The sequence below is a fragment of the Comamonas sp. MYb69 genome, assembly GCF_037479315.1.
Lineage (GTDB): Bacteria > Pseudomonadota > Gammaproteobacteria > Burkholderiales > Burkholderiaceae_C > Comamonas.
The window spans coordinates 55,400-113,070 of the sequence record NZ_JBBGZG010000001.1 but is presented as its reverse complement, the minus strand read 5'-3'; the positions used below and the strand labels follow the sequence as shown (position 1 = coordinate 113,070).

At 62.7% G+C, this 57,671-nt stretch carries 47 protein-coding genes; 17 read left to right on the top strand and 30 right to left on the bottom strand.

What is annotated here, in order from left to right; all coding sequences use genetic code 11:
* Nucleotides 1-242: 242 nt before the first annotated feature.
* Both uvrA and WH303_RS00505 read left to right on the top strand, forming a co-directional pair.
* Nucleotides 243-3,386, top strand: a complete 3,144-nt coding sequence (gene uvrA, locus WH303_RS00510) for an excinuclease ABC subunit UvrA (RefSeq protein WP_339516069.1) — start codon at nucleotides 243-245, stop codon at nucleotides 3,384-3,386.
* A gap of 46 nt (nucleotides 3,387-3,432) precedes the next feature.
* Entirely contained in the window at nucleotides 3,433-3,894 is a 462-nt protein-coding gene (locus WH303_RS00505) for a GNAT family N-acetyltransferase (RefSeq protein ID WP_339516067.1), read from the top strand.
* On the opposite strand, the gene WH303_RS00500 is transcribed toward WH303_RS00505, so the two are convergent.
* Nucleotides 3,891-5,048, bottom strand: a complete 1,158-nt coding sequence (locus tag WH303_RS00500; protein ID WP_445228240.1) for a PQQ-dependent sugar dehydrogenase — start codon at nucleotides 5,046-5,048, stop codon at nucleotides 3,891-3,893. The genes WH303_RS00505 and WH303_RS00500 overlap by 4 nt on opposite strands.
* Nucleotides 5,049-5,090: 42 nt before the next feature.
* On the opposite strand from WH303_RS00500, the gene WH303_RS00495 reads away from it, so the two are divergent.
* Nucleotides 5,091-6,290 (top strand): NAD(P)/FAD-dependent oxidoreductase, encoded by a 1,200-nt coding sequence (locus WH303_RS00495; protein ID WP_339516065.1) that lies wholly within the window; start codon nucleotides 5,091-5,093, stop codon nucleotides 6,288-6,290.
* 93 nt (nucleotides 6,291-6,383) lie between these two features.
* On the top strand, nucleotides 6,384-7,325 hold the full coding sequence (locus WH303_RS00490; RefSeq protein WP_339516063.1) for an EamA family transporter: 942 nt from the start codon (nucleotides 6,384-6,386) through the stop codon (nucleotides 7,323-7,325).
* 22 nt (nucleotides 7,326-7,347) lie between these two features.
* On the opposite strand, the gene WH303_RS00485 is transcribed toward WH303_RS00490, so the two are convergent.
* On the bottom strand, nucleotides 7,348-8,343 hold the full coding sequence (locus WH303_RS00485; RefSeq protein ID WP_339516061.1) for a Bug family tripartite tricarboxylate transporter substrate binding protein: 996 nt from the start codon (nucleotides 8,341-8,343) through the stop codon (nucleotides 7,348-7,350).
* A gap of 153 nt (nucleotides 8,344-8,496) precedes the next feature.
* Nucleotides 8,497-9,318 (bottom strand): orotidine-5'-phosphate decarboxylase, encoded by an 822-nt coding sequence (pyrF, locus tag WH303_RS00480; RefSeq protein WP_339516059.1) that lies wholly within the window; start codon nucleotides 9,316-9,318, stop codon nucleotides 8,497-8,499.
* Between the two features lie 84 nt (nucleotides 9,319-9,402).
* On the opposite strand from pyrF, the gene WH303_RS00475 reads away from it, so the two are divergent.
* Nucleotides 9,403-10,287 (top strand): DMT family transporter, encoded by an 885-nt coding sequence (locus WH303_RS00475; protein ID WP_339516057.1) that lies wholly within the window; start codon nucleotides 9,403-9,405, stop codon nucleotides 10,285-10,287.
* A 20-nt stretch (nucleotides 10,288-10,307) separates the two neighbouring features.
* On the opposite strand, the gene WH303_RS00470 is transcribed toward WH303_RS00475, so the two are convergent.
* The 9 genes from WH303_RS00470 to def all read right to left on the bottom strand — a co-directional run bounded on the left by WH303_RS00470 (nucleotide 10,308) and on the right by def (nucleotide 17,134).
* Nucleotides 10,308-10,826, bottom strand: a complete 519-nt coding sequence (locus WH303_RS00470; RefSeq protein ID WP_312986826.1) for a DUF2165 family protein — start codon at nucleotides 10,824-10,826, stop codon at nucleotides 10,308-10,310.
* Between the two features lie 353 nt (nucleotides 10,827-11,179).
* Nucleotides 11,180-11,758: a FlgO family outer membrane protein gene (locus WH303_RS00465; RefSeq protein ID WP_021027001.1), complete on the bottom strand. Its 579-nt coding sequence runs from the start codon at nucleotides 11,756-11,758 to the stop codon at nucleotides 11,180-11,182.
* Complete coding sequence (locus WH303_RS00460; protein WP_021027000.1) at nucleotides 11,755-12,393, bottom strand: hypothetical protein; 639 nt, start codon at nucleotides 12,391-12,393, stop codon at nucleotides 11,755-11,757. Before WH303_RS00460 ends, WH303_RS00465 begins: the two co-directional genes overlap by 4 nt.
* A 173-nt stretch (nucleotides 12,394-12,566) precedes the next feature.
* On the bottom strand, nucleotides 12,567-13,760 hold the full coding sequence (locus tag WH303_RS00455; RefSeq protein ID WP_339516054.1) for a phosphoglycerate kinase: 1,194 nt from the start codon (nucleotides 13,758-13,760) through the stop codon (nucleotides 12,567-12,569).
* A 129-nt stretch (nucleotides 13,761-13,889) separates the two neighbouring features.
* Nucleotides 13,890-14,234 (bottom strand): AzlD domain-containing protein, encoded by a 345-nt coding sequence (locus tag WH303_RS00450; protein ID WP_339516052.1) that lies wholly within the window; start codon nucleotides 14,232-14,234, stop codon nucleotides 13,890-13,892.
* Nucleotides 14,231-15,055, bottom strand: a complete 825-nt coding sequence (locus WH303_RS00445; RefSeq protein WP_021026997.1) for an AzlC family ABC transporter permease — start codon at nucleotides 15,053-15,055, stop codon at nucleotides 14,231-14,233. The genes WH303_RS00450 and WH303_RS00445 overlap by 4 nt, the downstream gene beginning before the upstream one ends.
* Nucleotides 15,052-16,035: a methionyl-tRNA formyltransferase gene (gene fmt / locus WH303_RS00440; RefSeq protein WP_339516050.1), complete on the bottom strand. Its 984-nt coding sequence runs from the start codon at nucleotides 16,033-16,035 to the stop codon at nucleotides 15,052-15,054. Before fmt ends, WH303_RS00445 begins: the two co-directional genes overlap by 4 nt.
* 51 nt (nucleotides 16,036-16,086) lie before the next feature.
* The gene (locus WH303_RS00435) at nucleotides 16,087-16,557 is read right to left on the bottom strand and encodes a hypothetical protein (RefSeq protein WP_339516048.1); all 471 of its coding nucleotides are present in this window, start codon (nucleotides 16,555-16,557) and stop codon (nucleotides 16,087-16,089) included.
* Between the two features lie 55 nt (nucleotides 16,558-16,612).
* Nucleotides 16,613-17,134, bottom strand: coding sequence for a peptide deformylase (gene def, locus WH303_RS00430; RefSeq protein WP_021026994.1), 522 nt, complete (start codon nucleotides 17,132-17,134; stop codon nucleotides 16,613-16,615).
* Between the two features lie 171 nt (nucleotides 17,135-17,305).
* On the opposite strand from def, the gene WH303_RS00425 reads away from it, so the two are divergent.
* Both WH303_RS00425 and dprA read left to right on the top strand, forming a co-directional pair.
* The gene (locus WH303_RS00425) at nucleotides 17,306-18,529 is read left to right on the top strand and encodes a LysM peptidoglycan-binding domain-containing protein (protein WP_021026993.1); all 1,224 of its coding nucleotides are present in this window, start codon (nucleotides 17,306-17,308) and stop codon (nucleotides 18,527-18,529) included.
* A gap of 30 nt (nucleotides 18,530-18,559) precedes the next feature.
* Nucleotides 18,560-19,732: a DNA-processing protein DprA gene (gene dprA, locus WH303_RS00420; protein WP_339516046.1), complete on the top strand. Its 1,173-nt coding sequence runs from the start codon at nucleotides 18,560-18,562 to the stop codon at nucleotides 19,730-19,732.
* Nucleotides 19,733-19,743: 11 nt separating this feature from the next.
* Here dprA and WH303_RS00415 read toward each other — a convergent pair whose 3' ends face one another.
* The 6 genes from WH303_RS00415 to WH303_RS00390 form a co-directional block, all read right to left on the bottom strand.
* On the bottom strand, nucleotides 19,744-22,116 hold the full coding sequence (locus WH303_RS00415) for a DUF1631 family protein (RefSeq protein WP_339516045.1): 2,373 nt from the start codon (nucleotides 22,114-22,116) through the stop codon (nucleotides 19,744-19,746).
* 27 nt (nucleotides 22,117-22,143) lie between these two features.
* Nucleotides 22,144-23,094, bottom strand: coding sequence for a protein translocase subunit SecF (secF, locus tag WH303_RS00410; RefSeq protein ID WP_312986838.1), 951 nt, complete (start codon nucleotides 23,092-23,094; stop codon nucleotides 22,144-22,146).
* 11 nt (nucleotides 23,095-23,105) lie between these two features.
* Nucleotides 23,106-24,998 carry a protein translocase subunit SecD gene (gene secD / locus WH303_RS00405; protein ID WP_339516042.1) on the bottom strand — a complete coding sequence of 631 codons (1,893 nt, stop codon included), beginning with the start codon at nucleotides 24,996-24,998 and terminating at the stop codon, nucleotides 23,106-23,108.
* Between the two features lie 70 nt (nucleotides 24,999-25,068).
* Nucleotides 25,069-25,401 (bottom strand): preprotein translocase subunit YajC, encoded by a 333-nt coding sequence (yajC, locus tag WH303_RS00400; RefSeq protein ID WP_021026469.1) that lies wholly within the window; start codon nucleotides 25,399-25,401, stop codon nucleotides 25,069-25,071.
* A gap of 363 nt (nucleotides 25,402-25,764) precedes the next feature.
* Nucleotides 25,765-29,361, bottom strand: a complete 3,597-nt coding sequence (locus WH303_RS00395; protein WP_339516039.1) for an indolepyruvate ferredoxin oxidoreductase family protein — start codon at nucleotides 29,359-29,361, stop codon at nucleotides 25,765-25,767.
* Nucleotides 29,361-29,516 carry a hypothetical protein gene (locus WH303_RS00390; protein ID WP_312986841.1) on the bottom strand — a complete coding sequence of 52 codons (156 nt, stop codon included), beginning with the start codon at nucleotides 29,514-29,516 and terminating at the stop codon, nucleotides 29,361-29,363. Before WH303_RS00390 ends, WH303_RS00395 begins: the two co-directional genes overlap by 1 nt.
* Nucleotides 29,517-29,729: 213 nt before the next feature.
* On the opposite strand from WH303_RS00390, the gene WH303_RS00385 reads away from it, so the two are divergent.
* On the top strand, nucleotides 29,730-30,227 hold the full coding sequence (locus WH303_RS00385; RefSeq protein WP_021026471.1) for an Lrp/AsnC family transcriptional regulator: 498 nt from the start codon (nucleotides 29,730-29,732) through the stop codon (nucleotides 30,225-30,227).
* Between the two features lie 74 nt (nucleotides 30,228-30,301).
* Here the strand turns inward: WH303_RS00385 and mltA are convergent, their stop codons facing one another.
* Nucleotides 30,302-31,516, bottom strand: a complete 1,215-nt coding sequence (gene mltA / locus WH303_RS00380; protein ID WP_116926201.1) for a murein transglycosylase A — start codon at nucleotides 31,514-31,516, stop codon at nucleotides 30,302-30,304.
* Here mltA and WH303_RS00375 point away from each other — a divergent pair.
* Both WH303_RS00375 and WH303_RS00370 read left to right on the top strand, forming a co-directional pair.
* Complete coding sequence (locus tag WH303_RS00375; protein ID WP_021026473.1) at nucleotides 31,476-31,604, top strand: hypothetical protein; 129 nt, start codon at nucleotides 31,476-31,478, stop codon at nucleotides 31,602-31,604. The two genes, mltA and WH303_RS00375, sit on opposite strands and share 41 nt — an antisense overlap.
* Before the next feature lie 151 nt (nucleotides 31,605-31,755).
* Nucleotides 31,756-32,406, top strand: a complete 651-nt coding sequence (locus WH303_RS00370) for an OmpA family protein (protein WP_021026474.1) — start codon at nucleotides 31,756-31,758, stop codon at nucleotides 32,404-32,406.
* An 80-nt stretch (nucleotides 32,407-32,486) separates the two neighbouring features.
* On the opposite strand, the gene WH303_RS00365 is transcribed toward WH303_RS00370, so the two are convergent.
* The 4 genes from WH303_RS00365 to WH303_RS00350 all read right to left on the bottom strand — a co-directional run bounded on the left by WH303_RS00365 (nucleotide 32,487) and on the right by WH303_RS00350 (nucleotide 40,244).
* A complete protein-coding gene (locus WH303_RS00365; RefSeq protein WP_021026475.1) occupies nucleotides 32,487-33,116 on the bottom strand; it encodes a response regulator transcription factor in 630 nt (209 codons plus the stop codon).
* A gap of 10 nt (nucleotides 33,117-33,126) precedes the next feature.
* A complete protein-coding gene (locus WH303_RS00360; RefSeq protein ID WP_339516619.1) occupies nucleotides 33,127-35,157 on the bottom strand; it encodes a sensor histidine kinase in 2,031 nt (676 codons plus the stop codon).
* Complete coding sequence (locus tag WH303_RS00355; RefSeq protein ID WP_339516033.1) at nucleotides 35,157-35,972, bottom strand: carbon-nitrogen hydrolase family protein; 816 nt, start codon at nucleotides 35,970-35,972, stop codon at nucleotides 35,157-35,159. The genes WH303_RS00360 and WH303_RS00355 overlap by 1 nt, the downstream gene beginning before the upstream one ends.
* Before the next feature lie 105 nt (nucleotides 35,973-36,077).
* Nucleotides 36,078-40,244: a YhdP family protein gene (locus tag WH303_RS00350; RefSeq protein WP_339516031.1), complete on the bottom strand. Its 4,167-nt coding sequence runs from the start codon at nucleotides 40,242-40,244 to the stop codon at nucleotides 36,078-36,080.
* A 121-nt stretch (nucleotides 40,245-40,365) separates the two neighbouring features.
* Here WH303_RS00350 and glnE point away from each other — a divergent pair, with 121 nt between their 5' ends.
* Nucleotides 40,366-43,101, top strand: coding sequence for a bifunctional [glutamate--ammonia ligase]-adenylyl-L-tyrosine phosphorylase/[glutamate--ammonia-ligase] adenylyltransferase (gene glnE, locus WH303_RS00345; RefSeq protein WP_339516029.1), 2,736 nt, complete (start codon nucleotides 40,366-40,368; stop codon nucleotides 43,099-43,101).
* A gap of 514 nt (nucleotides 43,102-43,615) precedes the next feature.
* Here glnE and WH303_RS00340 read toward each other — a convergent pair.
* Entirely contained in the window at nucleotides 43,616-44,239 is a 624-nt protein-coding gene (locus WH303_RS00340; RefSeq protein WP_021026605.1) for a glutathione S-transferase family protein, read from the bottom strand.
* Nucleotides 44,240-44,397: 158 nt separating this feature from the next.
* Here WH303_RS00340 and purB point away from each other — a divergent pair, with 158 nt between their 5' ends.
* The gene (gene purB / locus WH303_RS00335) at nucleotides 44,398-45,777 is read left to right on the top strand and encodes an adenylosuccinate lyase (protein ID WP_021026606.1); all 1,380 of its coding nucleotides are present in this window, start codon (nucleotides 44,398-44,400) and stop codon (nucleotides 45,775-45,777) included.
* Nucleotides 45,778-45,913: 136 nt separating this feature from the next.
* Nucleotides 45,914-46,474 (top strand): YaeQ family protein, encoded by a 561-nt coding sequence (locus tag WH303_RS00330; protein WP_021026607.1) that lies wholly within the window; start codon nucleotides 45,914-45,916, stop codon nucleotides 46,472-46,474.
* Here the strand turns inward: WH303_RS00330 and WH303_RS00325 are convergent.
* Nucleotides 46,458-46,886, bottom strand: a complete 429-nt coding sequence (locus WH303_RS00325; protein ID WP_339516027.1) for a DUF3717 domain-containing protein — start codon at nucleotides 46,884-46,886, stop codon at nucleotides 46,458-46,460. The genes WH303_RS00330 and WH303_RS00325 overlap by 17 nt on opposite strands.
* Nucleotides 46,887-47,354: 468 nt before the next feature.
* Between WH303_RS00325 and WH303_RS00320 the strand changes: the two genes are divergently transcribed.
* The 3 genes from WH303_RS00320 to WH303_RS00310 all read left to right on the top strand — a co-directional run bounded on the left by WH303_RS00320 (nucleotide 47,355) and on the right by WH303_RS00310 (nucleotide 49,094).
* Nucleotides 47,355-48,098: a TerC family protein gene (locus WH303_RS00320; protein ID WP_021026609.1), complete on the top strand. Its 744-nt coding sequence runs from the start codon at nucleotides 47,355-47,357 to the stop codon at nucleotides 48,096-48,098.
* A gap of 67 nt (nucleotides 48,099-48,165) precedes the next feature.
* Entirely contained in the window at nucleotides 48,166-48,606 is a 441-nt protein-coding gene (locus WH303_RS00315; RefSeq protein WP_021026610.1) for a hypothetical protein, read from the top strand.
* A 131-nt stretch (nucleotides 48,607-48,737) separates the two neighbouring features.
* On the top strand, nucleotides 48,738-49,094 hold the full coding sequence (locus WH303_RS00310; RefSeq protein WP_339516023.1) for a phage holin family protein: 357 nt from the start codon (nucleotides 48,738-48,740) through the stop codon (nucleotides 49,092-49,094).
* On the opposite strand, the gene WH303_RS00305 is transcribed toward WH303_RS00310, so the two are convergent.
* Complete coding sequence (locus tag WH303_RS00305; protein ID WP_339516021.1) at nucleotides 49,062-50,759, bottom strand: M48 family metalloprotease; 1,698 nt, start codon at nucleotides 50,757-50,759, stop codon at nucleotides 49,062-49,064. The genes WH303_RS00310 and WH303_RS00305 overlap by 33 nt on opposite strands.
* A 200-nt stretch (nucleotides 50,760-50,959) precedes the next feature.
* On the opposite strand from WH303_RS00305, the gene moaC reads away from it, so the two are divergent.
* Entirely contained in the window at nucleotides 50,960-51,436 is a 477-nt protein-coding gene (gene moaC / locus WH303_RS00300) for a cyclic pyranopterin monophosphate synthase MoaC (RefSeq protein ID WP_339516019.1), read from the top strand.
* A gap of 10 nt (nucleotides 51,437-51,446) precedes the next feature.
* Here moaC and WH303_RS00295 read toward each other — a convergent pair whose 3' ends face one another.
* From WH303_RS00295 to WH303_RS00280, 4 genes are all read right to left on the bottom strand, one after another.
* On the bottom strand, nucleotides 51,447-52,220 hold the full coding sequence (locus WH303_RS00295; protein ID WP_339516017.1) for a hypothetical protein: 774 nt from the start codon (nucleotides 52,218-52,220) through the stop codon (nucleotides 51,447-51,449).
* Entirely contained in the window at nucleotides 52,217-55,954 is a 3,738-nt protein-coding gene (locus WH303_RS00290) for a phosphatase PAP2 family protein (RefSeq protein WP_339516016.1), read from the bottom strand. Before WH303_RS00290 ends, WH303_RS00295 begins: the two co-directional genes overlap by 4 nt.
* 74 nt (nucleotides 55,955-56,028) lie before the next feature.
* Nucleotides 56,029-56,532, bottom strand: coding sequence for a pilin (locus WH303_RS00285; protein WP_339516015.1), 504 nt, complete (start codon nucleotides 56,530-56,532; stop codon nucleotides 56,029-56,031).
* Between the two features lie 311 nt (nucleotides 56,533-56,843).
* The gene (locus WH303_RS00280) at nucleotides 56,844-57,524 is read right to left on the bottom strand and encodes an FHA domain-containing protein (RefSeq protein ID WP_339516013.1); all 681 of its coding nucleotides are present in this window, start codon (nucleotides 57,522-57,524) and stop codon (nucleotides 56,844-56,846) included.
* Nucleotides 57,525-57,671: the final 147 nt, after the last annotated feature.

Genomic DNA, 57,671 nt, shown 5'->3' with positions numbered 1-57,671 from the left:
GCCAGCGGCAAGTGTAGAGCGCAGCCGCAAGCCCTGCTGGCAGACGGAATCTCTGCGCCCAGCAGCGCATCAGAAACCATAGCTAGGCGCAAAGCTGCAGCAAGCCCTCACCTCGGTTTTGGCGCCAGACAGCGGGCCATGCCCCTGGGTTTATCCGCAACGCATGTGCAGCGATACCCGGCAGATTGCACAACGAATGGGCAGGCTGGCTATCATGAGGGGTTTTGGATCCTGAAGCCCACATGCCACCACGCACCCCCACCGACCCTTCCGCTGCCATCGACCTGCACCATGAACTCGGCCTGTCCGAGGCGCAGCAGGACGACAGCCGCTACCTGGGCGCGCGGCTGGCACACAGTCGCATCGCCATCCGTGGCGCGCGCACGCACAACCTCAAGAACATCGACCTGGACATTCCTCGCCACCAGCTGGTGGTGATCACCGGCCTGTCGGGCTCGGGCAAGTCCAGCCTGGCCTTTGACACCTTGTATGCCGAAGGCCAGCGCCGCTATGTCGAGAGCCTCTCGGCCTATGCGCGCCAGTTTCTGGGCCGGCTGGACAAACCCGATGTCGACCTGATCGAGGGCCTGTCACCGGCCATCTCGATCGAGCAGAAGGCGACCAGCCACAACCCGCGCTCGACCGTGGGCACGGTCACCGAAATCCATGACTACCTGCGCCTGTTGTATGCCCGCGCAGGCACGCCGTTCTGCCCCGACCACAACCTGCCGCTGGCGGCCCAGACCGTCAGCCAGATGGTCGACGCCGTGCTGGCCCTGCCCGAGGACACCAAGCTGATGATCCTGGCACCGGTGGCACGCGGCAAGAAGGGCGAGTTCGTCGAGCTGTTTGCGCAGATGCAGGCGCTGGGCTATGTGCGCTTTCGGGTCGATGGCCAGATGTACGAGCACGAGACCCTGCCCGCACTGGCCAAGAACGAGAAGCACGATGTCGATGTGGTCATCGACCGCGTCAAGGTGCGCGCCGGGCTGCAGCAACGCCTGGCCGAAAGCATTGAGGCGGCACTGCGCGTGGGCGGCAACGAAGGCAATGGCCGCGTGCTGGCGCTGGAGATGGACACCGGCGAAGAGCATCTGTTCAGCAGCAAGTTCTCCTGCCCAGTCTGCAGCTATGCGCTGGCCGAGCTGGAGCCGCGCCTGTTCTCCTTCAACTCGCCCCAGGGCGCCTGCCCATCCTGCGATGGCCTGGGCCTGCACGAGGTGTTCGATGTCGAGCGCGTGGTGGCTTTCCCCACGCTCAGCCTGGCCAGTGGCGCCATCAAGGGCTGGGACCGGCGCAATGGCTACTATTTTGCGATGCTCGAGAGCCTGGGCCGCCACTACAAGTTCGACATCGAGCAGCCTTTCGAGAGCCTGCCCGAGGCGGTGCGCCAGGTGGTGCTGTATGGCTCGGGCGACGAAGAGATTGCCTTCAAGTACGAGCTGGCCAGCGGTGAGAACGCGGGCAAGATGGTCACCAAGAAGCACCCGTTTGAAGGCATCCTGCCGAACATGACGCGGCGCTACCGCGAGACCGATTCGAGCATCGTGCGCGATGAGCTGGCCCGCTACCAAAGCGTGCAGCCCTGCCCCGACTGCCACGGCGCGCGCCTGCGCCGCGAGGCGCGCTTTGTGCGCGTGGGTGATGGCGACCAGGCCCGTGCGATCCAGGACATCAGCCAGGTCACCCTGAGCGAGGCCCACGCCTGGTTCAGCACCGTGCAGCTGACGGGTGCCAAGGCCGATATTGCCGCGCGGGTGATCCAGGAAATCAGCACGCGGCTGCAGTTCCTCAACGATGTGGGCCTGACCTACCTGAGCCTGGCGCGCAGCGCCGAGACGCTCTCGGGCGGTGAGGCGCAGCGCATTCGCCTGGCCTCGCAGATCGGCTCGGGCCTGACGGGCGTGATGTATGTGCTCGACGAGCCCTCGATCGGCCTGCACCAGCGCGACAACGACCGCCTGATCGCCACCTTGCAGCACCTGCGTGACATCGGCAACAGCGTGATCGTCGTCGAGCACGACGAGGACATGATGCGCGCGGCCGACCAGATCATCGACATGGGCCCGGGCGCCGGCGTGCACGGCGGCCAGATCATGGCCCAGGGCCGCTACGCCGACATCTGCGCCCACCCGCAGTCGCTCACCGGCCAGTACCTGAGCGGCCAGAAATCGATTGCCGTGCCCACGCGCCGCACGCCCTGGCTGCCGGTGCTGGCCAGCACCGTGGGGGCACCCGTGGGCAAAGCCGCAGCGGACAAGGGCGGATCGCAGTTCCCTACCGTGCGCACCTCGCTGGAGAAAAAGCCCAGCGGAAAAGCCAGCAGCAGCGCCAAGGGCCGCAGCGTGCAGGAAGCGGCTGCCCCCGCCGAAGTGGACCCGCATGCGGTGCAAAGCCTGCGCCTGGTGGGCGCCAGCGGCCACAACCTGCGCGATGTGACGGTCGATTTTCCCGTCGGTCTGTTCACCTGTGTCACCGGCGTCTCGGGCTCGGGCAAATCGACCCTGGTCAACGACACCTTGTATGCGGCAGCGGCCCACAAGATCAACCGCGCCCAGGGCGATGTTGCGCCCTACCAGGAGATCGAAGGCCTGGACTATTTCGACAAGGTCATCAATGTGGACCAAAGCCCGATTGGCCGCACGCCGCGCAGCAACCCGGCCACCTACACCGGCCTGTTCACGCCCATCCGCGAGCTGATGGCCGAGACCAACACCGCCAAGGAGCGCGGCTATGGCCCAGGGCGCTTCAGCTTCAATGTGGCCGGCGGCCGCTGCGAAGCCTGCCAGGGCGATGGCATGGTCAAGGTGGAGATGCATTTTCTGCCCGATGTCTATGTGCCCTGCGACATCTGCCACGGCCAGCGCTACAACCGCGAAACCCTGCAGGTGCAGTGGAAGGGCCGCAATATTGCGCAGATCCTGGAGATGACGGTGGAAGACGCGCACGACTTCTTCCGCGATGTGCCCACCATTGCCCGCAAGCTGCAAACGCTGCTGGATGTGGGGCTGAGCTATATCCGCCTGGGCCAGAGCGCCACGACCTTGTCGGGCGGCGAGGCCCAGCGCGTCAAGCTGGCGCAGGAGCTCTCCAAACGCGACACCGGCCGCACGCTCTACATCCTCGATGAGCCGACCACCGGCCTGCACTTTGCCGATATCGACCTGCTGCTCAAGGTGCTGCACCAGCTGCGCGATGCGGGCAACACGATTGTCGTCATCGAGCACAACCTCGACGTCATCAAGACGGCCGATTGGGTCATCGACATGGGGCCCGAAGGCGGCGCTGGCGGCGGGCAGCTGGTGGCCCAGGGCACGCCCGAGCAAGTGGCCGCCAACCCGGCCAGCCATACCGGGCGCTATCTGGCGCCTTACCTCCAGCGCTGAGGCAGCTTGCCGCACGTCAACGAACCAGTCCATCCCCACTGCAGCCATGCCAGCAAACCTGATTTTCCGCACCGCAACCCTGGCCGATCTGCCCGCCATCATTGCGCTGCTCGCCGATGATGCGCTGGGCCGCGAGCGCGAGGTGCTGGCCGACCCGCCCGATGCGCGCTATATCGCGGCCTTTGACGCGATCTGCGCCGATACCAACCAGCGCCTGGTGGTGGCCGAGCTGGACGGGCAAGTGGTGGGCACGCTGCAGCTGTCCTTTGTACCCGGCCTGTCACACACGGGGGCCTGGCGCGGCCAGATCGAATCGGTGCGCATTGCCGCGCAGCTGCGCGGCGCCGGCGCGGGCCAGCAGATGCTGGAATGGGCCGTGGCGCAGTGCCGGGAGCGGGGCTGCACAGTGGTGCAGCTGACCACCGACAAAAGCCGGGCCGATGCCCACCGCTTTTACGAAAAGCTGGGCTTTGTGCCCAGCCATCTGGGTTTCAAGCGCAAGCTTTAACTGCCCGAGGGCTCCAGCCGAATCAGCTTGCCATCAGGCCCATCGGTCAGCAGGTAGACCAGGCCATCGGCGCCTTGGCGCACATCGCGGATGCGCTCGCCCAGCGATTCGTAGAGCCGTTTCTCGCCCGTCACCTTGCCGTCCTTGACCGCCAGCTGGGCAACGCTGCGCGACTTGAGGCCGCCCACCAGCAGGCTGCCCTTCCAGGCCGGGCCATAGCGGTCGCTCGTGACAAAGGCCATGCCCGAAGGCGCAATGCTGGGCACCCAGTAGTGCAAGGGCTGCTCCATGCCGGCCTTTTGCGTGCCTTCGCCGATCTTGCCGCCGCCGTATTCCTCGCCATAGGTGATCACCGGCCAGCCATAGTTCTTGCCGGGCTGGGGCCGGTTGATCTCGTCGCCGCCCTGCGGGCCGTGCTCGTGCTGCCACAGGCTGCCATCGGCGGCGACGGCCAGGCCCTGGCTGTTGCGGTGGCCGTAGCTGTAGATCTCCGGCAGCGCATCCTGGCGGCCTGCATAAGGGTTGTCATTGGGCACGCTGCCATCCTTGGCAATGCGCACCAGCTTGCCGTGGTGGTTGTTCAGGGTCTGGGCATCGTTGCGCTGCGAAAAGCGGTCCCCCAGGCTGAGGAACAGGTTGCCATCGGGCGCCTCGGCGATGCGGCAGCCAAAGTGGGCATTGCTCCTGGCCTTGGGGCGCTGGCTGAACAGCACTTTGACGTCTTCCAGTTGGCGCTCATTGGCGGAGATGCGCGCCGAGGCCAGTGCCGTGCTGTTGGTGCCCGCCTGGGGCCCGGCTTCGCTGAAGCAGAAATAGATGCGGCGGTTGCTGGCGAACTGGCTGTCGGCCACCACATCGAGCAGGCCGCCCTGGCCGGCATCGACCACCTTGGGCACGCCTTGCAGCTCGGACTGCTTGCGGCCATCGGCATCAAGCAGCCAGAGCTTGCCGCCGCGCTCGGTCAGCAAAAAGCGTTTGTCCGGCAAGGGCGCAATGGCCCAGGGGTTGAGGTAACCGCTGCCTACAACCGTGGGCTTGGGCAGCACGGGCGCCGCCGTCTGCGCTTGCGCATTGCTGACGGCGCAGATGGCCAGCAGCCCGCTGGCGCCCAGCGCCCATGAATAAAAACCCTTGCGTGCTTGTTTCTGTCTCATGTTTGCCCTTTGCGAAGTGCCTCTGACCTTACCATGCTGACCATGGAAACCCCCAACAGTTCCCCTTCGGCCTCCCCTAGCGCATCCGCTTCTGCCGCCGCCAGCCCGGCAGTCTGGGATTTTGTCGTGATCGGCGCCGGCATGGCCGGCAGCGCCACCGCCTGGCACCTGGCTGCCAGCGCCCAGGTGCTGGTGCTGGAGCAGGAATCGCAGCCCGGCTACCACACCACCGGCCGCTCGGCCGCGCTGTTTGAGGAGCACTATGGCCCCACCCAGGTGCAGGCGCTTACCCGGGCCAGCCGCCAGTTTTACGAGCAGCCGCCTGCCGACTTTGCCGAGCATGCGCTGGTCAGCCCCCGGGGCGTACTGTATGTGGCAACGCCCGCGCAGTTGCCCGCGCTGCAAGCCGCCTACGACGAGGCACGCCAGCACTCGCCCAGCGCGCGCTGGCTGGACAAGACCGAACTGAAGGCCTTTTTGCCGGCCTTGAACACCGAGGTGCTGGAAGCCGGATTTACCGACGATGGCGCCCGCGATATCGATGTGCATGCGCTGCACCAGGGCTTTTTGAAGGGCATGCGCCGGCGTGGCGGCCAGCTGTGGAACGATGTCCGGGTGCAGGGCCTGCACTGGGATGCCAGCGCCGGCCACTGGCAGATCAGCCTGGCCGATGGCCGCCAGCTGCTGGCGCGCCATGTCGTCAATGCCGCCGGCGCCTGGGCCGATGAACTGGGCCAGATGGCTGGAGCGGCCGCCATTGGCCTCACACCCAAGCGCCGCAGCGCCTTCACCTTTGCGATGCCCGAAGGCATGGACGGCCAGCACTGGCCGGCCGTCATCGATATTGGCGAGCAGTGGTACTTCAAGCCCGATGCCGGCCAGTTGCTGGGCTCGCCCGCCAATGCCGATGCCACCCACCCGCATGATGTGCAGCCCGAGATGCTGGACATTGCCGAGGGCATTGACCGCATCATGCAGGCCAGCCATTTCGACATCCGCCGCCCCAGCCACAGCTGGGCGGGCCTGCGCTCCTTTGTCGCCGATGGCGAGATGGTGATCGGCTGGGATGGCCAGGCGCCGCAGTTTCTGTGGGTGGCGGCGCAAGGCGGCTACGGCATCCAGAGCGCCTATGGTTACGGCCTGCTGGCGCGCAACCTGGCCTTGCAGGAGCCGCTGGACCCGGCGCTGGCCAGCCAGGGTGTGCAGCCTGAGGCTCTGTCGCCCACGCGCCATTTGCGCTGAATAGCGCAGTGCCAGCACGCAGCTGCGCTTGCTGGCACACTGCTGGAAAACCTTGAATAACATCCGGCGCTGCGCACACCAGCGCCTCCAGCCATGTCCGCTTCCAGCTCCCCTGTCCCCTTTCGCCCTACGGACCTCGCCTTGGCGCTGGTCGTGGTGGTGGTCTGGGGCATCAACTTTGTCATCATGAAATGGGGCCTGCAAAGCCTGACCCCGTTCGAGCTGGGCGCCCTGCGCTACCTCTGCGCGGCCTTTCCGCTGGTGCTGTTCATCAAGCCGCCGCGCGTGCACTGGCGCTGGGTGGTGCTGTTTGGCCTGCTGCAGGGCGTGGGCCAGTTTGGCTTCTTGTTCACCGCACTCAAGGTGGGCATGACGGCATCGCTCGCCAGCGTGGTGCTGCAGACCCAGGTGTTTCTCACCGCCGTCTGGACCTGGGTGCTGCTGCGCGAGCGGCCCGGCCGCCCGTTGGTGGCCGGCATGGGCATTGCCGCGCTCGGCCTGGCCTGCCTGCTGATCAATGAGCTGCGCAGCAATGGCGCTGGTGGCACCACCTTGGCCGGCCTGCTGCTGGTGCTGTGCGCGGCCACATCCTGGGCCTGCTCCAACGTGGTGGTGCGCCTGGCGCAAAAGGAAAACGCCCGCTACGACCCGGTGAGCTTTATTGCCTGGAGCAGCCTGATGCCGATTCTGCCCTTCATCGGGCTGAGCGCCGCACTGGACGAGGGCAGCGTGGGCAAGTGGCTGCAGGCAGAGACCTGGCAGCAGATTCCCGGGCTGGCCTGGATGTCGATCGCCTACCTGGGCTGGGTGGCCACCATCGTCGGCTATGGGCTGTGGACCAGGCTGATCCAGCGCTACTCGGCCAACCGGGTGGCGCCCTTTAGCCTCTGCGTGCCGGTCATTGGCCTGACCACCGGCATGCTGGTGCTGGGCGAGACAGTGACCGGCTGGCAGTGGGCCGGCGCGATGTTTGTCGTGCTGGCGCTGGTGGTCGTGGTTTGGGGCGGCCGCTGGCTGCAGGCGGCGCGGCGCTAAGCTGCGCCCAACGAGACCGCGCTCAGCGGTCCTCGATCTTCGCGGTATCGACGATCTGCTGGTACTTGGCCACCTGGGCCTTCAAGAAGGCGCCCATGTCCTGGCCGGGCGCGGCCACCACATTGCCACTGGCTTCGAGCTTGGCGCGAAAGCTGGGCGACTGCAGCATGTCATCGATGGCCGCACGCAAGGCCTTTTGCACCTGCGGGGGCAGCTTGGCCGGGCCCATCAGCGCAAACCAGCTGTTGATATCGACCCTCGCAAACGCCGAGGTCTCGGCCAAGGCGGGGATATCGGGCGTGACGCTGGAGCGCTTGGCCTCGGTCGTGCCCAGCGCCACCACCTTGCCGGCGCGGATATGCGGCAGCCCCGAGGACAGCACAAACACGCCAAAATCCAGGCTGCCGCCCAGGAGGTCATTGGTCAGCGGAGCCACGCCCTTGTAGGGCACATGGGTCATCGCCACATCGCCGGCCTGCTGCACCATCTCACCGGCGATGTGCAAGGCCGTGCCCACGCCCGAGCTGCCATAGCTGTACTTGCCCGGGTTCTGGCGCAGCAGGCTGAGGAACTCCTGCGTGTTCTTGACGCCGCTGGCCTGCGAGGCAACCAGCACCATGGGCTGGGTCGCCACCAGGCTGATGGGCGTGAAATCCTCGAACACCCGGTACTTGATGGCCTTGTTGATCAGCGGCGCAATCGCCATCTCGTTGTTGGCCGACAGCAGCAGGGTGTAGCCGTCGGCCGCCGCCCGGGCCACCTTTTGCGCGCCGATGGCGCCACCGGCACCACCCAGGTTCTCGATCACCACCGGTTGCTTGAGCCGCTGCGCCAGCTCGGTGCCGACCATGCGGCCGACTGCATCGGTGCTGCCGCCGGGCGGGTAGGCAATCACCAAGGTGATGGCCTTGTTCGGGTAATGCGCAGCCGCTTGCGCGCCTGCCGCCATGCTGGCCGCCAGCACCAGCAGACCCAGGCAGGCCATCCGGCGCGGGCGAGAGAAAAGCATAGGGAGCATCGGAAGTCCTTGTGGCGGTGGAAAAGGCGTCAGAAGAAAAGCGGCAGGCGCATTGTGTCTTGGCCCAAGAAGCCCCCGCACTATTCCGGAAAAAGAAGCAGGGTCCGTGCCAGCCTGCAGCACGGACCCTGTCGTTCTTGGCGTGGAGGCCGCTCAGTCCACGGCGTTGAGCAGATCGCGGGTCTGGATCGCAGCGGCGCGCGCCGCGCTGGCAAAGTCTTCGCCACTGCTCGCATACAAAATGGCGCGCGAGGAGTTGATGATGATCGGGCCGCCGCCAATGCGGGCCGCCTTGACGGTGGCCACCGCATCGCCGCCCTGCGCACCGACGCCGGGAATCAGCAGCGGCAGGTGGGGGGCGACGGCGCGCACGCGCTCGATCTCTTGCGGGCGGGTGGCACCGACGACCAGGCCCAGCTGGCCATTGGTGTTCCAGGGGCCCTGGGCCAGGCGCGCCACATGCTCGAACATCTGCGGCTGGCCGGGCACATCGGCCAGGGTCTGGGCCTGCAGGTCGTCCCCACCGGGGTTGGAGGTGCGGCACAGCAGGAAGGCGCCCTTGCCCTCGTACTTCAGGTAGGGCGTGATGGAGTCAAAGCCCATGAAGGGCGACAAGGTCACCGCGTCCGCCCCATAGCGCTCAAAGGCTTCCTTGGCGTACTGCTCGGCGGTCGAGCCGATGTCGCCGCGCTTGGCGTCGAGAATCACCGGCACCTGGGGCGCCACGCGGCGCATATGGGCCATCAGTTTTTCCAGCTGGTCCTCGGCGCGGTGCGCTGCAAAGTAGGCGATCTGCGGCTTGAAGCTGTTGACCAGGTCATGGGTGGCATCGACGATGGCTGCGCAAAAATCATAGATCTTGCTGGCATCGCCGCGCATCGCGGCGGGAAAACGGCTGGGTTCCGGATCCAGGCCCACGCACAGCATGGAGTTGTTTTGGGTGGCTGCGGCGCGCAGCTGGTCGATAAAAGGCATGGGCGCTATTGTAAAAGCTGGCCGTGCCAGGGCCTTCGCAGAGCTGACTGCGTCGCACGGGGATTGCAGGCACAATCGCGCCCCATGCCTACCCTGTCGAGACAACAACTGGTGATCCTGTGCCTGCTGACCCTGGTCTGGGGGCTGAACTGGCCGGTGATGAAGACGGGGGTGCTGCACTTCCCGCCGCTGAGCTTTCGCGCGCTGTCGATGCTGATCGGCCTGCCGCTGCTGGCGCTGGGCCTGCTGGTGCTCAAGGTGCCGTTCCGGCTGGAGCGCCGCTACTGGGGGCCACTCGTGGTGCTGGGCTTTTTCAACATGGTGATGTGGCACACGCTGATCATCGTGGCGATTCCGCTGTTGCCCAGCGGCCGGGCAGCGATCCTGGGCTATACCATGCCTATTTTTTCAGCAGCGCTGGGCGCGCTGTTCTTCAGCGACCGGCTGCCGCCGCGCGCCTGGCTGGGCGTGGCCGCTGCCGCTGGCGGCGTATTGCTGCTGCTGTGGAACGAGATGGACAAGCTGGGCGGCAAGCCCACCGGCGTGGCGCTGATGCTGCTGGCAGCGGCCAGCTGGGCATTGGGCACCCAGCTGCTGCGCCGCACCCGCATCCCGGCGCCCACCTTGACCCTGGCCTTCTGGATGACGGTGATGACCACCGGCTGCCTGTGCCTGCTGGCCACGCTGCTGGAGCGCCCGCGCTGGCATGCGCCTGACCCCGTCGCCTGGGGCACCATCCTGTTCAATGCGGTGCTGGTGATCGGCTTTGCCCAGGTGGCCTGGTTCTTTCTGGTGCGAACCTTGCCGCCGCTGGCGTCCACTTTGAGCGTGATGCTGATCCCCGTGCTGGGCGTCTTCAGCGGCGCCTGGTGGCTGGGCGAGATCCTGCACTGGCAGGACTGGACGGCGGTGGCCTTGATGGTGCTGGCCATCGCCTCGGTGCTCTGGCCCAGCCGGGCGCGCCGCTGAGCCAGGCCAGGTCGCGGGTATCAGCGGCCTGCGGATTGCGTGGGCGAGGCCAGGCTGTCGTTGTCCATCGTCAGGTAGACCAGCACCAGCAGCAGGGTGATAAAGAAGCGGAAGGCATCGGGCACGCCATTCCATTCCTTGGACATCCACATGCCAAACCACTCACCGCCCACCGACATAAAGCCCACCTGCCAGGTGAGAAAGCCCAGGGTCAGCCCGGCAATCGCCCATTTTTTGGCAGCGCGAAATCCGGCCGCATCGGCATGGCGGGCGCGCAAGAGCTGGCTGCCGCCGACCCAGCACAGCAGCGCCGTCAGCGTCTCCAGCGCAATGATGCCGGCATAGCCTAGGTGGTGGATCCATTCCGCATCGATGGCGCGGTAGAGGATGCCGTTGCCCGGGAAGGTGGTGTCCATCAGGAACACATGGTGCACAAAGGCAAAGTTGGTGGCGTAGTCGGTGATATTGCCAAAAGCCACCAAGGTGGCAAAGAAAGCCATGGCCAGCACCAGGGCGGACTTGGACAGACGAATCATCATTCGAAGCTCCAGACGTGAGAGTGTGAGAGAGGGATAGGAAAAGACAGACGGATGCCGTGGCGCCGAACAGCAAGGCTCGGCACCTGATCCATCAAAAGGGTGCCAACGCGGGGTTGGCGGGGAGGTGTGCAAAAAGCACGCAGGCGCGCAGATCGGGACTGGAAAACCTGAAGCCGGCAGCGGGTCTGGGAAACACGCAGGCCAACCGGATCGAATGTCGCGCCAGGAAGGAGGCTGGATTCTGCCAGCCCGCTGTGGAGGCTGTCAACGCTGGCCGATCCGGCCATAAAAAAACGCACGGCCCCAAGGGGAGTGCGTTCTTTGTTCCAACCGGGCTGCGGCCCGGTGGTTGATCAGCGAGGCGCGTTCAGCAAACGGGTCACATCGCGGTCATTGGGCAAGGCATAGTCATAGCCCGACAGGATGCGGCTGTCTTCGGTACGCACCAGCTTGAGGCTGACGTAGGTGAAGTTGGCAGCCGGCGAGAAGGTGCCGACCAGCACCATCGAGGCGTTCTGGCTGCGGGCAATGTCACGCATCTCGCGCGACAGCAGCAGCTCGCCGGTGCCTTCACGCACATACAGATCGGTGCGCAGCTTGACTTCCTTGACGTGGAAGCCCCGGGCGGCCATCTGGTTGGCGTAGATCTCGGACAAGGTGCGGCCCAGTGGCGACGAGGCGCCCATGTTGTTCACATTGACCACGGTGGCTACCAGCACAGGGCCGGTACCGGTCGACTGGGGAGCGACCGAGGCGGTCAGCTTGTTGATCGCATCCTGGCTGTTGGCCAGGAAGACGCTGGCGTCGGCAGCCTGGTAGGTCGGCTCACTGCGCACCGTGCTCACGGGCTGGGCAGGATCCATCCAGCTGGCGCAACCGGCCAGCACAGCGGCAGAGGCCACAGCGGCCAGGGTGGTCAGACGCTGCATCATTTGCCCACCACCTTCATGTTGACGGCGCGGTAGGCTTCGGTCTTGGCGAACTGGCCGACGGTGGCGTTGTCAACATAGTAGACATTGGACTTGCGCGCGACATACTGGCCCTGGCGCAGCACCGTGGTGGTCAGCAGCACTTCGGAGTACGCCGGGGCACCTGCGATGGTGGCGGCCTGGTAGTCGGTGCCGATGGTCGGGCTCACGCCGGCGACGACCTGGCCGTTGTCGCCTTCATAGGCCCAGTTGCCCGCTTGTTGCAGGTTGTGGTGCACGACCTTGGCGTCGTAGCTCACTTCGAGCTGCTGGCCGGGGGTGGTGTAGACCGATGCGCCGTGCTGCACCAGCTTGGTCACGACCAGGTCGTGGAACACGCTGTCAAAGGCGCTAGCGTTCTGTGGCAGGGCCACATACAAAGGCGTCTTGGCGTTCAGACCATTGCGCTCCAGGGTGGCCAGCGTGTCGGCCACCACGTCGCTGGCCATCAGGTCCCAGTGGCCCGCAGCGCGCACCTTCATCTGGGTTGGTTGTGCATAGTTGGCGCCGTATGGAACGGGCGCCTCTACCGCGCAACCCGTCAACGCAAGCACGGCGCTTGCCAGCGCCGCCGCTCCGATGGTCTTTTTCAAAGCCATGTTTCCCTCCTCGGAATTAGATAGCCGACGGGCCAACACCCGCCCAGGCTTGCATCCATTGTTGTAGATGTGGTGCTACCAAGACAAGTGAAACGATCCAAAGTGCGAGTAGAGCCACGCATTTTGTTGTTTTTGCTCACACTTTAGAAACGCCATTTGTCCACTGAATAAGCTCAGCCTGCCGCGCGTTTTTGCAGAATCTCGAAAGCTGGCAAGGTCTTGCCTTCCAATACTTCCAAAAAGGCACCGCCGCCGGTGGAGATATAACCAATCTTGTCCTCGATGCCGTACTTGGCAATGGCCGCCAAGGTATCACCGCCACCGGCAATGCTGAAGGCGGGCGACTGGGCAATGGCCTGGGCCAGGGTTTCGGTGCCATGTGCAAACGCATCGAACTCGAACACGCCCACCGGGCCGTTCCAGACGATGGTGCCGGCCTTCTTGAGCTGCTCGGCCAGGCGGGCGGCCGTCTCGGGGCCGATATCGAGGATCAGGTCGTCATCAGCCACGTCGGTGGCGCGCTTGGTGGTCGCCTCGGCGTCGGCCGCAAAGGTCTTGGCCACCACCACATCGGTCGGAATCGGCACATCGGCGCCGCGTGCGGCCATGGCATCGATCACGGCCTTGGCGTCACCCACCAGGTCGGCCTCGGCCAGCGATTTGCCAATGTTCAGGCCTGCCGCCAGCATGAAGGTGTTGGCAATGCCGCCGCCGACGATCAGCTGGTCCACCTTGCTGGACAGCGCCTGCAGGATGGTCAGCTTGGTCGAGACCTTGGAGCCCGCGACAATGGCGACCAGCGGGCGCGCCGGCGCGGCCAGTGCCTTGGTGATGGCATCGATCTCGGCCGACAGCAGCGGGCCGGCGCAGGCAATCTTGGCGTACTCGGCAATGCCGTAGGTCGTGCCTTCGGCGCGGTGGGCCGTGCCAAAGGCGTCGTTCACATAGATGTCGCACAGCTGGGCGAGCTTTTGCGCCAGCGCCGGCAGGTTCTTCTTCTCGCCGACATTGCTGCGGCAGTTCTCCAGCATCACGACCTGGCCGGGGGCCACGGTGACGCCACCCACCCAGTCAGCGATCAGCGGCACCTCACGGCCCAGCAGCTGGCCCAGGCGCTGGGCGACCGGGGCGAGCGAGTCCTCAGGCTTGAACGCGCCCTCGGTGGGGCGGCCCAGGTGGCTGGTCACCATCACGGCGGCGCCAGCCTTGAGCGCCATCTCGATCGCAGGCACCGAGGCGCGCACGCGCGTGTCTTCGGTGATCTCGCCCGCGTCATTGAGCGGCACATTCAGGTCGGAGCGGATAAAAACGCGTTGGCCTTGCACCTTGCCTTGGGCACACAGGTCGGAGAAACGAAGGATATTCATGGGAATGGCTACCAAAGAGTCTAGAAACTGGGGCGCGCGCCATGCAGGGGCCTGCGCATGGCCGCCATTGTAGAGGCCTGCCCAGCCCGCCCCAAGCAGCGGGTCGCGCTCGCGTCTCTCAGCCTCGGCTTACCAGCCCAGGCCGATATGCAGCGGCAGGTAGACCGCCATGCCCACCACAATCGTGCCCAGGATGCCGCGCTTCTTGAAGTAATAGATGGTCGCGCAGATCACCGCCGGAATGCGGGCATCGAGCACGGTGTCGGTCAGCTCGCCCTTGACCATCAACAGCTCGGGCGCAATGACGGCCATCAACGCGGCCAGCGGCGCGTATTTGAGGCCGCGCTTGAGCCAGTCGGGCAAGGGCAGCTCGTTCTTCGGGATCATGAAGAACGCGCGGGTGACCACGGTGATGACGGTCAGGCCCACGATGGCGGTGAGCTGGTAGAGCAGATCCCAGTCGTCCTGGCTCATCGCACATGCTCCTCACGCACGGGCACGGCCGTGGTGCCATCGTCGGGCTGCTCGGGCCCGGGCGATGGCAGGGGTTTGTTCTTGGCCACGACCACGATCTTGGGCTTGCGCCCGCGCTGGTCCACCGCCTCGACCAAGAGGCCGATCGTGACCGCACAGGCAATCGCCACCAGGATATTGAGCTTGAGCGGAATGCCATAGGCCGCAATCGCCGCCGTCGCGGCCACCAATGCCGCCACCTTGGTGGCGCGGTCGATCAGCATCGAATAGAGCACACCCAGCAGTGCCAGCACGCCGGCAAAGCCCAGGCCCCATTCCAGCGGTACCACATTGGCCAGCAAGATGCCGGCAATCGAGAAGCCCTGCCAGGTCACAAAGTTGAGCGACGAGGCGCCCCAGAAGTAGTAGACCTGCTGGGGCTTGGCCACCGGCGCGGTGTAGCGGCGCATAAAGGCGACAAAGATCACATCACCGCTGAAGTAACCAATGCAGAGCCGGTGCCACAGCGGCAGATGGGCAAAATAGCTGCGCCACATGCTCGACAGAATGACAAAGCGCAGGTTCACGCAGGCGGCGGTGAACCAGACCACCCACATCGGCGAGCCCATCGCCATCAGCGGCAGCACGGCCAGCTGGGCGCTGCCGGCATAGACCACCAGGGACATGAAGATGGCCATCGGCGCGGAGATACCCGCCTTGACCATGGCCACACCGGTGACCAGCGCCCATGCGGCAATGCCCACGGCCGTGCCCGACATGTCGACCACGCCGGCACGGAAACTGGGGTGGTCGATGGCGCGGCGCCGGTGGTGCAGGCTCATGGAGCCGCCACGGAGAGCCTGTCGTCACCCAACACCTGGCCGGGTTGCAGCGCATGGCCGCGCAGAAAATCGGCCGCCTGCAAGCGCTTGCCACCGGGCCGCTGCAGTTCGCTGATGCGCAAGGCACCTTCGCCGCAAGCCACCTCAATGCCCTGGCCATCGGCCGCCAGCACCTGGCCGGGAACGGCATCGGCGGGCGCATGCCGCTCGGGCTGTGCTGCCCAAATCTTGACCACCTCATCACCGACGCGGGTCGAAGCAGCCGGAAAGGGGTTGAAGGCGCGCACACGGCGGTCAATCTGCTCGGCGCTCAGCGTCCAGTCGATGGTGCTTTCGGCCTTTTCAATCTTGTGCGCGTAGGTGATGCCTTCTGCCGGTTGCGGCTCGCGCTGCAAACGGCCCTCGGCGCTCAAGGCCAGCGCCTGCACCAGCATGCGGCCGCCCAGCTCTGCCAGCTTGTCGTGCAGGCTGGCGGTGGTGTCATCGGCGGCAATGTCCAACGCTTCGACCAGGCACATGTCGCCGGTATCGAGGCCCGCATCCATCTGCATGATGGTGACGCCGGTCTGGGCATCGCCCGCCTCGATCGCGCGGTGGATGGGTGCGGCGCCGCGCCAGCGCGGCAGCAGGCTGGCGTGGATGTTGAGGCAGCCCTTGGCGGGCAAATCCAGCACCCATTGCGGCAGGATCAGGCCGTAGGCGGCGACGACCATCACATCGGGCTGTGCCGCCAGCAGCGCCGCGCGTGCAGCAGCCGCTTCTTGCGGGTATTTGCCATCGAGCCGCAGGCTGAGCGGCTGGCTGACGGCGATACCGTGCGCCAGCGCGCATTGCTTGACCGGAGAGGCCTGCAGCTTCATGCCGCGGCCGGCGGGCCGGTCGGGCTGGGTCAGCACCAGCGGCACCTCGTGACCGGCGGCCAGCAACTGCTCGAGAGCCACACGGGCAAATTCCGGCGTGCCGGCAAAAACTACTTTCATGTCTTTTTTTAGGTAAGAGGCCAGTTGCGATCAGGCCACGCTGACCGGCTGTCAATCGCGCTGGCGGGGCTCGGGCAAAGGCTCATCCATGAACATCAGCTTTTGCACCACACCTTGCGGATCGATATGCACATGCGCGAATCGCTTGATGCCATTGTCCCAGAATCGGTAGGTCCAGACCTGTCCCGTGAAGCTCCAGACCCGGGTGGTTTCCATCGGCGGGCCAAAATCCTGCAGCAACTGCTGCTCGCTGAACTGGCCCATTGGGATCGCGCCGAAGTTCTCGGCCGTCAGCACCTGGGTGGTGGTCTGCAGTTGGCCATCGGCGCCAAAGCGCAGCTGGTAGGCCTCGCGCCCCATCGGCTGGGTGGTGTAGAGCCAGCGCTCAGCTCCGCCGTCGAGCTTTTTGACGGTATTGGCAGGGCCGAGCTTGCTCAGCACCTCCTGCTGCGGGGTGCCGGGCTTGAACTGGGTGGGATAGGCACAGCCCGCCAGGGCGGCGCACAGGATGAGCAATGCCATCGCGCCCCACGCGCGGCCGGGCAGCCAGCTCCGTGAAGATCGCGCCGTGCCCATATCAGCCCTTGGCGTCGGCCAGCTCGCGCTTTTGCTGCTTGACCAGCTTGGACTTGATGCGGTTGCGCTTGAGGGGCGAGAGGTACTCGACAAACACCTTGCCCAGCAGGTGGTCCATTTCATGCTGGATGCAGATGGCCAGCAGGCCTTCGGCGTCGATCTCGCGGCTGTTGCCGTTCTCATCGAGTGCCCGGATCTTGACCGCCACCGAGCGCTCGACACCGTCATAAATGCCGGGCACGGACAGGCAGCCTTCGTCGCCGACCTGCTTTTCATCGCTGGCCCAGAGGATTTCCGGGTTGATGATGGTCATGGGCTCGTTGCGCTCTTCAGAGACGTCGATCACCACCACGCGCTCATGCACGTCGATCTGCGTGGCTGCCAGGCCGATACCGCTGGCGTCGTACATGGTGGCCAGCATGTCCTGGACCAAGGTACGGATGCGGTCATCGACCACGGCCACGGGCTTGGCGACCTTGTGCAGACGGGGATCGGGGTAGCAGAGAATCGGGAGGATAGACATAGTTTTCGCTCTTGAATGTCGTTATTTTCGCCACTTTTGCGCTTCAATGCCCAGATGGCTTGCAATAATCATTGATCGATCAAGGGCTTGGCCCGAGAATCAGAGGCAATTACAAACATTGACAGCAGGCCCACTGTGGCCTGCCAGCGACTGAGAGGGAGTCACCCGGCCATGCGAGCATCCACCACGCCCCTGTTCCACCAGCTGCGCAGCAGCGCCGTTGCAGTCGCCTGCATGGCCTGCGCCGGCATGAGTGCCTGGGCCGCCACCCCGGCCGCGCAGTTGCCGGTCACCGCGCAGCAGCGCAGCACCGCCCAGCAAGTGGCGGCGCAGGGCATCCCCGAGGCCGACCTGGTCGCCAATGCGCCTGAGAGCTACGTGGTCAAGCGGGGCGATACGCTGTGGGATATCTCGCGCATCTACCTGCAGCAGCCCTGGCGCTGGCCGGCACTGTGGGGCATGAACCTGCAGGCCATCGCCAACCCGCACCTGATCTACCCCGGCCAGACCCTGTACCTGGAGCGCCGCAATGGCATGGCGCGCCTGGTCACCTCGCGCTCAGGGGAGGACGAAGTCATCCGCATCTCGCCGCGCGTGCGCAGCGAGAGCCTCTCGGGCACCGCGCTGCCTGCCGTCAACCAGCGCCTCATCGAGGCCTTCCTGGTCGAGCCCGAAGTGCTGGCCGCCGGCGAGAGCGAAAAAGCCCCGCGCCTGGTCGGTGCCGCGCAAGAGCGCGCCCTGCTGTCGCCGGGCGACCGCGTCTATGGCCGCTCGGCTGACCAGTCGCTGGAGACGGGCCAGGAGCGCCAGTACTACCGCGTGTTCCGCAATGCCGTGCCGATGGTCGACCCCGAAAACAATGCCGTGCTGGGCTATGAAGCCCAGTACCTGGGCAAGGTCCAGGTGATGGCCGGTGAGCGCAAGGAGACAACGCTGGATGCCAAGGGGAATGCCCACACCGACCCGGTGCCCGCATCGCTGGACATCACGTCGGTGAAGGAAGAAATCCGCATCGGCGACAAGCTGCTGCCGATGCCGCGCGCCAATGTCACCAGCTATGTGCCGCATGCGCCCGATGAGCACCTGCAAGGCAGCGTCGTGTCCATCTATGGCAGCAACAGCGTGGCCTATGCCTCGCGCAACAACGTGATCGCCATCAACCGGGGCCAGGCCGACGGCGTCGAGCTCGGCCATGTCTTCCGCCTGATGACGCGCGGCGCGCGCATCAAGGACAAGACCGACAGCGACCAGACCGTCATCAAGCTGCCCAACGAGGCCAATGGCCTGGCCATGGTGTTCCGCACGTTCGACAAGGTGTCCTACGCGCTGATTCTGGAAGCCAAGGAAGGCGTGAAGGTGGGCGACTCGCTGATCTCGCCCGACTACCGCCCCTGATACGGGTAACCGGGAAGGCGGCTCTTGCCCATGACCGAACAAGAGCTGCATGACTGGTTGCGCCTGAGTGCCACGCCCGGCCTGGGCAATACCGCTATCCGGCGGCTGCTCGCGCGTTTTGGGCTGCCCGCTGACGTGCTGGCCCAGACCAGCGCCGCGTTGGAGAGCTGCATCACGCCCGAGCAAGCCCGGGCGCTGCACCACCCCAGCCCCGAGCTGCAAGCGCTGCAGGCGGCCACCTGGGCCTGGCTGACCAGCGCGCCCGCCCCTTTGCAGCGCCATGTGCTGACCCTGGGCGATGCCGATTACCCGGCGTCCTTGTTGGAAACCGCCGACCCGCCGGTGCTGCTCTACATCACCGGCCATGCACGCTGGTTTGGCGCGCAAGGGCTGGCCTGGCCGCACCGGGCGCTGGCGCTGGTCGGCAGCCGCAACCCCACGCCCCAGGGCGAGCTCAATGCCCGCGCTTTTGCGCAGACCCTCGCGCGCCAGGGCGTGACCGTCATCTCCGGCCTGGCGCTGGGCATTGACGCCGCCGCCCATGCGGGCGCGCTGGAGGCCGCAACGGCGACGCAGCCCGCCACCATTGCCGTGATCGGCACCGGCATCGACCGGGTCTACCCCCGGGCCAACCACCCATTGGCCGCGCAGATTGCCGAGCAGGGCTGGATCGTCAGCGAATACCACCTGGGCACGCCCCCGCTGGCGCAGAACTTTCCCAAGCGCAACCGGCTGATTGCCGGCCTGGCCTGCGGCACCTTGGTGGTCGAGGCCGCGACCGCCTCCGGCTCCCTGGTCACCGCCCGCCTGGCCAGCGAGCAGGGGCGCGAGGTCTTCGCCATCCCCGGCTCCATCCATGCGCCGCAAAGCAAAGGCTGCCATGCGCTGATCCGCCAGGGCGCCAAGCTGGTGGAATCGGTGGAAGATATTCTGGAAGAGCTGCCGGCGCTGGGCGGTGCAGCCGCGCGGGCGCCAGCTGCAGAACCTGCCCCAGCGGCCGCGCCTGGCGCAGCGGCCAGCAACGACAAGAATGACCAGGGTTTGCTCCAAGCGCTGGGCTTTGACCCGGTCGATCTGGACAGTCTGTGCAGCCGCACCGGCATCGATATCGCCAGCCTGCAGATCCAGCTGCTGGAGCTCGAACTCCAAGGCCAGGTGGCGCGCCTGCCCGGCGGCTTGTTCCAGCGCCTGGCGGCAGGCTAGATCCAGCAGCCTTACTGCAGGAGCCGCTCGGGGTTGGCCTCGATCTTGGCCAGCGCATCGCGCGCGGCGCGCGCGGTGATGCCTTCGGCATCGCGCGGCAGCAACAGGCCGGCCTGCAGGTAGTGGCCCATGCGCCGCATCTGGAAGAGAAAGCACGAGCCGCTCAGCGCTGCAAACAGATGCAGCTGCTTGTGCTGGCTGTGCCAGACATACTGCACCTGCAGCGGGCTGGCATTGTGGTCCAGCAGGAACCAGTTGCCCAGCGACAGGTTTTTCGCCCACTCCAGCACTTCGGGCTGTACCAGCGCACCATCATCGGCAATCACCTGGATGCTGCTGGTGTCGATGCCCAGCATCAGCTCGATGCTCTCGGCGCTGAGCGGGTACTCCTCGGTCACCACCTCATCAAGGGCATCTTCCAGATGGGCCAGGCGCTCAGCCAGCGCAATGATGCGCTCCTGCGGGATCTCATTGGTCTTGGCCAGGAAGGCCTCGGCCACGATGTCCATCAGGCTCTTGATCATCTCGTCCTGGCGCTCACCGACGATGTTCGACAAGGTCAAACCCTGGCGCAGCACGGTTTGCAACAGCGGCAACTGGCGGATCACCTTGGCGCGCTCTTCCTTGCTGGGCTTGGCCGACGCCGACCAGACCAGGTCCAGCGCGGCTTTCTTGAATTTTTGCGTGTTCTCGTGCTCGGCGCCAAAGCGGATGGCCGACATGGCCAGCACATCGGACCACTGCTTGAACAGGAATTCGCGCACATCGCTGTCCACCGGCATCTCCAGCAGCATGTCGCGCAGCTGGATCGTGTACTGGATGGCCAGCGTTTCCTTTTGCTCGATCTGCTGGGCCAGGCTCACCAGCTCGCGCGCGGTGGCAGTCTGGCCGGTCAGGTTCTTTTCGAGGAATTTCTGGAATTCCTTGAGCACCAGCTGGAACACGCGGCTGCCGGTGTCCGGGTACTGCTCGATGACCTGCACCACCCGCTTGACCTCGGCCTCCAAGGTCGTGCCATTGAGCGCAGCGGCCTCAAAGCCCAGCACGCAGGCGCCCATGCGGTCGATCAGCTGGCGCGCGGGGTGCTCGGTGTCGTTGAAGAACGCCGGCTCGGCCAGCGCCACGCGCAGCACCGGCACCTGCAGGCGTGCAAACCAGATGCGGATACCGGCCGGGATGCGGTCTTCGTTCAGGATGCTCTGGAACATCAAGGCGATGATCTCGATGATCGCCTTTTCCTCGTCGGACGAGGCCACGCTCTTGAGTGCCGACGATTGCTGGCGCACCGCCAGTGCCACCGGCGCCACCACCTGTCCGGGGTCAAAATCATCATCGGCCGGCGCGGTATGGAACCAGGCCGACTGGATCGCCGTGGGCGGCGAGACCAGCGCATGCTGCAGCGCTGGCGAGATCACATAGCCGCCAGCGTCTCCCAGGGAGGCGCGCACCGAGGTCGGCCCGCCATTGGAGCGGCTGCCAGCGACATTCTGCAAAAAGCCCCGCAGCTGCGCCAATACGCCCTGGCTCTTCTGGCGGGCTGCACCCATGGCCACCCAACCGGGGGCACCGGCGCCGCCAGCTGGCATCAGGCCCGAAGGCATGCTGGCCGCACCCGAGGCCGCGCCTGCGGCCCCTTGCGCTGCAGCCATGCCGCCCGCCTGCTGGGCGGCAGCGGCTGCCGCAGCAGCTGCCGCCGGTGCATGGCGCTCGCTTTCAGTGCGTTTGATGCGGTAGCTGCGCAGCTCGTCTTCGCTGGCCGCGCCTTGCTCGTCATAGAAGCGCCGCACCGCCGTGTAGCCGCTGATGCCCAGGGGCGCCAGCGCTTCGAGCATCGGCGTCCAGAGCAGGTCCAGCGTCTTGCGGCTGAGGCCCGCGGCTTCCCAGGCTTCGATCAGCCGCAGGCACCAGGTCTCGGGGCGCAGCGCGTCAGCTGGGCCCAGCTCCTGGTCTTCCAGAAACTGGGTCACGCGGCGCACGCTGTCCAGCTCCAGCGCCACCAGCTCCAGCAGCTGGGCTGCCAGGCGCGAGGCGATGATGCGGCCTTCGATGGCCTCGTTGCTGACCAGCTCGAAGCTGGTGATGGTGGGGGGCGCTGCCACCGGCTCGGGGGCCGGCTCGCCCGCCAGCAGGCTTTGGCGCAGCAGCCTGTTGGCGCTGTCCAGCCAGGCTTGCTGGCGGCTGTCAAACTCGGTAATGGCAGCCGACAGCGCGACATGCGAGCGGGCGGGATCGGTACTGGGCCGCGCCATGATCTGGAGCAGCTCGGCGCGCAAGCGCGCTGCCACCCCGGGCAGACCCACGCACAAGCCCCCGACAAATCTCAGCCGCGCTTCACGGGCGAGCTTTTTTTGCCAGGTGCGATGGTGCGAAGGTGCAACAGCCACAGAAATCCCATCCCTTATCGGTCTGCTTTATACCGTAGCCCCGGCATTGGGGTCGTTCGGGTCCAGGTCCTTTTGGCTGACCTTGACCAGGTCTTCGCGCTTGACGCCCAGCCACATGGCGATGGCCGCAGCGACGAACACCGACGAGTAGATACCAAAAAGAATACCAATGGTCAGCGCCAACGCAAAGTAATGCAAGCTGGCACCGCCAAAAAGAAACATCGACAGCACCATCGCTTCGGTGGAAGCGTGGGTGATGATGGTCCGGCTCATCGTCGAGGTGATCGCGTGGTCGATCACTTCGGGCGTGCTGAGCTTGCGGAACTTGCGGAATGCCTCGCGGATTCGGTCAAAGATCACCACCGACTCATTGACCGAGTAGCCCAGCACCGCCAGCACACCGGCGAGCACGGCCAGCGAGAACTCCCACTGGAAGAAGGCGAAAAAGCCCAGGATGATCACCACGTCATGCAAGTTGGCCACGGCCGCAGCCACACCGAACTTCCACTCAAAGCGCATGGCCAGGTAGATCACGATGCCCAGCACCACGGCGCCCAGCGCCATCAGGCCGCCATGCACCAGCTCCTCACCGACCGAAGGGCCGACGAACTCGCTGCGCAGCAAGGTCACCCCCGGGTCTGCCGCCTTGAGCGCGCCCATGACCTTCTCGCCCTGCTGGGCCGTGGTCACGCCTTTTTCGATCGGCAGGCGGATCATCACGCGGTCAGCGCTGCCCACGTTCTGCACCAGGATGTCCTGGTAGCCGAGCGAGGCGACCTGTTCGCGGATCTTGCCCACGTCCGCTGGCTGCTCGTAGGCCACCTGCATGACGGTGCCGCCGGTGAACTCCACCGACAGGTGCAGGCCACGGGTGGTCAGGAAGAACACCGCCAGCACAAAGGTGATGACCGAAATCGCGTTGAGCACCAACGCGTATTTCATGAAAGGGATGTCTTTTTTGATACGGAAGAATTCCATGGTCTTCCTCCTTAACGTTTAGCAGATGCCACGGAGCGGTGGTCTTCGCCCTCGGGCTTCCAGACCTGACCGATCGACACGCTCTTGAGCTTCTTGCGGCGGCCATACCAGAGGTTGACCAGGCCACGCGAGAAGAACACGGCCGAGAACATGCTGGTCAGAATGCCGATGCAGTGCACCACGGCAAAGCCGCGCACTGGGCCCGAGCCAAAGGCCAGCAGCGCCAGGCCCACGATCAAGGTGGTGACGTTGGAGTCCAAGATGGTGTGCCAGGCATGTTCATAACCGGCATGGATGGCCGCCTGCGGCGATGCGCCAGCACGCAACTCTTCGCGCACCCGTTCATTGATCAGCACGTTCGAGTCAATGGCCACACCGATGGCCAGTGCCATGGCGGCAATGCCCGGCAGGGTCAGGGTGGCCTGCAGCATCGACAGGATGGCCAGCAGCAGCAAGACGTTCACGCCCAGCGCAATGGTCGAGACCACGCCAAAGATCATGTAGTAGATGCACATGAAGACGGCAATCGCGATGAAGCCGCCCACAATGCTCTTGATACCGGCTTCCACGTTCTCTTTGCCCATGCTGGGGCCGATCGTGTATTCCTCGATGATTTCCATCGGCGCAGCCAGCGAGCCGGCGCGCAACAGCAGCGAGGTATCGCTGGCTTCCTTGGTCGTCATGCTGCCCGAGATCTGCACGCGGCCGCCACCGATTTCGGAGCGGATCACCGGCGCGGTCACGACCTGGCCCTTGCCCTTTTCAAACAGCAGGATGGCCATGCGCTTGCCAATGTTCTCGCTGGTGACCTGCTTGAAGATGTTTGCGCCCTTGCCGTCCAGCGTCAGGTTCACGGTCGCTTCATGGGTCTGGCTGTCAAAGCCGGGCTGCGCGTCGTTCAGGTTCTCGCCGGTCAGGATGACCTGCTTTTTCACGACAATCGACTGGCCATGCGGGTCGCTGTATTTTTCAGAGCCAAAAGGCACGGGGCCGGTGCCCATTTCGGCAGCGCGCGCGTCCGAGCTGTCGTCGACCATGCGCACTTCCAGGGTCGCGGTACGGCCCAGGATGTCCTTGGCCTGCGCGGGATCCTGCACGCCGGGCAACTGCACGACGATGCGGTCGGAGCCTTGCTGCTGGATCACCGGCTCGGCAACGCCCAGCTCATTGATACGGTTGTGCAAGGTGGTGATGTTCTGCTTGAGCGCTTGCTCTTGCACGCTGCGCAGCGATTCAGGCTTGATGTTGGCGCGCACCACATAGGCGCCGCCCGTGCTGACCACGTTGGCCTGCAGGTCGGGCATGGTGTCCACAATCAGGTTGCGCACCGTCGTGGCCGTGGCCTCGTCTTGCAGGCGCACTTCGAGCGACTGGCCTTCGCGGTTCACCCCGCCATGGCGAATCTTCTTGTCGCGCAGCGCCAGACGCACATCGCTGGTCAGCGCTTCGGTGCGCTTGGTCAGTGCCGCCTGCATGTCCACCTGCAAGGTGAAGTGCACGCCACCGCGCAAGTCCAGGCCCAGGTACATGGGCTTGGCATGCAAGGCGGTGAGCCAGGCGGGTGAGCGGGAGATCAGGTTCAGCGCCACCACATAGGAGGGGTCGCTGGTGTCCGGGATCAAGGCGCGCTCAAGCACGCCCTTGGCCTTGAGCTGCTCGTCTTCCTTGTCGAAGCGGGCGCGGATCGAGCCGTTTTCCAGCGCGATGCTCAGCGGCTTGACGTCGGCATCGGCCAGCACCGTCTCCACGCGCTGCTGCAATGCAGAATCGACCGTGACAGTCGCCTTGACCGAGGCGACCTGGACTGCAGGCGCCTCACCAAAAAAGTTGGGCAGGGTGTATACAACCCCTACCAGAAGCGCGATCACAATGATCGCGTACTTCCAGACCGGATAACGGTTCATGATCGCGCTCTTACCTTACGCAAAATAGAAGGCGCAGCCATGCTGCGCCAATTGCTGTTTCAACGATGGATTACTTCAGCGTACCCTTGGGCAGCACCTGCACCACAGCACCACGCTGCAGTTGCACGACGACGCCCTGGGCCAACTCTACTTGCAGGAACTGTTCGTCCAGGCCCACCACGCGGCCCACCAGGCCACCGTTGGTCGCCACTTCGTCGCCCTTGACCAGCGCGTCGATCATCGCACGGGCTTCCTTTTGGCGCTTCATCTGAGGACGGATCATCAGGAAATACAGCACCACAAACATCAGCACCAAAGGCAGCATGCTGGTGAGGGTGGAGGTCATGCCGCCGGAGGCAGCAGCAGCCGGTGCGGTCTGGGCAAAAGCAGAAGAGATAAACAAATGAAGCTCCCAACGTGGATGCAGGCCTTGCCTGGATGACCAAAACCAAGGCCCAAAGAGAAGCATTGTATGCGTGCCCCTCTGCGAACACCCAGGCAATACCTTGGATGCCTCTGGTTTTTCCGGTTGTTTTCATGGAATTAAGCAGTTTTCGTGCCAGCGTATTGGTAGAAGCCACTATGGCTAACACAGCAGATCCGATGGTATTTACGCGCCCAAATGCCTGGCCCATCCTGTGGGAGCCCCGCTAGATATGACAAATTTGTCATACCATCCACCCCGGCAGGCTGACAAAAAAGCCGCCAGGCACGGTGTCCTGGCGGCTTGGTCGGCATAGTGTGCAGAGGCTGATGGCCAATAGCTTTACACCCGAGCCGGTTCTGGCTTGGCGGCCACCGGCGCATTGCCGGCATCCGCTGGGGCATGCCAGCGCGCCATCAGCTGCTGCCATTTGGCACGGGCTGCAGCCAGGTGGCGCTCCTTGACATGGCCGTAGCCACGGATGTCTTCGGGGATGCTGGCGATCTCGACGGCCAGCGCCAGGCGCTCTGCGCTCAGGCCCCGCAGCAGCTCCTCGATGCAGGCGCGGTACTCCAGGATCAACGCGCGCTCGGTGCGGCGCTCTTCGGTGCGGCCAAAGATATCGAGTGCGCCGCCGCGCAGGCCCTTGAGCCCCGCCATCACGCCAAAGGCCTTGCGCATCCAGCCGCCATAGGCCTTCTTGACCAGCTCGCCCTTGTCGTTGCGCTTGGCCGTGGTGGGCGGCGCCAGGTGGTGCACGATCTTGTAGTCGCCTTCGAACATGCTGGCAATCTTCTCGCTGAACTCGGCTGTGGTGTGCAGGCGCGCCACCTCGTACTCGTCCTTGTAGGCCATCAGTTTGAACAGATAGCGCGCCACCGCTTGCGACAGGCGCGTGCTGCTGCCCAACTTGGCTTCGGCCGCATGCACCTGGTTCACAAAGGCCTGGTAGTCGGCCGCATAGGCGCTGTCCTGGTAATCGGTGAGGAATGCCACGCGCTTGGTCACCAGCTCTTGCAGGGAGGGTTTCTTCACCAGCTGGATCACCTGCTGGGCAGCAAACATGGCCTGCACCTGGGTCAGGTTGGCAGCGCACTGGCGGCCCCACTCAAATGCGGCCTTGTTGTTGTCCACCTGCACGCCGTTCAGCTCCATCGCCCGCATCAGCGCGGCATGGGACAGCGGCACCCGGCCCTTTTGCCAGGCGTAACCCAGGATCAGCGGGTTGGTGTAGATGCTGTCGCCCAGCGCCTGGGTGGCAATGTGCTCGGCATCGAACATGCCCACACCCTGTTGGCCCACCGCCGCCAGGATCGCCGATTCACAGCCCGCCTCGGGGAACTGCCAGTTCGGGTTGTGCACAAAGGCCGCCGTGGGCGCGCCATGGGTGTTGAGCGCCACAAAGGTGCGGCCCTGTTGCATCGCAGCCAGGGTGGTCTTGTTGGCCGCGACAATGGGGTCGCAGCCAATGATGAGGTCAGCCTTGGCCGTGTCCACCTTGGTGGTGTAGATGGCATCGGGCGAATTGGCGATCTGGATATGGCTCCAGGTCGAGCCGCCCTTTTGCGCGAGACCTGCCGCATCCTGCGTGACCACGCCCTTGCCTTCCAGGTGCGCGGCCATGCCCAGCAACGAGCCGATGGTGATCACACCCGTGCCACCGACACCGGCCACCACAATGCCCCAGGCCTGGGTGGCCACGGGCAATACCGGATCGGGCAAGGCCGGCAGCTTGGCCATATCGCCCTTTTTCTCCTTCTTGGCTTTTTTCAGCTGGCCGCCTTCGATGGTGACAAAGCTTGGGCAAAAGCCTTTGACGCAGGAGAAATCCTTGTTGCAGGTGCTTTGGTTGATCTTGCGCTTGCGGCCAAAACCGGTCTCGACTGGCTCGACCGACAGACAGTTGGACTGCACCGAGCAGTCGCCGCAGCCCTCACACACCGCCTCATTGATGATGACGGTCTTGGCTGGCGTGGCCAGCGTGCCGCGTTTGCGGCGGCGGCGCTTTTCGGTCGCGCAGGTCTGGTCGTAGATGATGGCTGTCGTGCCCTTGAGCTCGCGGAACTCGCGCTGGATGCGGTCGAGCTCGTCGCGGTGGTGCACGGTCACGCCTGCGCCCAGCTGCACGCCTTGGTATTTTTCCGGCTCATCGGTCACGATAACCAGCTTCTTGACCCCTTCGGACAACAGGCTGGTCATGATCTGCAACACCGAGTGGCCCTCGGGCCGCTCGCCCACGCGCTGGCCACCGGTCATGGCCACCGCATCGTTGTAGAGCACCTTGTAGGTGATGTTCACGCCCGAGGCAATGCTCTGGCGGATGGCCAGCAGGCCGCTGTGGAAGTAGGTACCGTCGCCCAGGTTCGAGAAGATATGCTGGTCGGTCGTGAACGGCGCCTGGCCGACCCAGGTCACGCCTTCGCCGCCCATCTGCGTGAAGGTGCTGGTGTTGCGGTCGGGCATCCAGTTGACCATGTAGTGGCAGCCAATACCGGCCACCGCGCGGCTGCCTTCGGGCACGCGGGTGCTGGTGTTGTGCGGGCAGCCGCTGCAGAACCAGGGCAGGCGGTCCACCGACTCCTGCGTGCTGTCCTTGAGGCCTTGCTCACGCGCGGCAATCACCTGCAGGCGCGCATCCATGCGGCGCACGATGTCGTCAGGCACGCCCAGCTTCTTCAAGCGCTTGGCCAGCGCCTGCGCAATCAGCGCCGGGGTCAGGTCGGCCTTGGGGCGCAGCAGCCAGTGGTCGCTGGGGTTGGGCACCGACCACTCGCCGCCGGAGTGGTCGCCATCGGTCTCGTCAAACTTGCCCAGCACATGGGGGCGCACATCCGAGCGCCAGTTGTACAGCTCTTCCTTGAGCTGGTACTCGATCATCTGGCGCTTTTCCTCGACCACCAGAATCTCCTGCAGGCCCATCGCAAAGTCACGCGTGATGGAAGCCTCGAGCGGCCAGACCACGTTGACCTTGTGCAGGCGGATGCCCAGCTGGCGGCAGGTGTCGTCGTCCAGCCCCAGGTCGATCAGCGCCTGGCGCGTGTCATTGAAGGCCTTGCCGCTGGCGATGATGCCAAAGCGGTCCTTGGGCGTGGAGATGACGTTGTAGTTGAGCTTGTTGGCGCGGATATAGGCCAGCGCCGCATACCACTTGTAGTCCATCAGGCGCGCCTCCTGCTCCAGCGGCGCATCGGGCCAGCGGATGTGCAGGCCGCCGGGCGGCATCACAAAGTCATCGGGGGTGATGATGTTGACCCGGTCCGGGTCCACCGAGACGCTGGCCGAGGACTCCACAATCTCCTGGATCGTCTTCATGCCCGACCAGACGCCGGAGAAACGGCTCAGCGCAAAGGCATGCAGGCCCATGTCCAGGATGTCCTGCACGCTGGAGGGGAAGAACACCGGCGAGCCCACGGCCTTGAAGATATGGTCGCTCTGGTGCGCCGCCGTCGAGGACTTGCTGATGTGGTCATCGCCCGCCAGCGCAATCACGCCGCCGTGCTTGGCCGTGCCCGCCATGTTGGCGTGCTTGAACACGTCCACGCTGCGGTCCACGCCCGGGCCCTTGCCGTACCAGATGCCAAAGACACCGTCGAACTTCTTGCTCTGCGGGTACAGGTCGAGTTGCTGGGTGCCCCAGACGGCCGTGGCACCCAGCTCTTCGTTGACGCCGGGCTGGAACTCGATGTGGTTTTCCTTCAGGTGCTTCTTGGCCGCCCACAGCGCCTGGTCGTAGCCGCCCAGCGGCGAGCCCCGGTAGCCGCTGATAAAGCCTGCGGTATTGAGGCCCTGCAAGGCATCGCGCTGGCGCTGCAGCATGGGCAGGCGAACAAGGGCTTGCACCCCGCTCATGAAGGCACGGCCATGGGCCAGTGCGTATTTGTCGTCGAGCGTGACGGTTTCCAGCGCCTTGCGGACGGATTCGGGCAGTGAAGCGTTCATCACACACCTCCTTGGCCAACAAGCTCGTCGCCAAATACGCCACGTGCGGCTGCGCCGCCCGCTGCATATTTGTGTTGCAACCTGCGTTGCAGGTTGTCGTCCAGCGTTACCGTCTCCAGCGCTTTGCGGACGGACTCGGGGAGTGAGGCATTCATCGTCTTGTCTCCTGGGGAGAGCACCCGGTGGCCGCTTGTGGCAGGTCCGGGATTGTGGGGCGTTATAAGAATCTGGAACCAAGTCCAGCAGCCAGCGCAAAACACCCTGGCTTTCATCGCTGCAGTGTATGACGGGCAGCGAGAATAAAGTATTCTTTTCCTTGCCGGGGTTTACCTAGTATTTGAAAGAATCTTGCTCAATAATGGCGATAAATGAATCAAATTGACAAATTCGACTGGGCGATCCTCTACGAGCTGCAAAAAAACGCCCGTTTGACGAATGCCGAGCTGGCCCAGCGCGTGGGCCTGTCGGCCGCGCCCTGCTGGCGCCGGGTGCGCGCGCTCGAAGAGGCCGGCTACATCACCGGCTACCACGCGACTCTGGACCGCCATAAGCTCGGCCTGGGCGTGCTGGCCTTTGTGCGCGTCGATGCCGCGCAGAACACGGCCGACATCACCTTGCGCATGGAAGAATCGATCCGCCTGCTGCCCGAGGTCACGTCCTGCCACTACATCAGCGGCGCGGGCACCTTTGAGCTGCAGGTGGTCGCCAAGGACCTGGAGAGTTTTTCCAGCTTTATCCGCAATGTGCTGCTGCACCTGCCCAATGTGAAAGATGTGCACACCACCTTTTCGCTCGGCGAGGTGAAATCCAGCAGCGCCTTGCCGCTGCCGATGACAGCCAACCCCAAAGGCACGCCTTCGCGTTGACCGCTTTCGGCAATCAGCAGCTGCCATGCAAAAGGCCAGCCTCGCAGCTGGCCTGTTTGGCTAAACCCGGCGCATCAGCGCTTGGCCACACCCCGGGGCCACAGCACCCACAGCCGCAGCGGCTGCTTGACCCGGCCGGCAAAATCGCCCGCCTCATGGCCCCAGCCGGCAAAGTAGTCGGCGCGCACAGCGCCCAGAATCGCGCTGCCGGTGTCCTGCGCCATCACCAGGCGGTTGAGCTGCACGGTGGGGCCGGTGGACGACAGCCAGACGGGGGTGCCATAGGGGATGCTGCCCCGGTCCACCGCAATCGAGCGGCCAGGCGTCAGCGGCACGCCCTGGGCGCCATTGGGGCCAAACTCGGCATCGAGCGGCGACAGCGGCTCTTCCTTGAAGAAGACATAACGCGGGTTGCTCCAGAGCAGCTCGTTGACCCGGGTCGGGTTGGCGGCAATCCAGGCCTTGATGCCCGGCCAGGTCGCATCGCGCACCAGGCCCTGGTCGAGCAGCCACTTGCCAATGCTCTTGTAGGGGTGGTCATTGGTGGCGGCATAGGCCACGCGGATCAGGCGCACCGAGCCATCGGCCTCCTGGATGCGCACCCGGCCCGAGCCCTGGATGTGCAGCACCATCGCATCGACCGGGTCGTTGACCCAGGCAATCACCTTGTCCTGAAGCTCGGCCTGCACCTGCGGCAGGGTCTCGATCTGCTGGCGGCTGAACCAGGGCTTGCGCGTGCCCAGCGTGGCTGGTGAGCGGTACAGCGGGATCGAATAGCCATTGCCCGGCTGGCGCGTGCCATCGAGCATGGGCTCGAAATAGCTGGTCAGCATGCCATCGGGGTTGCCATCGAGCGATTCAACGCGGTAGGGCTGAAAGCGCGACACCATCCAGGCGCGCTGCTCTTCGGTCGAGGCCAGGCTCATGCGCCGTACTTCAGAACAGAACTGCGCAAACGGCGCGGGCGGGCGGCTGCAGCTTTTGATCCAGGCGTTCCAGGCATCGGCCAGGTTGTCCTGCTCCAGCCCGGGCACCGACGACCAGTGCACCGGCACCCAGCGGCTCTTGGCCTGCTGGATCGCCGGGGGCAGCGGCTCATTGGCATCGGGGGGCAGCACTTCGATGCTGCCCGATACCGGCGGGCGGGTGGTCGGCGAAGACGGTTGGTCCAAAGGGACTTGGCTGGAGCAGGCGGCCAGAATTCCTACAATCGCAGCCATCGACAGCGTACGTAAGGAGCGGGTACCGATGGGACTGATATTGCTGGAAGCGCTATTGGCGTTGGTCATACTGGTGGCGATCGTCTGGTGGACGATGTTTGCCGGTCGCAAAAAAGGGGAAATCGTAAGCAAAGATGAGCAGCCTCCTCGCGACTAGCTTGCGCAAATCGTAGGACATGGCCGCTCATTGCCGTCATTTTTACCATTTTTGAACTTTGTCTCTGGCATTTGGCAGTTCTACTGCCCACAATTTGCATCCACGGCCTGCCCCATTTCCGGAGCGGCCCTTGCATCAGAGGAGTTCAAGCATGCGTAAACAAATTCTAGTCTCTGCCGTTGCCAGTCTGGCCATCCTGAGCGGTTGCGCCAACATGTCTGACACCCAACGCCAAACCGCCACCGGCGCCGGCGTGGGCGCACTTGGCGGCGCTGCCGTGGGTGCGATCGCTGGCGGCCATGCCGGCTCGGGCGCGGTGATCGGTGCGGGTATCGGCGCGCTGGGCACCTATATCTGGTCGCAGCACATGCAAAAGCAAAAGCAGGAGATGGAGCAGGCCACCCAGGGCACCGGTGTGGTGGTGACGCAGACGCCGGACAACCAGCTCAAGCTCGATATCCCCAGCGACATCTCGTTCCAGACCAACCGCTCGGACATCCAGGGTAACTTCGCGCCGATCCTGGACCGCTTTGCCGAAGGCCTGCGCAACAACCCCAATGCCCAGGTGCGCATCATCGGCCACACCGACAGCACCGGCAACGACGGCATCAACGATCCGCTGTCGCTCGCCCGTGCAGAGAGCGCCCGCAACTACCTGACGCAGCGCGGCGTGAACGGCGCGCGCATCCAGGTGCAGGGCATGGGCTCGCGCCAGCCCGTGGCCAGCAATGACACCCCTGCCGGCCGCGCGCACAACCGCCGCGTCGAGATCTATGTGGGTGAAGTGCAGCCAGGCCGTTAACACTCACCGGTGCGGAATGCACACAGGGCGCCAGTTCAAGGACTGGCGCCCTTTTTTGTGGGCCCGCGCTAACGGCAGACTCAGGAAAGATCGCGCAGCAGGTTGGCCAGCTCCACCGCTGATTTGACCTGCATCTTGTCAAACACCCGGGCGCGGTGCACTTCGACCGTGCGTACGCTGATGGTCAGCTCATCGGCAATCAGCTTGTTGGGCAGGCCATCGATCACCAGCCGCATGACGGCCTGCTCGCGGTCCGTCAGTTCGGCCACGCGCTCGCGCACGCCTTGCTGCGAGCGCAGCGTCTCCAGATAGGCGCTCGATGCCTGCAGCGCGTGCTCGATGCGATCAACCAGCACATTGTCGGAAAACGGTTTTTCGCAAAAATCAAAGGCGCCGCGCTTGACGGTGGCCACGGCGGTGGGCACATCGGCGTGGCCGGTCAAAAAGATCACCGGCAAGGCGGCAATCACGTCCATCTCTACCAGGCGATCAAACAGCGCGAGGCCACTCATCCCAGGCATGCGCACATCCAAGAGCGCGCAGGCCGGGTCCACCTGCGGCGGGCGGCTGCGCAGCATGGCCTCAAAGGCCTCGGCCGAGGCAAAGCTCTCGCTCAGCAAGCGGCGCGAGCGCAGCATCCAGGCCAGGGCATCCCGCACCTCGGCGTCATCATCGACGATATACACGGTGGCATTCACTAGCGGCTGCATCTCTGAACTTTCAATCGTTGCGCCAGGTTGGCAGGGTAAAACTGAAGATGGTCCCGCGCGGCTGGTTGGGCAGGTAGCGCAGATGGCTGCCATGCTGCTCCACGACGGTGCGGCACAGGCTCAGGCCCAGGCCCATGCCTTCGTCCTTGGTGGTAAAGAAGGGGGTATAGAGGCGCGCGGCCACCTCCTCGGTGATGCCCTCGCCCACATCGGCCACGACAAACTCCACCCAGGCCCGCCCATCGTCGCTGGGCGCCAGCCGCACCAGCATCTGCAGCACCCGGGGGTGCGTGCCGCCATAGTCCATGGCCTGCATGCCGTTGCGGCTGAGGTTGAGCAGCACCTGCTCGACCATGGTCCGGTCACAGAAAACGGCGGGCAAGCCCGGCGCGACCTCGGTGGCCACATCCACATAGAGTTTACGCGCCTGCAGCCGCACCAGCGGCAATACCGCGTCCATCAGCTCGGAGGCCTGCAAAAACTCGCGCGACTGGTCGCGCCGGCGCACAAAGCCATGCACGCTCTTGATGACCTTGCCCGCCCGCTCGGCCTGGAAGGCCATGCGCTGCACGGCCATGCGCACATCAGGCAGGTGCTCCTGCACCTCATCGGGCGAGGCGCCATCGGGCAGCAGGTTCATGATGCCCGTCGCATAGCTGGAGATCGCGGCCAGCGGCTGGTTGAGCTCGTGGCTCAGCAGCGAGGCCATCTCGCCCACCGTCGCCAGGCGCGCGGTGGCCTGCAGGCGCTCCTGCGAGGCGCGCGAGAGCTCCTCGACCCGGCGCTGCTCGCTCATGTCGACAAAGGCGCTCATCCAGCCGGTGTGCAGGCCGGCGGCATTGATCAGCGGTGCCTCAAAAATCAGCACCGGAAAGCGCCGGCCTTCCTTGTGCATGAAGGTCGATTCATAGCCCTCGCGCGGCGGCGGCAGATGGCCAGACAGGCGGATCTGCTGGCGGCGCGCGTATTCAGGCGCCATCTCCGGCGGCCAGTAGGGTGTGGCCTTGCTCGGGTCCAGAATCTCCTCGGCAGAGAACCCCACCATCTCGCAAAACGCCGGGTTCACATAGGTGACCTTGCCATGCAGGTCGCGCGCGCGCAGCCCTGTCACCAGCGAGTCTTCCATCGCCTTGCGAAAGGCCAGCGCATCACCCAGATCGCGCTCGGCCTTCAGGCGGCGGCGGTTGTCGCGCACCAGCACCACCAGCACGGTGATCAGCGCGATCGACATGCCGGTGACCAGGGCCGTGAGCACATTGGGAAAGACATTGGGCGCCGCATGCCAGCTGTCCACCCGCAGCATCAACGCCACACCGGGCAGATCTAGCAGCTGGTTGGAGGTGAACACGCGCGTGCCGCGCCGGGGCGTGCTGACAATCGCCAGCCGCGTGCCATCGGTCTCGGTGAAGGACAGCTCGTGGTTGCGGCGCAGGCTCTCGTTGACCAGGTCCGACAGCACGTTCTGCAGGATGTAGGTGGCCACGGCAAAGCCGTGCAACTGGTCGCCGGTGATCACCGGCACGCACAGTTCGAGCAGCTCCAGCCCGGTGCCATTGCCCTGCGACAGGAAATAGCTGCCCGCGTACGAGGCAGCGCCGGTGTTGCGGGCACGCAGGCAGGCGGTATGGCTCTCGGTGTTCATGCCGGTGCGGTCGATGGCCGACCACTGCAGGTTCAAATAAGGCGACTCCTCGCTGGCCTCGATCTGCAGCTGCGGGTTGCGCCACTCGATATGCGCCAGATCGCGCTGGTTGCGCAAGATGGTGGCCGCGGCCGACTGCCAGGCCATCACATCGCTGTCATAGCGCGGCATGCTGCGCAGGCGGTTGACGTTGTCGTTGAACAGGCTGCGGATATCGCTGACGGCATCCTGGGCCTCGCGGTCCAGGCGCTGCTGCACTTCAGATATCTCATAGCGCCCGGCCAGCCAGACCTGGGTGACCAGGGTGCCTGCCACCAGCAGCACCAGCGCCGACCACAGCGACCAGCGCCGCCAGCTCTGGTGCCAGCGCTGCGCCAGCGACTGCGCCCAATGCGCCATCAGCATACGCGGTGCTGCAAGGCAGGCAGCTGCTCGCGCCAGCGCTGCAGTTGCGACCAGTCCAGATCGGCCAGCACCACGCCAGGCTCGCTCGCCTGCAGCGCCATCACCTCGCCCCAAGGGTTGATGGCCATGCTGTGGCCCCAGGTGCGGCGGCCGTTTTCATGCTGGCCGCCTTGGGCTGCGGCCAGCACATAGGCCAAGTTCTCCACAGCCCGCGCGCGCAGCAGCAACTCCCAGTGCGCCTGGCCCGTCGTATAGGTAAAGGCGCTGGGCACCAGCATCAGATGCGCGCCCGCCTGTGCATGCAGGCGGTAGAGCTCGGGAAAGCGCAGGTCGTAGCAGATGCTCAAGCCGATGCGCCAGTGGTGGCCATCGCGGCTGGGCAGGTCAAACTGCTGCGGCGTGTTGCCCGGCGCGATGACGCGGTGCTCGTCATAGGACTCGCGCTCGTTGGCATAGCAAAACAAATGCATCTTGTCGTAGCGCGCCACGCAGTCGCCCTGCGGGTTGTAGACGCAGCTGCTGTTGTAGACATGCGCGGCATCGGGCCCCTGCAGCGGCAAGGTGCCGCCGACGATCCACAGGCCCAGGCTGCGGGCGCTGTCGGCCAGAAACTGCTGCATGGGGCCTGCGCCAAACGGCTCGGCCAGCGCCAGCTTGTCGGTATCGCGCTGGCCCATCAGGCAGAAGTACTCGGGCAGCACCGCCAGCTCCGCACCAGCGGCCGCTGCCTGCTGCAGCAGTTGCCAGGCCTGCGTGCGGTTGTGCTCCCAGTCTGTGCTGGTCACCATTTGGAGTGCGGCTACTTTCATCGATGCATCCTGCAAGAGAAACTGGCAGCTATTATCCGCAAGCCCAGGCTTGGAACTGGCGCCTGCGGATATCGAAGGTGACTCAGCGCAGCAGAGCCCGGACGCTCAATGCGGGGTGCCCACCGCGTTGCTGTCCGCTTCCTGCCTGCGGCCTATGCGCTTGACCTCGGGCTCCGACCAGGAGCCGCTGACCTCGAACTCCTGGGTCACCGCCTGCGTCAACGGCCCCTTGAACAAGGCCTGGGCCAGGAAGGTGCCAATGCCGATGACCGGGTTGATGGCGGTGGTCACCAGGGCCATCGTCGTGGTGTTCAGCTCGGGGATGACGACCACATGCAGGTTCTGGGTTTCATCGCGCAGGTTGGCACTGCCTTCGAGCAGCACGGCGGCAGTCACGCCCTTCATCTGCATATTGGTGGTCGAGGCCAGGCCATCGCTCACCAGCACATCGCCGCGCACAAAGTCAAAGCCAAAGCCTGCGCTGAACACGTCCTTGAAGTCCAGGGTCAGCCGGCGCGGCAAGGCCTGCAGGTTGAGCACGCCCAGCAGCTTGGCCGCACCGGGCTCGACCTTCAAAAACTGGCCCTGGCCGACATCGATGTGCAGCTTGCCATCCATGCTGGTGTAGTCGGGGCTCACGGGGCTGCCCGTCCAGCCGATGCTGCCCTGCACCGAGCCCTTGCCCTGGCGCACCACGCCAGCCATGCCCAGGCGGCCGAGCAAAGCGCCGGTGTCCTTCAGGTCCAGGCGCATCTCCAGCTCGGTACGGCGCCCGCCGCTGCTGCTGCGTTTGGCGCCCCAGTCGCCGCTGGCCTGCAGGCTGGCGGCATCGTTCGAGAGCACCATGTTCTTCAGCTGCCACCAGGATTTGTCCGCTTCGCGCTGGTTGACGGCCTGCACCTCCAGCCGGCCCACCGAATGCTGGCGCCAGCGCAGGTCCTCCACCACCACATCGAGCGCGGGCAACTGCCCGGGCTCCTGGCCCAGCGCGTCATCCTGGCTGGCGGCGGCCTTGCTGTCGGCGCCCTCCTGGCCCACACGCAGCTGGCTCAGCCGCGCGCGGATGGTGCCGGGGCCCTTGGCCTCCTGCTCGTACTCCAGCTGGCCATCGAGCAGGCTGGAGCTGACCTGGCTGCGCCAGCGCGCACCTGTGCGCGAGCCGCTCAGGTGCAGGTTGTGGATATCCAGGCCGCGCACCTGCAGGGTATCGAGGCGGATATCCCAGTGGTCGGGCAAAAAGGCGGCGTAGGCGTCGCCATCGGCGGGCGACGCAGGGGCCGCGCCTGCGGCCGCCGCACCCTCTGCTACGGGCGCGCGGGCCGGCGCCATGGCCTTGAGGCGCTGGGCCAGCGCCTGCCATTCCTGCACATCGACCTGCGGCAGCTGCACCTCGGCAATCACGCCCTTGGCCGGCAAGGTCAGCGCGCCAGCACCCAGGCGCAGCACGCCGCTGACCACCTTGTCGGGCACGGCATCATCGCTGCTGATGTCGCGCACATAGCGCAGCTGCAGCCGCCCCCCCACATCGAGCTGCATGTTCTGCCGCACCAACGCTGAAGGCGCCGCCTCCGGCACCGTGCTGGCAAAGTGCGTTGGCCAGACTTCGTAGGCCGCCTTTTTCAGCGGCACCGGCAGCGCCAGCGCCATGCCGGCCAGATCACTGCGCACCTCCACCAGCGGCACGCCCTGGGCCATGCTGATGTCCAGCTGGTAGGCGGCCTGGCCTTGGGCCAGTTGCGCCAGCTGCACCACCGGACCCAGCTCCTTAGCGCGCAGCAGGCCGTCCGCCGTGGCCACGCCATTGGCGCGCACCTTGAGGCGGGGGCCATGGTCCGCGCCAGCGGGCAGGCCGCTGACATCCATGCCACCCGAGAACTTGACCGCACCGCCCAGCGCCTGGCCCTGCAGCTCCTGCAGCGCAAAACCATGCTCGGAGAACTGCACCGCGCCGGTAACCTTGTCGACCACCGGCGAGTCATCATGGAACTGGATGCGGTTGCCCGGCAGCAGCACCTTGCCATCGACCTTGGACTGGGCCATGTCATGCACCGGCAGGTCGAGCTTGAGCTGCAGCTGGGCATCGCCATCGGCCTGGGTCTGCGCCAGCGCCTGCTGGGTCAGCGCATCGATCGCGCTGCCGCGCACGGTGGCCAGCATATCGGCCAAGGGCCCATTGGCCTGCGCGTTGACGAGCACGCGCGTGGCATGGAAGTCGGGAATCTGGGCACTGGTCTGGTCGACCACGATGCGCTGGTTGCCGTCCAGAATGCCCTTGGCCTTGTTCACCTGCATGCCATTGCCCTCAAACACCAGCTCGCCAGAGAGGCGGTTGAGCTCCGGCCAAGGCTTTTCGCCGGGGTGCAGGTGTGAGTTGGGCACATAGGCATAGCGCACATCGCGCACCGGTGCCACGATGCGGAACAGGCCATGGCGCGCGTCGGGGAAAGGCACCTCCCACAGATCGCCATCGATCTCGAACTGCACATTGCTGGCCTGGCCGGCCAGAACGGCATCGCGCACATAGTGGCGCGCATCGGGCGGAATGTGCAGCGGCAAATAGCGGTGCACCTGGGTGCCATCGGCCCGCTCGAGCACGCCCTTGAGCTGCAGGATGCCGGGAAAGCGCGAGTGGGACCCCGTCTTCTGCGGGTCGGCCGTCTGCCAGGACCAGCGCGCGTGGCCGGCCGCATGCGCATTGGCAAACTCCAGCCGCTCGGACTGCATCTGGATATGCTCGCCCTGCACCGTCCACTGCAGCTGGGTGCTGGCCGAGGTGATGGGGACCTGCGGGTCTTCAAACACCGAAGGCAGGTAGAGTGCGCCATCGGCAAAGGCAATCTTGGCCTGGCCGCCACCGGCCCGCGCATCAATCGTCAGATCCAGCCCGCGCAGGCCCACATGCGGCTGCCCAGCAGCCAGCACCAGGCCGCCATGGCTGTCGCGCGCCGCATTGGCGCGTGGCGCGGCAGCCGGCATGCCAAAGGCCAGCTGGCCCACATCGGCCTTGACCTGCCAGTCCTGCAAGGTATCCATATCACCGCGCCAATGGGCCGATGCGCTGCGGATCAGGCCGGCGGGCCGGTTGCTCTGCAGCCACTGGCGGGCGTCGTCGGGAATGGGCAGCAGCCGCGCCAGCTGGGCCAGCGAGGCAATATCGAGCGACTGGGCGCTGGCTTCCGTCTCGCTGGGCTGCTTGCCCTGGGCATAGACATGGTTGATGCGGGCGCTGCCACCGGGCCATTGCTCGCCGTTGGCCGACTCCACCGCCAGGTTCTCCGTCAACACGCGAAAGCCGCTGTCATCGGCCGCGCCGCCGATGCGGCCCTGCACCGAGCGCAGTAGCAGCACCGTGCCCTGCGCCGTTTTGTCATCGCTGGCCGCCGCAGCTTGGCGGCGCACGCCCACATCGCGCAAGGCCACATCGGCCGTGCCGTTCGTGAGCTTGCCCCGCGTCACATCCAGCCAGAGGCGCGCCGAGCCCTGGCCTTGCTGCACGCCCATCGCGGGCGGCAGGTAGGGCGCCATCGCGGCGGCATTGAGCTGGAGCGCCTCCAGGTAGACCTGGCCACTCCAGTGCTTCCAGCGGCCATCGTGCAGCGCCCAGATCGGCTGGTGCATGCGGCCGCGCAGCTCCAGCGCATCGCCCCAGTCCTCGGGCGGGCGCACACGCAGTTGCCATTCATGGCGCAGGCCGGGGTTGCGCAGCAGCAGATGCACATCGCTGAAGGTGACCGGCGGCAGACCGCGTTGCTGGTCATCCCAGGTGATGCTGCCGCCCTGCAGCAGCACTTCGCGCTGGCGAAACAGCCAGTCGGCGGCACTGCCGCTGTCCTGGTTCTGCGATGTTTCCACCAGCACACCGGCCACGCGCACACTGCCGTCAGCAGCGCGCTGCACCGTCAACTGCGGCGCGTTGATGACGATCTGCTCGGCCCGCAGTCGCAACAGCGACGGCACCGACAAGGCGACCTGGATCGTATCCAGGGTAAACCCTGCAGAGCCATCGGGCTGCGCGATGCGCAGGCCCTGCACCGCAATCGCAGGCACCAGGCCGTTATTGCCATCGGCCTGCAGGCGGTCGATGTGCACCGGCACCCCGAACGCCTGCGATAGCCTAGATTCCACTTGCGGGCGAAAGTCATTGATACGGGGCACAATCCACCAATGCAGCGCCGCCACGGCCATGGCCATCAGCAGCACCAAGCCCAGCAATAAGCCCAGCGACCATTGCACCAGCTTGGCAGCGAGCTTGAGCAATCGGGGCGCGCGCACAGTCAATCGAGTCCAATCAGTAAGGGGAAAGCGAAATTATGACCCGCGGCAAGTCCCTCGCTCGCGTTGCATATGTGAGCATTTGAACAGGTCTGCCGCAGGACATTGTCGATAAAGCGCTATGGCACACACGGATATCACGCCCCCGCAGGCCAGCCTGCCTCTGTCTGAGCATTCGCGCTTCGTCCAGCGCCTGCACCGCCGCTACGAGGGTTTGCTCGATCTGCTGCCCAGCGGCCCTCCCACGCATGCCACGATGGCCCCGACCCTGGCTGCACTGCAGGCCCAGGGCTATGCGCTGGGCGCTGCGCTGCGCATTCTTCGTCAGCTGGTGATGGAGCGCCTGGTGCACCTGGACTGCGACGAGCAGGCCGATCTGCAGACCATCACCCGGGGCGTGACCGAGCTGGCCGAGTTGGCGCTCGATGCCGCCTGCATTGCTGCGCGGGCCGAGCTGGACAGCCGCCATGGCGCCCCGCGCGATGCCGATGGCAACCCGGTGCAGCTGTGGGTGATCGGCATGGGCAAGCTGGGCGCGCGCGAGCTCAATGTCTCCAGCGACATCGATCTGATCTATATCTACGAGCAAGAGGGCGAGACCCTGGGCCAGCCCGATGGCCGGGGCAAGCTCAGCAACCATGAGTACTTCATCCGCGCGATCAAGCTGATCTACCAGCTGATCGGCGAGACCACCGAGCACGGCTTTGTCTTCCGTGTGGACCTGATGCTGCGGCCCAATGGCAACTCCGGCCCGGCCGCCATCTCGGTCGCGGCGCTGGAAGACTACCTGCAGACCCATGGCCGCGAATGGGAGCGCTTTGCCTGGCTCAAGAGCCGCATCGTGGCGCCACTGGCCGATATCCGCAGCCCCAATGTGCAGGCGCTGCGCGGCGCGGTGCTGCCCTTTGTGTTCCGCCGCTACCTGGACTACGCGGTCTTCGATTCGCTGCGCAGCCTGCACCGCCAGATCCGCGAGCATGCGGCCAAGCGCAGCGCGGGCCACCCCGAGCGCGCCAATGACGTCAAGCTCTCGCGCGGCGGCATCCGCGAGATCGAGTTCATCGTGCAGCTGCTGCAGGTGGTGCGGGGCGGCCAGTTCCCCGAGCTGCGCTGCCGCGCCACCCTGGAGGCCCTGCCCCGCCTGGAGCGCGCCAACCTGATGGCGCCCGAGACCGCGCAGGCCCTGGCCGAGGCCTACACTTTTCTGCGCAAGGTGGAGCACCGCATCCAGTACCTGGACGACCAGCAGACCCATGTGCTGCCCACGCGCGACGACGACCTGCGGTGGATGGCGCAGACCCTGGGCTATGACGACGAGTGCCGCTTCCTGCACCAGCTCGATGCGCACCGCGAACTGGTCGCGCAGGAGTTTGACAAGCTGCTGGGCGGCAACGAGGCCTGCAAGAGCGGCCAATGCGGCGGCGCCAAGGGGGCCGCTGCCAGCGCGCCCGAGCTGGAGACCGTGCTGCCCAAGCTGCCCGAGGCGGTGCGCGAGCGCGTGCTGCAGTGGCAGCGCAATCCCCGCTACAGCTACCTGAGCGATGCGGGCCTGGGGCGCCTGGTGCTGCTGCTGCAGCGCACGGCCCAGTGGCTCAGCCAGGGCCAGGTCAGCGAGATCGCCGCGGTGCGCCTGGCCGACTGGATGGAATCGCTGCTGCGCCGCGAAAGCTACCTGGCGATGCTGCAGGAGCGCCCGGCCGTGCATGAAAAGCTGATGCACATGCTGGGCGCGGCCAAATGGCCGGCCCGCTACATGCTGCAGCACCCTGGCGTCATCGACGAGCTGGCAAGCGATGCACTGATGCATGAGCGCTTCAACCCGCAGGAGTTTGAGGCGGATCTGGAACGGCGCCGTGCCGCGCTGCAATCCACCGCTGAAGACGACGACGAGAACCTGCTGAACCTGCTGCGCCGCGCCCACCATGCAGAGACCTTCCGCACCCTGGCGCGCGACATCGAGCAGCAGATCACCGTCGAGCAGGTGGCCGATGACCTGTCGGCACTGGCCGATGCCGTGCTGCGCGTGACCACGCGCTGGTGCTGGGGCCGGCTCAAGAGCGCGCACCGCGCCGAGCCGCAGTTCGGCATCATCGGCTACGGCAAGCTAGGCGGCAAGGAGCTGGGCTACGGCAGCGACCTGGACATCGTCTTTGTCTTTGACGACGACGACGAACGCGCACCCGAGGTCTATTCGGCCTTTGTGCGCAAGCTCATCAGCTGGCTCACCGTCAAGACCGGCGAAGGCGACCTGTTCGAGATCGACACCGCGCTGCGCCCCAACGGCAACTCTGGCCTGCTGGTCACCAGCTTTGACTCCTACGCCAACTACCAGCAGCAGCGTGGCAGCAACACCGCCTGGACCTGGGAGCACCAGGCGATGACACGCGCCCGCTTTGTGCTGGGCAGCCCTGCGCTGGCGGCCCGCTTTGATGTGGTGCGCGAAGCGGTGATCACCGCCCCGCGCGATGCGCCAGCGCTGCGCAGCGAGATCGCCACCATGCGCGAGCGCGTGCGCAGCGCCCATGCGGTGCCCGCTGGCTTGTTCGATGTCAAGCACAGCGTGGGCGGCATGATGGATGTGGAGTTTGCCGTGCAGTACCTGGTTTTGCTGCATTCGGCTTGCAATTCCCAGTTGCGTCCCAACCTGGGCAACATCACCTTGTTGCGGCGTGCCGAAAGTGCCGGTTTGCTGCCCGAAGGCATGGGTGAGGCGAGTGCGAATGCCTACCGCGCATTGCGCCGTGTGCAGCATTTAGCCAGGCTGAACGAGGCGCCCACCCAGGTGCCTGAGACGGCCTTGCTGGAAGAGCAGCAGACGGTGCGGGCGCTGTGGGCAACGGTGTTACAGACTGCATAGATCCTGCAAAAAGGCCGATGGAACTCGGGAATTCATAAGGGTTTATACTGCGTGATCACCCGTCGCTAGCATTCACTTACGCGCAACGGCATTCAAAACGATGTACTATCGCCTATCATTCAGCGATTAATTCGACGAATGATAACGTAATGAAACAAATTATTTATTTGTTTACAATACATTTATGGTGGCTGGCGGAAACTTAAAAACGCCCGCCCACTCTTTGAACCATGTAAAGGCGACAGACGCAGTTTTTACGGACCCTTTTTAATGTTGCGAAGTCTTTCAGGCCCAATTCGGCATGACTGCAAACCTGAAGTGCTTCTCCTCCCTCCCTCTCTATCATTCACTTCGGGACGCTTCGCAACTTTTTTTATACCCAGGCCCAGTCCAGACGACTGGGCCTTTTTTTTTTGCCTGCGCGCAGCCTGTCCGTGGCAGCAGGCTCGGGAGCCTCTCAGCCCTGAGCCTGCAGGTCGGAAGCGCCGCCCTGGGGCTGCAGTTCGGGAGCGCCTCAGCCTTCAGGCTGCGTCGCCGCAAAGCTGGGCCGGGCTTCCAGGCGCTCCAGCAGCTGCGCCAGGTTGGGGTGGCGCGCTGCCCAATCCAGCTCGGGAAAGCGAAAGCGCAGCCAGGCCAGCGCGCAGCCCACGGCGATATCGGCCAGGCTGATGTGCACGCCCGTGCCGGCAAAATAGGTTTTCTGACCCAGACCGTTGCCCATGGCCTCCAGCCCCGCCCAGACCTTGCCCAGCTGGCGCTCCACCCAGGCGGGGCTGCGTTGCTCGGCCGAGCGGCCAGCAAAGGCGTATTCCATGCGCGCCAGCACGGCGGCATCGAGCACACCATCGGCCATCGCCTCCCAGCTGCGCACTTCGGCGCGCTCGCGGCCCAGGCTGGGGATCAGCCGGCCCACGGGCGACAAGGTGTCCAGGTACTCAACGATGACCCGCGAATCAACCAGCACCGAGCCATCGTCCAGCACCAGGCAAGGCACCTTGCCCAGCGGGTTGACCGAGGCGATCGTGGCCCTGTCGCCCCAGACATCCAGGGTCTCCAGGCGGTAATCGAGTTTTTTCTCGGCCAGCACCACGCGCACCTTGCGCACATAGGGACTGGTCAGGCTTCCTAGCAATTTCATAGCTTCAGGCTCAGGCAGGTGGCGTCGATCCGGTCCGCAGGGACCTCCAAGCTGCCATGGGCATGGGGGTCCGCACGGGACATTTGCACCTCTCGATTGTAATTAGGCAAATCCAGACTGCAGCCGCGGCAAACGGCCCGCTTCTACAATAGCGGCCCATGAGCCTGTCTTCCCTTACCGCCCTTTCTCCGCTGGATGGCCGTTACGCCTCCAAACTGTCCACCCTGCGCCCGATCATGAGCGAATTTGGCTACATGCATCGCCGTGTCCAGGTGGAGATCACCTGGTTCATCGCGCTGTCCGATGCCGGTTTTGCCGAGTTCTCGCCGCTGTCCGAGGGTGCGCGCAGCTACCTGCACGGCCTGGTGAATCACTTCAGCGAAGCCGACGCCCAGGCGATCAAGGACATCGAGAAGACCACCAACCACGATGTCAAGGCGGTGGAATACTGGATCAAGAGCAAGTTCGAGGCACGCCCAGAGCTGCTCAAGGCGGCCGAGTTTGTGCACTTTGCCTGCACCAGCGAAGACATCAACAACACCAGCCATGCGCTGCAAATCCGCGCCGGCCGCGACCAGGTGATCCTGCCGGGCCTGGACCGCGTGGTGCTCAAGCTGCGCGAGATGGCGCACCAGTATGCCGCCGTGCCGATGCTCAGCCGCACCCACGGCCAGACCGCCAGCCCCACGACCGTGGGCAAGGAACTGGCCAACGTGGTGGTGCGCCTGCAAGCGGCGATGGACCGCATTGCCAACGTCAAGCTGCTGGCCAAGATGAATGGCGCCGTGGGCAACTACAACGCCCACCTGTCGGCCTGGCCCGAGTTCGACTGGGAGAGCTTCAGCAAGAACGTCGTGGAAAAGCACGAGCCCCAGGGCCTGGGTCTCACTTTCCAGCCCTACTCGATCCAGATCGAGCCGCATGACTACATGGCCGAGCTGTTTGACGGCATCGCCCGCGCCAACACCATCCTTATCGACCTCTCGCGCGACATCTGGGGCTATGTCTCGGTGGGCTACTTCAAGCAGCGCCTCAAGGCCGGCGAGATCGGCTCGTCGACGATGCCGCACAAGGTCAACCCAATCGACTTCGAAAACGCCGAAGGCAACCTGGGCCTGGCCAATGCACTGCTGCGCCACCTGTCGGAGAAGCTGCCGATCAGCCGCTGGCAGCGTGACCTGACCGACTCCACCGTGCTGCGCAACATCGGCGTGGCCACCGGCTATGCCGCACTGGCCTACACCTCGCTGATGACCGGCCTGAACAAGCTGGAGCTGAACGAAGAGCGCCTGGCCGAAGACCTGGACAATGCCTGGGAAGTGCTGGCCGAGCCGATCCAGACCGTCATGCGCCGCTATGGCGTGCAAGGCGCCTATGAAAAGCTCAAGGAAGTCACCCGTGGCAAGACGGTGCGCGCCGAAGACCTGCACCAGCTGATCCGCAGCCTGGAGATCCCGCAGGCCGACAAGGAGCGCCTGCTGGCCATGACCCCGGCCAGCTACATCGGCAAGGCCACCGAGCTGGCCCAGCGCGTTTAAGTACGCTCCCCCCAAGAGGCCAGGCGCTCCCTGGCCTCTTGCCTTTTTTCTCTCACCGCCCGGCCAAGTGCAACGCGCCAGCCGGGCGCGCCGGATTCACCCCCGAAGCCCAGGCTTCGTCACCAGACCCTGCCCCATGGCTATCAAATCCACGATCTACAAAGCCAATCTGTCGATTGCCGATATCGACCACAACTACTACGCCGACCACAACCTGACCCTGGCGCGCCACCCCAGTGAAACCGACGAGCGCATGATGGTGCGCTTGGTGGCGCTGGCCTTGAACGCCCACCAGTTGCAGGACCTGTGCAATGGCGACGGCACCTTGGGCTTTGGCGCCGGCCTGTCGGACCCAGACAACCCCGATGTGCACCTGACCGACTTCACCGGCGCCAAGCGCATCTGGATCGAAGTGGGCCAGCCCGAAGAAAAGCCGATCACCAAGGCCTGCAACAAGTCGGACCACATGCTGGTGTACTGCTTCAACCATGCAGCCGAGATCTGGTGGAAGGGCCTGGAAGGCAAGCTCGCGCGCCAGGAAAAGCTCGAAGTGTTCCGCCTGCCGACCGAGGTGTCCCAATCGCTGGCCGATCTGGCCGAGCGCAGCATGCAGCTGCAGGCCACCATCCAGGAAGGCCAGCTGACCCTGTCCAGCGACAAGGGCACCGTCTTTGTAGAGCCTATTCGCTGGAAGTGATGCCGCCTGCGGCACGTGCCCGCTCGGCATAGCGGTTAAAGCGCCAGGCCGTGCCCTGCAGGCTGATGCGCCGCCACACCGCCCGCTTTTGCACGGGGCTGTAGGCCAGCCAGTGCTGCACCTCCTCAAAGCTGCGGCCGCAACCCTTGCAGACCGCATCGCCCTGGCTGGTGGAGCATATGGCGATGCAGGGCGTATCGGGTGTGGTCTCCCACCAGGCCAGCCAGGCCTGCATGGCCGCATCGCCCATCTCGCGCATGTCCACCCCATTGCTGCGCTGGTAGACCAGCCGCGCATAGACCTCGGCCAGTGCAGCCACCTGCGGTGCCAAGGATGCGCCAGGGCCACTGGGCGCGCGCTGGCGCCAGTGGTTGATGGCTGCTTCCAGATCGGTCAGGTGGATGATTTCCATAGCTGCCATCGATGATAGCCCTGCGGCAGCGAAACCGCCAAGCGGCGGTACACCCCCACTTGTTCACAGCTTGTTATCCACAGGTGTGGGCAAACACAAACATGCGGGAATACTCTGTGCAGTGGCCCGGTCTTTGTCACCCCAAAGCGCTTGGTTTGTGTTCCAATACGCGCTGACGAAGGGGAGTAGCTCCCGTTGATGCCTTGCCAGCGGCAAGCGCAGAGACATGTAATGCGTCGTCAGTACGAAGCCTCACGGCTTCCGGCGCGTTAGGTTCATGGCCCACATGATCTGAGCAAGACCTTTGAAAACCATGGTGCCGCACCACAGGTCTTCGAAGCTACTGCCCGGCGGTTGGCCATCACGGCGCCAACGCTGAACCACGTCGCCTCCCTGACTTGTAACGACACCCCACTGGCTGGTCTGTGCATGGTGCATGGGCCGCTTTTTCAAAAATTAGGTGCTTACATGGACTTGGATTTTCTGACGCACGCGCCCTTCTGGATTGCACTGGGCCAAATCATCATCATCGACATCCTGCTGGGCGGCGACAACGCGGTGGTGATTGCCCTGGCATGCCGCAAGCTGCCCCCTGACCTGCGCCGCAAAGGCATCATCTTTGGTACCGCTGGCGCGATCATCTTGCGCGTCATCCTGATCGCGTTCGCGATGTTCCTGCTGGCGCTGCCGTTCCTGAAGTTTGTCGGCGCCATCTTGCTGTTCTGGATCGGCGTCAAGCTGCTGGTGCCTGAAGACGAAGACCATGGCAACATCCAAGGCAGCGACCGCCTGTTTGCCGCCATCAAGACCATCATCGTTGCCGACCTGGTGATGAGCGTGGACAACGTGATCGCCATTGCCGGCGCCGCGCAGAACGCCGGTGACGAGCACCACATGCTGCTCATCGTGCTGGGCCTGCTGATCTCGATCCCGATCATCGTCTGGGGCAGCCAGCTGGTCATCAAGCTGATGGAGCGCTTCCCGATGGTCATCACCGCCGGCGGCATGCTGCTGGGCTGGATTGCGGGCGGCATGCTGGTCTCTGATCCCGTGTTTGCCAACCCCGACAAGTGGACCTGGATGTTCAAGATCGACCAGAGCAAGACCCTGCACTACGCAGCCGCTGCGGCGGGCGCACTGGTCGTGCTGGTGCTGGGCAAATGGCTGGCCAGCAAAAAAGCCAAGGAACTCCCGGCGGCCAACGTACACTAAGCCCATACCCGCCCTCTACCACCACCGCTGGCAGCCCCACGCTGCCAGCCCCACCTAGGCCACTTGGATGAACGTAAAAATAGTCTTTGTAGATGATGCCGCCTTTGCCCTGCAGCGCTTGAACGAGTGCGCAACCATCAACGACGAGCACTGGGTGCTGGTGGCTTGCGCCCCCAAGATCACCCGCAGGGCCAGCCGCTGGGGCAATCGCAGCACCCTCGAAAAGTGGCGCAACAAGTGGGCCAAAAACCTGTTTGAGGGCCTGATCCCGCAAAGCACCCAGCTGCAGCGCGCCCGCGTCTCGACCCATATCTCGGAAGTGAGCGTGCAGCAAATGACCGCCCAGCTCCACGCCGAGTACCCCGAGGCCGAAGTGCTGGACTGGCGCCGCCCCAAAGCCATCTCCGAGCCACCATCGGCCGACTTTGTGCCGCGCCCCGCCAAGCTGGCAGGCTCGTTGCTGGGGATTCTGGGCATCTGCTTCAGCTTGGTGCTGGACGGCGCGTAAAGCCATCAGCCCCATCACCCAACACAAAGCGCCTTCGGGCGCTTTTTTCATGGCTGTGCTCGGTGAACAAACCTTCCATCATTGGATGCCGGCCTATACACAGCACGCCCGCCATCCGCTATGCTGGCGCCATGAAACTCATCCTCAAATGGCTGCTCTCCGCAGTCGCCCTGCTCTGTGTCGCCTACCTCTACAGTGGAGTGGAAATCCGCAGCTTTGGCGCGGCGCTGATTGCAGCGCTGCTGATAGGGTTGTGCAATGCGATAGTGCGCCCTGTGCTGATCGTGCTGACCCTGCCCGTGACGATACTGACCCTGGGCCTGTTTATCTTTGTCATCAACGCGCTGATGTTCTGGGCCGCGTCCGGCATCGCTGGCAGCGGCTTTGTGGTGCATGGCTTTTGGGCTGCGCTGATCGGTTCGGTGCTCTACTCGGTCATCAGCCTGGTCATCGAATCACTTACGGGCCGCCTGCTCCTTGGCAAGTGATTGCATCTCGCGCAAGCGGGTGTCGATGATCGAGGCCTCGTAGTAGTCGTTGCGGTTCGGGCTGTTGCGCGCCATATCCTGCCCGGCGCGCAGACGGTCTACCGCAGCGGCGTAGTCATACTGCGCAGCCCGGCTCTCGGCCTCGGCGCGGATGGCGCGCAGAGGCTGGTTCTGCTGGCGCAGCACCCATGACAGCGCAAGCCAGGCCCCTGCATCCTTGGGCCACTGCACCACCAGGGTCTGCAGGCGGCTGCTGGTCTGGCGCAATACCCCTTCATAGGCCGTCAAACCCGTGGCAGGCAGCTGCGCCAGGGCCTGTGCAGCCAACACCAACTCGGGCCGATCACTGCTCTGGCCAGAATCATCCCCCACCACCGCCTTGACCTCCGGCAGCAGCACATCGCGGCTGCTGTCCTGGATGCTCAGCGACTTGTCCGAGCCCTGTGTAATCACCGCTTCGTTGACCAGGCCGGTCATCGCATTGCTGACCGTCACCGAGGTGCTGCCCACCTTGTTGGGCGGAGGCTTGAGCGGCTGGATCTTGGCCAGCGCAGCCAACGCATCCTGCGGCTGGCGATTGCGCAAGGCCAGATCAGCGCGTAACAGCTGCGCCTGGCGCATCGCATCGGGGTGGGCCTGCACGGTGGCGTCCAGCTCGTCCAGCGCCGCCAGGGCCTCCGCATGGCGCCCCAATTGGTTGTGCGACATGGCAGCCAGATACCAGACACCCGCGCGCTGGTCCAACGAGCGGTTGGCAAAATCGGCCGCTGTGGTCAGCTGCACCCATTGGTGCAGTACCTGGGGCTCAGGCTTGGACAGCATGCGCGCCCGGGCCGACATCATCTGCGCCACCATGCCCGTGTCCTGCGGTTTGCGTGCAGCACCAGCGGGCAAGCGTGACTGCATGTCGGCAATGCGCTCGGTGGTCAGCGGGTGGGTGCGCAAGTAGGGCCAACTGCCGTTGTCGTTCATGCGGTTAGCTTGTTGCAGCTTTTCGAACATGCTGACAAAACCCGCTTGCGAGTAGCCGGCAGGCGGCATCAGGCTCATGCCGGTGCGGTCCGCTTCACGCTCCATATCGCGTGAGAAGTTCAGCTGTGACTGGATGGCGGCGGCCGAGCTGCCCACCATCAGCGCCTGGGCCGCAGCCGGGTTCTTGCTCGCGGCCAAGGCGCCCAGGATCATGCCGGCAATCATCACCGGCGTCATGCGCGACTGGCGGGCCAGCATGCGAGCAATATGGCGCTGGGTGATGTGGCTCATCTCATGGGCCAGCACCGAGGCCAGCTCGTCGCGGCTACCCACTACACCCACCAGACCGGTCTGCACACCCATAAAACCGCCCGGCAGCGCAAAGGCATTCACGGTGGCATCCTGGATCAGCATCACCTGCCAGGCAAAGCGCTCCTGCAGTTCAGACGTCAAGGTGCCACGCTGGCGCGCTGCCAGCATCAGCTCCTGCCAGATGCCGTTGACGTACTCATACAGAATCGCGTCATCCAGAAACTGCGGATCGCGGTAGATCTCGCGTGCAATGTCATCGCCCAGGCGCCGCTCCTCGCTGGTGGTCATCTCGGCGCCCTCGCCCATTGCCGGCAAGCTGGTGTCAGCCCGCGCCTGTATGGGGCCCAGGACGGCCACTGCCGCCATTTGGGCCGCGAGCAAGGCACAAGCTGTGCGTTTAAAAAACCATGTATTCATTCAAAAATCCGTGCGGCAGCAGATGCTGAATCTGAATCAAGCCAGAGGGTGACCAGAGCGGGCTCCTTGCCATCAAGCCTTCACCCCAACACGTATGATGAAGCACCACTGCACAAGTTGCATCCTGTATTGCCGCTTGTGACGTATTGAACACGGAAAGCACCATGACTGAACTCACCCATTTCGACGCCCAGGGCCAGGCCCATATGGTCGATGTAGGCGCCAAGCCTAACACCCATCGCATTGCAATTGCGGAGGGCTTCATCACCATGCAGGCGGCCACCTTGGACATCATTGCTGCGGGCACTGCCAAAAAAGGGGATGTGCTGGGCATTGCACGCATCGCTGGGATTATGGCGGCTAAGAAAACCAGTGAGCTGATACCGCTGTGCCACCCGATTGCGCTGACTAAGGTGGCGGTGGAGTTTGAGTTGTTACCTGAAAAGAATGCTGTGCGCTGCGAAGTAAGAACTGAAACCGTTGGGCCTACAGGGGTGGAAATGGAGGCCTTGACTGCAGTACAGGTATCGCTTTTGACTATTTATGACATGTGCAAGGCTGCAGATAAGCACATGATGATGAACGGTATTATTCTGCTAAAGAAACGAGGAGGAATAACAGATCACCTTGCAAATAAATAAAGTTGTTTAATTACCATCCATCTATATGCAAATAGCCTTTTGGCAATCCATCATTGCGATCCACTACTACAACCCAATCATCAACCGAGCCCAGAACCATTGGAAAATATCCTAGCGAAGATAAACCATCTTTCGATTTTTTTGCTATATCTTCCAGGCTCTTATTATCAATCCCCCTCAAAGTCAAGCCTTGCACAGGCTGAAGATTTTTACGAATATCCTCCAACTGCGTCTCATATTTCACCCAGCGTGATGGCCGCAAAGACGGAGGCTCACCATTAATAGAACGCACTAGACTATCAAGATATAGGGGATCTCCAGCAGTAAGAAGCTTTGCACCTATCAGACGAGGACCACTCCAGCTCAAATGCATAAAATCCGGAGAGGCTTCTCCAAGCTGATCAGCATCTATATCATTTGCCCGCACAATGCGAAAGCGATCGCCTTCATATGCCAAAAAAACAGGCCGTACAGAAGTTAAGCGCTCGAGGCCATATATCATTGCGCCCAGTTGCAGGGCAACAATCACCACAATATCCAAACGCCATTTCCATTTTTCCTTAAATGGATCAAAAATTAACAATGTCAATAATGGTCCACATATAATATCTACAGCTACAATTACAAGAAAAATTTGTCGTCCACCGGTAATTTCAGCATATGGGTAAGGAAACCAAACTCCAAATATCAAAAACGCCAATACTGCTAGCACGAGCATTCCGCATGCTAAATGGAACACTGCAATACCTCGAGCTGCATTGAATCGATTTTTTATCGAATTCATTTAGCACCCTTAAGCATATTCACTATCTGCGTTACAGAATCATACGTTATGGCATTTCCCTTAGGAGTAGCATATTCAAGATATAGATTCCTGTCCGTTGATACAAAAAAACTCATCGACGGATCAAAGCTACTCAAAAGAGCGTTTACCTGCGCTGGACCAGCGACCACCTTCCCTGGCAACTGTCTAACATCGATACTAGATATGGTATGTCCAGTAAGTAGCCTTTGGACAGCCAACTCATTGTCAATTGCCACGTCATCATTGGATGCAACAATAATCCCCTGCCCGCCACTTACATACACCCAGACATTTTTAAATACAGAGCGCACTGATCCAATAATATACAAAAAATCAACTGGTCGCATATGATGCATTTGCACCCACTGCTGCAATACCCCACCCGGCAATAATCGTTTATTTGCAATCTCATAAAATTCACGATTATATAAATTAGCTGCACCAGCAAACCATATAGAGGTAATCTCAAGACTAATTAAATCAAATTTTTTAGTTTGAGTCAGCAGATAATTTCTTCCATCAGTGTAATGCATATGTACAGACGGATGCATCGAAATATTTGCATTGATGTTTTTAAAATGCTTATCCGCCATTAGAACAATATCACGAGATAGTTCGACCACATCCTGCTCGACAAATCCTTGATCTTGAAGCACTCTCGCGGTCATACCTGTACCATAACCAATTACCAACGCATTATCTCTTTTTGTAGTATGTAACAAAGGTATAAGTGCAAACGATTCCTGAGCGACCATCTCCCCTTCTTCGGCGTTGTTTCCTTGAAATTTTCCATTCGTTAATAATGTCAACATGCCGTCAGAACTTTGTGCCACAGTCGTTAGTCCACCTTCTACACTTTCCGCATGGTCAATAACCTTCCCCCATGGCTGCGGATAAAAATATACATTACTTCCCTGAGATAAAGAATTAAGATCCCACTTAGACGGGAAGTTTATCAATGTCAACGACAAAAATCCAACTGCAATCCAACTTCTCAACAGCAACTTCGAACGAAATACAGAGCGAATACTATTATCGCAAGATATCAGCATCATGACTGAAAGAATAAGGGCAACAATTGCTAGTCCAAGCAATACGTTACGCGAACCATAAATTGGCAGCCACCAGAATCCTGCAAATAAAACTCCGGCAATATTCCCTAAGGTATTAATTCCACTGGCGATGCCAACGCCACGTGCCACGTTACCGGTACGACCTAACCAGTCCGCAGCCAATCCCATGGCAGCTGGGTAGCTTACTCCAATAAATATTGCGGGTGGCATCATTGCCAATGCGCATACCGATGCCCTCACAAATTCTCTCCCCGCAAAATCCAAGAAGAGGCCACGCTGCATGGCATATTGGAAGCTTCCCATGTAATTTGCAAGTCCATCCCATACGAAAGAAGTAAGTAATATGGATAAAGCAATGCCTGCTTGAGCCCATCCCACCAAGATCGCTTTACTCACATGGCGCATCAGCCATTCACCTATTGTCGAACCTAGCCCGAGACCCAATAAGAATGTAGCTAACATTAATCCAAAGGCATAGACACTATTTCCTGCAACAACTGCAAGCAAGTGCATAAACACCACTTCCAATGCCAGTGTTACTATACCGCCTATCAAAAGTACACACAGTGCACCATGCCCTTTGAGCGAGTCAACAGCCAACAGTGTCGATGCTTCGATGATTGAAGTTCTTGCAACTGTCCGGTTAGTAGTTCTCTCAATGTAAGATACAGATCCTTTTTTTAATTTTTCGATAACATACAGCGATACCAATAGACTTATTGCTGCTGCAAGGAATGTCCCACCATTACGCCCTACAGCCGGCAATAGCAAATATCCCGCGATCAATGCACCTACCGCAGCCCCCAATACATTCGCGCCGTACAGTGGAGCAATTGCTCGCCCAGTTGGTATACCCATACTACGCAAGCATTGAAAAACTAAAGGTAATGTAGCCCCCATCAATATTGTTGGAACTCCTAGGACTGCGGCGCCTAACGACATCCGTAATATTGTCAACCAGCCTGCATCTGGCGCACGGTCTTCAGCAATCATCACATAAATTAATTGAATGGCCGAGAACAACAAAGGCGTGATAGCTGCGTACAAACCTATAGCCGCCTCAAAATATGCATACCAAAGCAACGGACGCTTTGTTCGCTCCGCGAGTAACCCGCCTAACCATGCTCCTAATGCCATCCCTCCCATATAAGTCATGAGCACTGTTTTAGCTGCCAAAGATGTACCGCCAAAGGTCACCCCTAGTGCTTTGGCATATACAACTTCGTAAACTAAACCTGCTAAGCCCGAAAAGAAGAAAATACCGACCAGCCAATGATTGCCTTTTAGCTCTTTCGGCAAAAAAACAGGTGCACGCCAAGCCTTATTGAGATGTGAATGCTTATTTTTTAATAACAGATCTTCGTTTGCATCACACTCATCCCAGACGCATCGAATAAATACAAACAATAATAAAATACCAAAACCCACGCTAAAAATGCTCATTATTTGAACCAGCCTAATATTTTCTTCCAAAAAAATTGGCCAAAAGCGTAGCAATATCATCCAAATGAAAAACGCAAATATTGCGCTTAATTGGATTTTCTTAGCCCAACTAGGTGCTTGCTGCCAACGTGGTGGATTCATCAAGCTCACACCCACAGCTGTAGCAAATGGGACTGCAATTACCAAATCTATTAGATAATGCTCCCCTAAGGCCAACGTTGCCCAAGCAGTACCTAAAAGAAAGAAAATTGACAATGCAAACAGAAACTTGCGCCTAAATGAGGCACAAATCATAAGAACCCATATAGCCCCAGATAGATGCATTGACGGCACTGCATTCCTAGCTGAACCTTGTACCGTAGCCATCACTGATGGTATATCTGTAATCCCTGGGATATTCGATGGGTAATTTGTCAAGCCATATACCGCTATTGGCCCTGTTGCGGGAAGCCACAAATAGCATATCCAAGCGATACCAAAAGGCAAGACAAGCATGCGCCAGCCATGAAGAGATCGAATTTTTTTTTCCCTAATTAGCATTGCAACCAATGGAAAAAATAACAGCGCAAGCAGTGAATAAATTACCACTGTCAGCGATCTTATCCAATTAGGTCCCTCATTGGCAACTTTCGCAATGAATTGCGAGAACCCACCAAATGCAGCATCTATTTTTATCAAATGATAATCATAGGTAAGAGGATATAACAAGACCCCATTACGAAGTGCGGCATTTGTTGCCACCCCCAAAGAAATTGTTGCAATCGTCAGCAATATGTATGTAGAAACCCACTCTGGTAAATTTTTCCTAGAAATAATATGAGCTACTATATAATAAATTGCCTTTATAAACAAACCCCACCCCAAGGGAATCGCAAATATATAAAACAGTGAATAAAATTGATAAGCTTCATCAGTCGCAAATATATAAAAAAAGACAAATACAAGCCCTATCACTGCAAAAATATTTCGACCTTTTACTCCCCATGGCAACCACCCAGCGATGGCGAAAAAAATTGCCCCCCCTGCCAAAGGAAAAGACCATTGAATAAAATGTCCAATTAGCGTCCTATCAACCCCCATAATGGTTGAAATATACGAATGACCGTAAAGCATCAAGTGCACTGATTCCGCTAACAGTGCCATAACTACAAATAATGTAGCCCATGCCCTCACTTCTTTCATATACATCTCAACCATATCCCTCGCCCTGATAAATTATTTATAAAAAAGAAAAGAGCGCAAAAGCGCTCTTTTTTAGTAGGCAATTAATTTTATTTGCATTCTGCGGGAGCGTATCGCGCAGCCAGCGAACCTGCGGTAGCACTCGCAAAACCTGCAGACGATGCCGAGGCTGCCATGCAGCGCCATGCAACATTATCAGCAGGAGGAGTGAACGAAGAAGTGCCTGTCGGCAATGCAGTGCCGATTGGTGCATTAGGAGTAACAATCAACGAACCACCACCTGCAGCACCAGTGGTAGTCATGGTGATGACACCGGTACCAGAAGCAATCGCCAGAGATGCCATATTTTTAGTGGCAGTCGGAGCAGTAAATCCAAATGCGTAACCGTCAGCATTCGAAGTTGGATTGCCCGAAGCCAAAACATCAGCGACTTGAACTTTTGCCGCAGAAACGGCAACCAAGCCTTCGGAAACACGCGCTCTCACCGTGTAGTCTTGGTACGCAGGCAGTGCCACCGCAGCCAAAATACCGATAATCGCCACAACGATCATCAGTTCAATCAGGGTGAAACCCTTTTGCATCTTACGCAGCATGTTGAATCCTCTCTATGTAACCAGTGATTAGGTAGCCTTGTCGAGCGACTTGGCGTGCATCACTTACAGCAATTGCTATGCCAACTTTTAGCGCCTACACATCTCGCGGTCTTGGCTGACAAAAATGCGGCGTTTTGTTAACTTATTGTGCAATACGTTCATAAATGTCAGCAAGTCGAGATTTCTGCCATTTTTGTCACCTGCATGTTGAGCGCGCATGCAATGCATAAGGGATGCACAAACAGAAACGGCACCCAAAGGTGCCGTCGCTGCTGTGTAGACCTGTCTACGCAAGTTCCAGGTTCAGGGTCTTAAGTCCAAAACTCATAAGCCATCCCCGCCAGCTCAATCCGATCCCCCTTGTGCATCGACAGCCCCACGCCATTGAGCGCCTGGCCATTGAGCACCACATCGGCCGAGCCATCGACCTTGGTGGCGATATAGCCCTTGCCCCGCTTGGTCAGCGCAGCGACGGCAATACCGGGGCGGCCGACGGTGGTGACGACCTTGGACAGAATGATGTCTTCGCTGGCGCCGCTGACGGCGCGCAGGTAGGGGCTGGGGGTGTAGGGCTGCTCTTCGGCAGGGGGGAAGTCGGCGGGGACCGTGGGGCTGTCTTCGCCGTGGTCGGCATGGGCGGGCTTGGCGGTCAGGCTGCCGGCTTCGCTGGCATGCATGTAATGGCTTTCGGGCACGAGCGAGTTCATCAAAAAGCGGATGCGGCATTTGCCGATGTCCAGCAGATCGCCGCTTTGCAGCACCTGGCGGCGCACCTTGAGGCCGTTGACCTTGGTGCCATTGGTGCTGCCCAGGTCTTCGACGACGACGATGCCGATCTTCTTCTCATAGGTGAAGGCCACATGCTCGCCGCTGACCGCCATGTCGGTCAGCACGATGTCGTTGGTGGAACGGCGCCCCAGGGTGGCCCTGGACTCCGTCAGCATGTAGTCCTGGATCACCACTCCATCTAATGAAACTATGAGTCTTGGCATATTGATAAACCTCGTCACGATTATATGCACATAAGCTATACAAATGACACTTTCGATACGCGGTTGACAAAGGATCACGATGTGTTGGGTGCTACCGGATTTTAGTTACGGGTTTACCCTTGATTCCCCTTGATGACTGATGCCGAT

Bases quoted from the DNA above. Each gene is read 5' to 3' on its own strand.
- WH303_RS00475 (WP_339516057.1), top strand. From the start codon at position 9,403: ATGCCTACCCTGTCGAGACAACAACTGGTGATCCTGTGCCTGCTGACC.
- WH303_RS00500 (WP_445228240.1), bottom strand. From the start codon at position 5,048: ATGAGACAGAAACAAGCACGCAAGGGTTTTTATTCATGGGCGCTGGGC.
- WH303_RS00390 (WP_312986841.1), bottom strand. From the start codon at position 29,516: ATGAATGCCTCACTCCCCGAGTCCGTCCGCAAAGCGCTGGAGACGGTA.
- WH303_RS00295 (WP_339516017.1), bottom strand. From the start codon at position 52,220: ATGAATTCGATAAAAAATCGATTCAATGCAGCTCGAGGTATTGCAGTG.
- WH303_RS00455 (WP_339516054.1), bottom strand. From the start codon at position 13,760: ATGAATATCCTTCGTTTCTCCGACCTGTGTGCCCAAGGCAAGGTGCAA.
- WH303_RS00315 (WP_021026610.1), top strand. From the start codon at position 48,166: ATGAACGTAAAAATAGTCTTTGTAGATGATGCCGCCTTTGCCCTGCAG.
- WH303_RS00360 (WP_339516619.1), bottom strand. From the start codon at position 35,157: ATGGCGCATTGGGCGCAGTCGCTGGCGCAGCGCTGGCACCAGAGCTGG.
- moaC (WP_339516019.1), top strand. From the start codon at position 50,960: ATGACTGAACTCACCCATTTCGACGCCCAGGGCCAGGCCCATATGGTC.
- WH303_RS00285 (WP_339516015.1), bottom strand. From the start codon at position 56,532: ATGCTGCGTAAGATGCAAAAGGGTTTCACCCTGATTGAACTGATGATC.
- secD (WP_339516042.1), bottom strand. From the start codon at position 24,998: ATGAACCGTTATCCGGTCTGGAAGTACGCGATCATTGTGATCGCGCTT.
- WH303_RS00320 (WP_021026609.1), top strand. From the start codon at position 47,355: ATGGACTTGGATTTTCTGACGCACGCGCCCTTCTGGATTGCACTGGGC.
- WH303_RS00325 (WP_339516027.1), bottom strand. From the start codon at position 46,886: ATGGAAATCATCCACCTGACCGATCTGGAAGCAGCCATCAACCACTGG.
- WH303_RS00465 (WP_021027001.1), bottom strand. From the start codon at position 11,758: ATGATGCAGCGTCTGACCACCCTGGCCGCTGTGGCCTCTGCCGCTGTG.
- fmt (WP_339516050.1), bottom strand. From the start codon at position 16,035: ATGAAAGTAGTTTTTGCCGGCACGCCGGAATTTGCCCGTGTGGCTCTC.
- mltA (WP_116926201.1), bottom strand. From the start codon at position 31,516: ATGACCAACGCCAATAGCGCTTCCAGCAATATCAGTCCCATCGGTACC.
- WH303_RS00445 (WP_021026997.1), bottom strand. From the start codon at position 15,055: ATGAGCCTGCACCACCGGCGCCGCGCCATCGACCACCCCAGTTTCCGT.
- dprA (WP_339516046.1), top strand. From the start codon at position 18,560: ATGACCGAACAAGAGCTGCATGACTGGTTGCGCCTGAGTGCCACGCCC.
- WH303_RS00290 (WP_339516016.1), bottom strand. From the start codon at position 55,954: ATGGTTGAGATGTATATGAAAGAAGTGAGGGCATGGGCTACATTATTT.
- WH303_RS00490 (WP_339516063.1), top strand. From the start codon at position 6,384: ATGTCCGCTTCCAGCTCCCCTGTCCCCTTTCGCCCTACGGACCTCGCC.
- WH303_RS00485 (WP_339516061.1), bottom strand. From the start codon at position 8,343: ATGCTCCCTATGCTTTTCTCTCGCCCGCGCCGGATGGCCTGCCTGGGT.
- WH303_RS00355 (WP_339516033.1), bottom strand. From the start codon at position 35,972: ATGAAAGTAGCCGCACTCCAAATGGTGACCAGCACAGACTGGGAGCAC.
- purB (WP_021026606.1), top strand. From the start codon at position 44,398: ATGAGCCTGTCTTCCCTTACCGCCCTTTCTCCGCTGGATGGCCGTTAC.
- WH303_RS00460 (WP_021027000.1), bottom strand. From the start codon at position 12,393: ATGGCTTTGAAAAAGACCATCGGAGCGGCGGCGCTGGCAAGCGCCGTG.
- def (WP_021026994.1), bottom strand. From the start codon at position 17,134: ATGTCTATCCTCCCGATTCTCTGCTACCCCGATCCCCGTCTGCACAAG.
- WH303_RS00330 (WP_021026607.1), top strand. From the start codon at position 45,914: ATGGCTATCAAATCCACGATCTACAAAGCCAATCTGTCGATTGCCGAT.
- WH303_RS00425 (WP_021026993.1), top strand. From the start codon at position 17,306: ATGCGAGCATCCACCACGCCCCTGTTCCACCAGCTGCGCAGCAGCGCC.
- glnE (WP_339516029.1), top strand. From the start codon at position 40,366: ATGGCACACACGGATATCACGCCCCCGCAGGCCAGCCTGCCTCTGTCT.
- WH303_RS00385 (WP_021026471.1), top strand. From the start codon at position 29,730: ATGAATCAAATTGACAAATTCGACTGGGCGATCCTCTACGAGCTGCAA.
- secF (WP_312986838.1), bottom strand. From the start codon at position 23,094: ATGGAATTCTTCCGTATCAAAAAAGACATCCCTTTCATGAAATACGCG.
- WH303_RS00505 (WP_339516067.1), top strand. From the start codon at position 3,433: ATGCCAGCAAACCTGATTTTCCGCACCGCAACCCTGGCCGATCTGCCC.
- uvrA (WP_339516069.1), top strand. From the start codon at position 243: ATGCCACCACGCACCCCCACCGACCCTTCCGCTGCCATCGACCTGCAC.
- WH303_RS00340 (WP_021026605.1), bottom strand. From the start codon at position 44,239: ATGAAATTGCTAGGAAGCCTGACCAGTCCCTATGTGCGCAAGGTGCGC.
- WH303_RS00395 (WP_339516039.1), bottom strand. From the start codon at position 29,361: ATGAACGCTTCACTGCCCGAATCCGTCCGCAAGGCGCTGGAAACCGTC.
- WH303_RS00435 (WP_339516048.1), bottom strand. From the start codon at position 16,557: ATGGCATTGCTCATCCTGTGCGCCGCCCTGGCGGGCTGTGCCTATCCC.
- WH303_RS00470 (WP_312986826.1), bottom strand. From the start codon at position 10,826: ATGATGATTCGTCTGTCCAAGTCCGCCCTGGTGCTGGCCATGGCTTTC.
- WH303_RS00370 (WP_021026474.1), top strand. From the start codon at position 31,756: ATGCGTAAACAAATTCTAGTCTCTGCCGTTGCCAGTCTGGCCATCCTG.
- WH303_RS00495 (WP_339516065.1), top strand. From the start codon at position 5,091: ATGGAAACCCCCAACAGTTCCCCTTCGGCCTCCCCTAGCGCATCCGCT.
- WH303_RS00280 (WP_339516013.1), bottom strand. From the start codon at position 57,524: ATGCCAAGACTCATAGTTTCATTAGATGGAGTGGTGATCCAGGACTAC.
- WH303_RS00375 (WP_021026473.1), top strand. From the start codon at position 31,476: ATGGGACTGATATTGCTGGAAGCGCTATTGGCGTTGGTCATACTGGTG.
- WH303_RS00450 (WP_339516052.1), bottom strand. From the start codon at position 14,234: ATGAGCCAGGACGACTGGGATCTGCTCTACCAGCTCACCGCCATCGTG.
- WH303_RS00310 (WP_339516023.1), top strand. From the start codon at position 48,738: ATGAAACTCATCCTCAAATGGCTGCTCTCCGCAGTCGCCCTGCTCTGT.
- pyrF (WP_339516059.1), bottom strand. From the start codon at position 9,318: ATGCCTTTTATCGACCAGCTGCGCGCCGCAGCCACCCAAAACAACTCC.
- WH303_RS00365 (WP_021026475.1), bottom strand. From the start codon at position 33,116: ATGCAGCCGCTAGTGAATGCCACCGTGTATATCGTCGATGATGACGCC.